Source organism: Chryseosolibacter histidinae (assembly GCF_018598225.1).
Taxonomy (GTDB): domain Bacteria; phylum Bacteroidota; class Bacteroidia; order Cytophagales; family Cyclobacteriaceae; genus Chryseosolibacter; species Chryseosolibacter histidini.
In genome coordinates this window covers 346,029-403,699 of the sequence record NZ_JAHESF010000002.1, presented here as the reverse complement: position 1 = coordinate 403,699, position 57,671 = coordinate 346,029, and the positions used below count along the sequence as shown (strand labels likewise).

Annotated in this window: 46 protein-coding genes (2 of these 46 cut by a window edge); 16 read left to right on the top strand and 30 right to left on the bottom strand. The window is 50.9% G+C overall.

Annotated elements, in window-relative coordinates:
- From KK083_RS03295 to KK083_RS03280, 4 genes are all read right to left on the bottom strand, one after another.
- Nucleotides 1-202, bottom strand: partial view of a class I SAM-dependent methyltransferase gene (locus KK083_RS03295; protein ID WP_254160676.1) — the start only. 707 nt of this gene lie to the left of the window's left edge; 202 of the gene's 909 nt are visible here — the first part of the coding sequence; its start codon is at nucleotides 200-202; the stop codon falls past the left edge of the window.
- Between the two features lie 89 nt (nucleotides 203-291).
- Nucleotides 292-927: a YHS domain-containing protein gene (locus KK083_RS03290; RefSeq protein WP_254160674.1), complete on the bottom strand. Its 636-nt coding sequence runs from the start codon at nucleotides 925-927 to the stop codon at nucleotides 292-294.
- 264 nt (nucleotides 928-1,191) lie between these two features.
- A complete protein-coding gene (locus tag KK083_RS03285) occupies nucleotides 1,192-5,022 on the bottom strand; it encodes a PQQ-dependent sugar dehydrogenase (RefSeq protein ID WP_254160672.1) in 3,831 nt (1,276 codons plus the stop codon).
- 123 nt (nucleotides 5,023-5,145) lie between these two features.
- Entirely contained in the window at nucleotides 5,146-7,524 is a 2,379-nt protein-coding gene (locus KK083_RS03280) for a cellulase family glycosylhydrolase (protein ID WP_254160670.1), read from the bottom strand.
- Between the two features lie 647 nt (nucleotides 7,525-8,171).
- Here KK083_RS03280 and KK083_RS03275 point away from each other — a divergent pair.
- The 4 genes from KK083_RS03275 (at nucleotide 8,172) to KK083_RS32615 (ending at nucleotide 13,538) form a co-directional block, all read left to right on the top strand.
- On the top strand, nucleotides 8,172-9,560 hold the full coding sequence (locus KK083_RS03275) for a PQQ-dependent sugar dehydrogenase (protein WP_254160668.1): 1,389 nt from the start codon (nucleotides 8,172-8,174) through the stop codon (nucleotides 9,558-9,560).
- A gap of 4 nt (nucleotides 9,561-9,564) precedes the next feature.
- Nucleotides 9,565-9,915 (top strand): c-type cytochrome, encoded by a 351-nt coding sequence (locus KK083_RS03270; protein WP_254160666.1) that lies wholly within the window; start codon nucleotides 9,565-9,567, stop codon nucleotides 9,913-9,915.
- Nucleotides 9,916-10,209: 294 nt separating this feature from the next.
- Nucleotides 10,210-12,573, top strand: a complete 2,364-nt coding sequence (locus KK083_RS03265; protein WP_254160664.1) for a bifunctional YncE family protein/alkaline phosphatase family protein — start codon at nucleotides 10,210-10,212, stop codon at nucleotides 12,571-12,573.
- 275 nt (nucleotides 12,574-12,848) lie between these two features.
- A complete protein-coding gene (locus KK083_RS32615) occupies nucleotides 12,849-13,538 on the top strand; it encodes a phosphatase PAP2 family protein (protein WP_254160662.1) in 690 nt (229 codons plus the stop codon).
- Nucleotides 13,539-13,611: 73 nt separating this feature from the next.
- Here the strand turns inward: KK083_RS32615 and KK083_RS03255 are convergent, their stop codons facing one another.
- Nucleotides 13,612-15,192, bottom strand: a complete 1,581-nt coding sequence (locus tag KK083_RS03255; protein ID WP_254160660.1) for an ArnT family glycosyltransferase — start codon at nucleotides 15,190-15,192, stop codon at nucleotides 13,612-13,614.
- 137 nt (nucleotides 15,193-15,329) lie between these two features.
- Here KK083_RS03255 and KK083_RS03250 point away from each other — a divergent pair, with 137 nt between their 5' ends.
- Nucleotides 15,330-16,298: a glycosyltransferase family 2 protein gene (locus tag KK083_RS03250; protein ID WP_254160658.1), complete on the top strand. Its 969-nt coding sequence runs from the start codon at nucleotides 15,330-15,332 to the stop codon at nucleotides 16,296-16,298.
- Between the two features lie 154 nt (nucleotides 16,299-16,452).
- Here KK083_RS03250 and KK083_RS03245 read toward each other — a convergent pair whose 3' ends face one another.
- Entirely contained in the window at nucleotides 16,453-16,698 is a 246-nt protein-coding gene (locus KK083_RS03245; RefSeq protein ID WP_254160649.1) for a hypothetical protein, read from the bottom strand.
- A gap of 475 nt (nucleotides 16,699-17,173) precedes the next feature.
- Between KK083_RS03245 and KK083_RS03240 the strand changes: the two genes are divergently transcribed.
- Nucleotides 17,174-17,455, top strand: a complete 282-nt coding sequence (locus tag KK083_RS03240; RefSeq protein WP_254160647.1) for a hypothetical protein — start codon at nucleotides 17,174-17,176, stop codon at nucleotides 17,453-17,455.
- Between the two features lie 161 nt (nucleotides 17,456-17,616).
- Nucleotides 17,617-18,306 carry a BON domain-containing protein gene (locus KK083_RS03235; RefSeq protein ID WP_254160645.1) on the top strand — a complete coding sequence of 230 codons (690 nt, stop codon included), beginning with the start codon at nucleotides 17,617-17,619 and terminating at the stop codon, nucleotides 18,304-18,306.
- Nucleotides 18,307-18,628: 322 nt separating this feature from the next.
- Here the strand turns inward: KK083_RS03235 and KK083_RS03230 are convergent, their stop codons facing one another.
- Nucleotides 18,629-19,036, bottom strand: coding sequence for a DinB family protein (locus KK083_RS03230; protein ID WP_254160643.1), 408 nt, complete (start codon nucleotides 19,034-19,036; stop codon nucleotides 18,629-18,631).
- Between the two features lie 48 nt (nucleotides 19,037-19,084).
- Complete coding sequence (locus KK083_RS03225; protein WP_254160641.1) at nucleotides 19,085-19,975, bottom strand: helix-turn-helix domain-containing protein; 891 nt, start codon at nucleotides 19,973-19,975, stop codon at nucleotides 19,085-19,087.
- A 346-nt stretch (nucleotides 19,976-20,321) separates the two neighbouring features.
- On the opposite strand from KK083_RS03225, the gene KK083_RS03220 reads away from it, so the two are divergent.
- Nucleotides 20,322-21,206, top strand: coding sequence for a VOC family protein (locus KK083_RS03220; protein ID WP_254160639.1), 885 nt, complete (start codon nucleotides 20,322-20,324; stop codon nucleotides 21,204-21,206).
- A gap of 90 nt (nucleotides 21,207-21,296) precedes the next feature.
- Here the strand turns inward: KK083_RS03220 and KK083_RS03215 are convergent, their stop codons facing one another.
- The 4 genes from KK083_RS03215 to KK083_RS03200 form a co-directional block, all read right to left on the bottom strand.
- Nucleotides 21,297-22,478 (bottom strand): hypothetical protein, encoded by a 1,182-nt coding sequence (locus KK083_RS03215; RefSeq protein WP_254160638.1) that lies wholly within the window; start codon nucleotides 22,476-22,478, stop codon nucleotides 21,297-21,299.
- Complete coding sequence (locus KK083_RS03210) at nucleotides 22,466-22,825, bottom strand: PadR family transcriptional regulator (RefSeq protein ID WP_254160637.1); 360 nt, start codon at nucleotides 22,823-22,825, stop codon at nucleotides 22,466-22,468. The genes KK083_RS03215 and KK083_RS03210 overlap by 13 nt, the downstream gene beginning before the upstream one ends.
- Nucleotides 22,826-23,426: 601 nt before the next feature.
- A complete protein-coding gene (locus tag KK083_RS03205) occupies nucleotides 23,427-24,713 on the bottom strand; it encodes a cation:proton antiporter (RefSeq protein ID WP_254160636.1) in 1,287 nt (428 codons plus the stop codon).
- A 155-nt stretch (nucleotides 24,714-24,868) separates the two neighbouring features.
- A complete protein-coding gene (locus tag KK083_RS03200) occupies nucleotides 24,869-25,318 on the bottom strand; it encodes a universal stress protein (protein WP_254160634.1) in 450 nt (149 codons plus the stop codon).
- Nucleotides 25,319-25,423: 105 nt separating this feature from the next.
- Here KK083_RS03200 and KK083_RS03195 point away from each other — a divergent pair, with 105 nt between their 5' ends.
- Both KK083_RS03195 and KK083_RS03190 read left to right on the top strand, forming a co-directional pair.
- On the top strand, nucleotides 25,424-26,671 hold the full coding sequence (locus KK083_RS03195; RefSeq protein ID WP_254160632.1) for a PAS domain-containing sensor histidine kinase: 1,248 nt from the start codon (nucleotides 25,424-25,426) through the stop codon (nucleotides 26,669-26,671).
- Nucleotides 26,672-26,675: 4 nt separating this feature from the next.
- Entirely contained in the window at nucleotides 26,676-27,737 is a 1,062-nt protein-coding gene (locus KK083_RS03190) for a response regulator (protein WP_254160630.1), read from the top strand.
- Here the strand turns inward: KK083_RS03190 and KK083_RS03185 are convergent.
- From KK083_RS03185 to KK083_RS03135, 11 genes are all read right to left on the bottom strand, one after another.
- A complete protein-coding gene (locus KK083_RS03185; RefSeq protein ID WP_254160628.1) occupies nucleotides 27,734-28,420 on the bottom strand; it encodes a sulfite exporter TauE/SafE family protein in 687 nt (228 codons plus the stop codon). The two genes, KK083_RS03190 and KK083_RS03185, sit on opposite strands and share 4 nt — an antisense overlap.
- 1 nt (nucleotide 28,421) lies before the next feature.
- Complete coding sequence (locus KK083_RS03180; protein ID WP_254160626.1) at nucleotides 28,422-28,850, bottom strand: FixH family protein; 429 nt, start codon at nucleotides 28,848-28,850, stop codon at nucleotides 28,422-28,424.
- 10 nt (nucleotides 28,851-28,860) lie between these two features.
- A complete protein-coding gene (gene ccoG / locus KK083_RS03175) occupies nucleotides 28,861-30,351 on the bottom strand; it encodes a cytochrome c oxidase accessory protein CcoG (RefSeq protein ID WP_254160624.1) in 1,491 nt (496 codons plus the stop codon).
- A 15-nt stretch (nucleotides 30,352-30,366) separates the two neighbouring features.
- Nucleotides 30,367-31,290: a cbb3-type cytochrome c oxidase N-terminal domain-containing protein gene (locus tag KK083_RS03170; protein WP_254160622.1), complete on the bottom strand. Its 924-nt coding sequence runs from the start codon at nucleotides 31,288-31,290 to the stop codon at nucleotides 30,367-30,369.
- Entirely contained in the window at nucleotides 31,287-31,481 is a 195-nt protein-coding gene (locus KK083_RS03165; protein WP_254160620.1) for a cbb3-type cytochrome c oxidase subunit 3, read from the bottom strand. Before KK083_RS03165 ends, KK083_RS03170 begins: the two co-directional genes overlap by 4 nt.
- 31 nt (nucleotides 31,482-31,512) lie before the next feature.
- Nucleotides 31,513-33,648: a cytochrome-c oxidase, cbb3-type subunit I gene (ccoN, locus tag KK083_RS03160; protein ID WP_254160618.1), complete on the bottom strand. Its 2,136-nt coding sequence runs from the start codon at nucleotides 33,646-33,648 to the stop codon at nucleotides 31,513-31,515.
- 123 nt (nucleotides 33,649-33,771) lie between these two features.
- On the bottom strand, nucleotides 33,772-34,431 hold the full coding sequence (locus tag KK083_RS03155; protein ID WP_254160616.1) for a YoaK family protein: 660 nt from the start codon (nucleotides 34,429-34,431) through the stop codon (nucleotides 33,772-33,774).
- A 243-nt stretch (nucleotides 34,432-34,674) separates the two neighbouring features.
- Nucleotides 34,675-35,043 carry a hypothetical protein gene (locus KK083_RS03150; RefSeq protein ID WP_254160614.1) on the bottom strand — a complete coding sequence of 123 codons (369 nt, stop codon included), beginning with the start codon at nucleotides 35,041-35,043 and terminating at the stop codon, nucleotides 34,675-34,677.
- A gap of 112 nt (nucleotides 35,044-35,155) precedes the next feature.
- Nucleotides 35,156-36,529, bottom strand: coding sequence for an oxygen-independent coproporphyrinogen III oxidase (gene hemN, locus KK083_RS03145; RefSeq protein WP_254160612.1), 1,374 nt, complete (start codon nucleotides 36,527-36,529; stop codon nucleotides 35,156-35,158).
- An 86-nt stretch (nucleotides 36,530-36,615) separates the two neighbouring features.
- Nucleotides 36,616-36,798, bottom strand: coding sequence for a cbb3-type cytochrome oxidase assembly protein CcoS (ccoS, locus tag KK083_RS03140; RefSeq protein WP_254160610.1), 183 nt, complete (start codon nucleotides 36,796-36,798; stop codon nucleotides 36,616-36,618).
- Between the two features lie 30 nt (nucleotides 36,799-36,828).
- Nucleotides 36,829-39,261: a heavy metal translocating P-type ATPase gene (locus tag KK083_RS03135; protein WP_254160608.1), complete on the bottom strand. Its 2,433-nt coding sequence runs from the start codon at nucleotides 39,259-39,261 to the stop codon at nucleotides 36,829-36,831.
- Nucleotides 39,262-39,417: 156 nt separating this feature from the next.
- Here KK083_RS03135 and KK083_RS03130 point away from each other — a divergent pair, with 156 nt between their 5' ends.
- A complete protein-coding gene (locus KK083_RS03130) occupies nucleotides 39,418-40,956 on the top strand; it encodes a GAF and PAS domain-containing protein (protein ID WP_254160606.1) in 1,539 nt (512 codons plus the stop codon).
- Between the two features lie 190 nt (nucleotides 40,957-41,146).
- Nucleotides 41,147-41,998, top strand: a complete 852-nt coding sequence (locus tag KK083_RS03125; RefSeq protein WP_254160604.1) for a universal stress protein — start codon at nucleotides 41,147-41,149, stop codon at nucleotides 41,996-41,998.
- Nucleotides 41,999-42,005: 7 nt separating this feature from the next.
- Here the strand turns inward: KK083_RS03125 and ppk1 are convergent, their stop codons facing one another.
- The 5 genes from ppk1 to KK083_RS03100 all read right to left on the bottom strand — a co-directional run bounded on the left by ppk1 (nucleotide 42,006) and on the right by KK083_RS03100 (nucleotide 50,911).
- Nucleotides 42,006-44,069, bottom strand: a complete 2,064-nt coding sequence (gene ppk1, locus KK083_RS03120) for a polyphosphate kinase 1 (protein WP_254160602.1) — start codon at nucleotides 44,067-44,069, stop codon at nucleotides 42,006-42,008.
- A 31-nt stretch (nucleotides 44,070-44,100) separates the two neighbouring features.
- Nucleotides 44,101-45,543, bottom strand: a complete 1,443-nt coding sequence (gene sthA / locus KK083_RS03115; protein WP_254160600.1) for a Si-specific NAD(P)(+) transhydrogenase — start codon at nucleotides 45,541-45,543, stop codon at nucleotides 44,101-44,103.
- 158 nt (nucleotides 45,544-45,701) lie between these two features.
- Nucleotides 45,702-46,505 carry a DUF4249 family protein gene (locus KK083_RS03110; RefSeq protein ID WP_254160598.1) on the bottom strand — a complete coding sequence of 268 codons (804 nt, stop codon included), beginning with the start codon at nucleotides 46,503-46,505 and terminating at the stop codon, nucleotides 45,702-45,704.
- 2 nt (nucleotides 46,506-46,507) lie between these two features.
- Nucleotides 46,508-49,123 carry a TonB-dependent receptor gene (locus KK083_RS03105; protein WP_254160596.1) on the bottom strand — a complete coding sequence of 872 codons (2,616 nt, stop codon included), beginning with the start codon at nucleotides 49,121-49,123 and terminating at the stop codon, nucleotides 46,508-46,510.
- Nucleotides 49,124-49,297: 174 nt separating this feature from the next.
- The gene (locus KK083_RS03100; RefSeq protein ID WP_254160594.1) at nucleotides 49,298-50,911 is read right to left on the bottom strand and encodes a S8 family peptidase; all 1,614 of its coding nucleotides are present in this window, start codon (nucleotides 50,909-50,911) and stop codon (nucleotides 49,298-49,300) included.
- A 284-nt stretch (nucleotides 50,912-51,195) separates the two neighbouring features.
- On the opposite strand from KK083_RS03100, the gene KK083_RS03095 reads away from it, so the two are divergent.
- The gene (locus tag KK083_RS03095) at nucleotides 51,196-52,614 is read left to right on the top strand and encodes a glycoside hydrolase family 125 protein (protein WP_254160591.1); all 1,419 of its coding nucleotides are present in this window, start codon (nucleotides 51,196-51,198) and stop codon (nucleotides 52,612-52,614) included.
- Nucleotides 52,615-52,730: 116 nt separating this feature from the next.
- A complete protein-coding gene (locus tag KK083_RS03090; RefSeq protein ID WP_254160590.1) occupies nucleotides 52,731-54,095 on the top strand; it encodes an MFS transporter in 1,365 nt (454 codons plus the stop codon).
- Here KK083_RS03090 and KK083_RS03085 read toward each other — a convergent pair.
- Nucleotides 54,076-54,846 (bottom strand): AMP nucleosidase, encoded by a 771-nt coding sequence (locus tag KK083_RS03085; RefSeq protein WP_254160588.1) that lies wholly within the window; start codon nucleotides 54,844-54,846, stop codon nucleotides 54,076-54,078. The two genes, KK083_RS03090 and KK083_RS03085, sit on opposite strands and share 20 nt — an antisense overlap.
- Nucleotides 54,847-54,868: 22 nt before the next feature.
- Between KK083_RS03085 and KK083_RS03080 the strand changes: the two genes are divergently transcribed.
- Nucleotides 54,869-55,321 (top strand): type I restriction enzyme HsdR N-terminal domain-containing protein, encoded by a 453-nt coding sequence (locus KK083_RS03080; protein WP_254160586.1) that lies wholly within the window; start codon nucleotides 54,869-54,871, stop codon nucleotides 55,319-55,321.
- Nucleotides 55,322-55,429: 108 nt separating this feature from the next.
- On the opposite strand, the gene ald is transcribed toward KK083_RS03080, so the two are convergent.
- Nucleotides 55,430-56,542 carry an alanine dehydrogenase gene (gene ald / locus KK083_RS03075; protein WP_254160584.1) on the bottom strand — a complete coding sequence of 371 codons (1,113 nt, stop codon included), beginning with the start codon at nucleotides 56,540-56,542 and terminating at the stop codon, nucleotides 55,430-55,432.
- Nucleotides 56,543-56,858: 316 nt separating this feature from the next.
- Between ald and KK083_RS03070 the strand changes: the two genes are divergently transcribed.
- A protein-coding gene (locus tag KK083_RS03070) for an alpha-ketoacid dehydrogenase subunit alpha/beta (RefSeq protein WP_254160582.1) crosses the window boundary here: on the top strand, nucleotides 56,859-57,671 show its 5' portion. It continues 1,602 nt past the right edge of the window; the window shows 813 of its 2,415 coding nt (coding positions 1-813); it begins with the start codon at nucleotides 56,859-56,861; its stop codon lies off the right edge, out of view.

Genomic DNA, 57,671 nt, shown 5'->3' with positions numbered 1-57,671 from the left:
ATCCATAACGGCCATCTCCTACGGTCAGCCAGCGTGTTCCGGGAAAAGCTTTTAACAGCGGTGTAAGCGGCGTATACATTCTTATATGCCGCCAGGTATCGATCGTGTTTTGATTGAACCACGTCTTTTGGATCTTTTTCTGCTCATTTGACCGGGGCAGAAAACATTCTCGCTGGATCCTGTAACTCGTTTCGTTAAACATACGGCGTTGAGATTTATGCGGTGGCCCGAAAAATAACACCGTCGCATGCCGTCTCGAATGACAACGGTCATCGCCTGGCAGGATAGTGGTCAGCTAAAGGCTTCCGGGTCCGCCGTAAAACGATCGCGGCAATGCGCACTGCAAAAATGGTAGGTGGTCTGACCGAGTGTAGCGGCGTAGGTGCTTCTTGCCGGGTCTATCTGCATGTGGCAAACCGGATCGATATGTAAAGGAAATTTTACGGGCTCGTCGAGCAGGAACAACTCCAATGGCTCCGGCACATTCTTCAATTTATGCATGCCGACAGATCTGAAAGGTGCAGCGCTGGTGAGCCCGGATAGAAAACGTTGTGAGCAGAGTATTTCGCCGCGTTGTGCGATGTTCATGATGCGTGCGGCAATGTTGATGGTAGACCCGAACAGGTTATTGCCCTCGATGAAGACTGACCCAAAATGAAGCCCGGCATGGATCGACAGGAAGTGATGCTCATCGCCGGTGAGCTGGTTTAAACGTTGCGCGGTCGATAACATATCGGAGGGGCTATCGGCGAGGATGACAACCTGGTCGCCGATCCTTTGAAATACTGTTGCGCTTCCCGCCAGGGCACTGTCTACCAGCTCCATATACTTGTGCACGATCCTCGCGGCAGACGCACCTCCATGCGCATCTGTCATGGCAGTGTATCCTGTCAAGTCAGCCATCATGATCGCAACATCCTTTTCCATGCCTTGATGAAGTTCATACAAAGGTAATTCATTTTGCGATGACGCACTTCACCTCAAAGGATGGCTGGGAAAATTATGCCTGGACACTTGCATACGACGAACGGGGCGAAGTAGACTACTCAAAACAACCAAACAAAAGAGCCAGGTTCCTCACCCGGCTCTTTTTTACACGATTCTATGAATCAACGCTGCACTCTCCTTACTCCTTAATTCTTACTCCTTACTCCTTCTCATGACTCCTCCTCCTGGCTTCTGACTTCCTTTTTAATTCTTGAGCAGCTTGTGTGTCGTGGTCTTCTCCGACGTAACCAGGTTCAGAACATGAACACCCCGTGCAAAAGACCGCGTATCAAGAATGAACTGATAAGTGCCGGCGGCGTGTACTTTATCAACGAGTTTGATTGCGTTGTTGTTACCCGTGCTGTGCACCGATAAGATAACCCTTCCTTCCCGGGGCACACGGTAGGTAATGGTCACCTGTCCGTCAGCGGGATTAGGGTGGCTGCTGATGTCGGAGTCTTCGCGCAAGGTGGCATTATCACCCGTTGAGCTGGTCAGTGCCGATGTGCTGGTGATCCTTACTTCGGTATAGCTGTTCCAGGCGTTCAGGTTGTTGCCGTGGCCTACAATGCGTACATACCTGGCCGTTGCCGGAGAGAAGCTGAAATTCTCTAACGCAAGACTTGTTCCGCTGCCCTGCAAGCCAGTGGCGCTGGTAGTCCACGCAGCAGCATCCATTGAAACAAGCACATCGAAGATCGACCGTCTTTCGTTACCCTTGTAAAATGCAATTTGCACGCCACTGACCGTAGACGTTGTGTTAAGGCAGAACTGGATCCATTGCCCATCGCCGCTGGCTGACCAGCGTGTGGCCATATTGTTGTCAAGCACGTTAGCCGCCACGTTGCCATCGTCACCACTGGCCGTTACCGGTTCGCAGGCCGGCGCAGTCACGGTGAGGATGTCCACTTCCGTATAACTGTTCCAAAGGTTTACGCTGTTGCCATGACCTACAATGCGCACATGTTTTGCCGTGCGCGGTGTGAATGTAAAGTTTTGCGGATCGAGCGATGTGCCGCTGCTGCTCAACCCCGCTGCCGCCGTAGTCCATGTGTTTGCATCCATCGACGTGAGCACATCAAAGTTGGAGACCCGTGTATTGCCACTGTAAAAAGCGATGGCCACACCGCGTACAGATTGTTCAGTTTGCAGGCAGAACTGGATCCACTGGCCGTCACCATTGGCAGACCAGCGTGTGCTGAGGTTATCGTCAAGTACATTGGCAGGCACGTTTCCATCGTCGGCGCTGGCTATTGCGGCGGGGCATGAGGGCGCGGCCTGCACCGTGATGTTTACGGTTGACGAGGTACCCGTGGCACCAAGATTATCCGTGGCAACCGTGCGCAGCGCATATCCGCCTGCGGGCACGTTGGTCCAGGCAAAGCTGTAAGGTGCTGACGTGTCTTCGCCGAGCTTGGTGGTTCCGTTGAAGAACTCCACCTTGGTAATAGAACCATCACTATCAGCAGCGCTGGCTTCGATAGTAACGCTCGCAGGTGCGGTGAAGGTGGCGCCGCCGGCAGGGGAGGTGATCGATGTAACAGGCGATGCATTGCCACCCGCATCCGTGACCACGGCGAGCTGTGGTGGGTTGGAGCCCGTCTCCTTCGAATTCCACATTGTTCTGGGGTTATGCTCCGGCACACTCTTCATCACCAGGGTCACAACCCTGCGGCCACCTGCAACTTCGTTCCGCACATAATCGGTCACATCCCATGTGTAGTACCTGGCCGTAGCATCTGTAACGGTAGCCAATGCAAGCGCTGTGGCTGAGGTGGCGGGTTTGTTGTTCCAGGTGATGGCTGACTCGGTCCAGGTGGTGTTGGCCGAAGAAAAGACTTCTACAGGAAGGTTTGTGAGCGTGGCGTCTTCTATACGGCCAAATACCTTCAATTGCACGGCAGCAATGGCGCCCGTGATGGTGGTGAGATCAAATTTAAGATAGGTCTCCCGCGTGTTGTCTACCTGCGCGGCAAGTGCACGTTTCACAATGAGGTTGGCGGCATCGGTGGTGCCATGGGTTGTGCCGGCATGGATCCCGTTTCGTACATACGCATCGTGTGTGGGCGTGAGGATCACCGGCGCAGGAGCAACTTTATAGATGGCCGTGTAGCTGGCGGCGTTGTCAGTGATCGTAATGGTTTGAGAAGCGGGGCCACCGTGTGCCCACCGGTCGAATACATACGTTGTGCTTCCCACAGTCTGTGGCGAGACGGGCGCAATGGGCCGGGTGGTGCCGGAGACACCTTCTGTATTGAGCGGTGTTGACACCGGGATGTTATCTACCAGCACCTGCAGTCCTGCGGGTTCCGTGTTGAACGCGAGGTCTGATACCACCGGGAAGAGCTCTACCATGGCGGTGTCTTTAGCGCCATCGGAGTCAGTCACCACGAGGTATAACCTGTACCATACATGGGTCTCGGCGTGGCCGCGCGTATCGATGATGAACGAGCCGCTGGTGACACCGTCAACAAGCTCAGGACCACCATGGCCATGGTTTTCATGCCTGAAGTCGAGGAACCACTCGAACGCGCCGGGTGGCAATGTTCCATCTTCGGGATCTGTGCCGGTGCCCGCATAGCTGATCACATCACCGGCCCTGAACATCGTGTTGTTGGCGGGTGTGGTGATGGTGGCCGTGGGCAGCGCTGTTACCGTGAGCGTTGCGTTGTTGCTGGTGACGCTCCCGCCCGGGTTGGTGATCATTACATTGTAACTTCCCTCATGTGAAGATTGCACATTGGTGATGGTGTACGTGGCAGCGGTAGCGCCTGCAATGTTGGTGGTGCCTTTGCGCCACTGGTACGTGAGCTGCGAGCCCGTAGCGGTTACACTGAAGGTAGCGGTGCCTCCCTGGGGCACGGTAAGCGGTTGTGGCTGCTGCGTGATGACGGGTGCCTGGTTATTGAGCGTGTAGACAATGCGGTAGAGGCTGCCGTTATTGATGTTGAGGAAGTAGAGGTTTCCATCGATGCCTTGTTTGATGTACACCATTCCGTCGGGCAGGCCACTGGCAAACAGAGTACGTGTGGGCGATGCTACCGCGGGATTGATATAGTCGATCCACCCGCCGCAATAGTCGAGAAAGAAGTACTTACCATTGTAGGTAGTGGGATAGTTGCTGATGGCGCCGTTAAAGAAAGTGCCGCCGTTGATGGCGCAGCCCTGGCCATTGGGCGGTGGTGAACTCCTGTTGGTGCTGTAAACGTAAACAGGGTTGGTGAGTCCCGTACAACCACTGGTGCACATGCCTTCCTTGGAGGGCCACCCGAAGTTCTTTCCGCCTGTAGTGGCATCGTTGATCTCTTCCCAGGTAGCATTGCCTACATCGTTAATGAAAAGTTTGCCCGATTGTGGGTCACGAGCCAGGGTGTAGGGATTTCGCAAGCCGTAGCCCCATACTTTGCTGCGTACCGTTCCACCGGTAAACGGGTTGCCAGCAGGTACCGTGCCGTCGGAATTGATGCGGAGCACTTTTCCAAAAGGACTGTCGAGATCCGGGGCATTTGCAGTATTGGTATCATCACCGGCGAGCACGTAGAGCTTGCCATCGGCGCCAAAGGTGATACCCCCGCCGTTGTGATACATGTGCATATCGTTGGGGAAATCGAGGATCACCTGCTCATTCGTCAGCACATCTCCGCTCATGGTAAAGCGGCTTACCCTGTTCTTGGTTGTGCCGGAAGTAGAGTAGTAGAGGTACACAAAACCGTTGGTAGTGAAGGCCGGATCCACGGTTACGCCGATGAGCCCACGTTCACCTGCCGTATTCACCGATAGTGTGACGGCCGGGGTGGAAAGCAGGCTTCCGTTTTTATAAACGCGCAACTGACCGCCCTTCTGGCAGATCAGGATCCTGCCATCCGGCGTAAACTCCATGGCAGTAGGCGTGTTCAGGCCCGTGGCTACGGTTACACGCTGAAAGTTCGCCGGCAAGGTCTGCGCTATTGCGTCGATGCTTTGCCAGTGTGTGATAATGATAATGATCAGGCACAGGATGTGCCATGACCGGACGAGGTTTGGTTTTTTGTTCATACATCTTGGGTTAGGGATTGATAGTTACATTAGGCGGGCGGGTATTTGATCTGTGCGGTTAATACGATGTGAAAGGAAGAAGGGCATGAGCTGCATCCCCTTCTTCCGTTGTAGGTGAGTGGGTTACTGCTTTGCCAGTTTTTCAATGTGCACTTTGCCCTGGTGGATCAGCCTGATCACATGCAAGCCCCGGGAAAGCGACCTGGTGTCCACGATGGTTTGATGATGGCCAGCCTCCTGGTGCGCGTCGATCAGTGCAGTAGTGCGGCCGTTGCTCATGTCGTATAAGGATAGATGCACCCTTCCGGCTTCTGTTATTTTGTAAGAGATGGTAACCTGGTCACGCGCGGGGTTGGGATAACTGCTCACCACATTTTCAGACGAAACGCTCTGACCCGTTTCCATCGCTCTTAAGGCAGAAGCTGCTGTGGTTATCCTTACCTCCGTGTAGCTGTTCCAGGCGTTCAGGGTGTTGCCGTGGCCTACGATGCGCACATACTTTGCTGTTACCGGAGAGAAGGAGAAAGTTTCGAGCGCGAGGCTTGTGCCGCTGCTCTGAAGCCCCGTGGCTACGGTAGACCAGCTGGCGGCATCGGTGGATACGAGCACATCGAAGATCGACCTCCGCTCTGTGCCTTTGTAAAAAGCTATCTGTACACCACTGACGGTGCTGGTGGTGTTGAGGCAGAACTGGATCCACTGACCTTCGCCGCTGGCAGACCAGCGTGTGGCCGTATTGTTGTCAAGCACGTTCGCTGCCACGTTGCCATCGTCACCGCTGGCCGTTACCGGTTCGCAGGCTGGCGCAGTGACCGTGAGGATGTCTACTTCCGTGTAGCTGTTCCAAAGGTTTACGCTGTTGCCATGGCCAACGATGCGCACATATTTCGCAGCACGCTGGCTGAATGAAAATGTTTCCTGGTTCAGCGTTGTGCCGCTGCTGGTACGGTTTGTGAGCGCGGCAGACCAGGTGGTGCCATCCAGCGACGTAAGGATGTCGAACGAGGAAGTTCTCGTGTTCCCGTTGTAGAAGGCGATGGATACACCGTTCACGGTTTGCTGGGTGGCAAGACAGAACTGGATCCACTGGCCATCGCCGTTGGCCGACCAGCGCGTGCTTAAGTTGTTATCCAGCACATTGGCGGGCACATTGCCATCGTCAGCGCTGGCGCTCACGGGCTGGCATCCCGGTGCACTTTGCACAGTGACGTTCACGGCCGCGGACGTTGTGGTGGCGGATCCGTTGTCCGTAGCTTTGGCGGTAAGCGCATAACTACCGGTGGCGACGCCAGACCATGTGAAGCTGTAAGGGCTGGTGAGGTCTTCACCCAGCTTGGTGGTACCCTGGAAGAACTCTACTTTGGTAACGCTGCCATCGGCGTCGGCGGCATTGGCGTTGATGGTTATTGAAGCAGGGGCGGTGAACACGGCACCATTCGCCGGAGCCGTAATGTTCACCGTAGGCGCCACGTTACCTCCCCCGGGAAAATCGTCGGCGGGCGAAAGGATACGATCGCGGATCCATGCCCCCGCGGGCTTCAACCGGCTTACCGTCCACGGGCCTGCCGAGCAGGTACCTTCCAGCCATACAGCGCCGGAACGGAAATCGTCGGAGTAGTTCCAGTTACACCAGCTGATCTTTTTTGTTCGCATCAGGTCGATGTATTGCTGCGTGCGGGTGAAGTTGTTGGTGCCATCGCCGCTGGCGGTCTGGCTTCCGAACTCTGTCACAAAAACAGGCAGCACATCCGAGGCATCGTCGAGCATATCGATGTATGCCTGACCGTGTGAGGCTGCATAAAAATGGAAGGTGTACATGACGTTTGAGTAGGGCAAGGGGTTATTGACAACGTCCTGTAAGGTACCATCGCCAGACACGCCGAAGGTAGACCAGCCATGGGTGCCCACGAGCACAACGGCATCGCTATCGATGGCGCGAATCACGGGGATCACCTGTGTGGCGTAGTTCCTGATGGTATTCCAGCCCACGCCATTGGGCTCATTGCAAATATCATAGATCACGTTGTTATAATCCTTGAATGCATTGGCCACAGCGGTGAAGAAAGTTTTTGCCCTGGTGGTATTGTAGTTCGGGTCACCCGGGTCCAGCTGGTGAAAGTCTATCAGGGCATACATACCACGTTCGGTGGCTTCGTTTACCAGTGTGATCACCTGGTTAGTGAAGGCGGTGGGATTGGTTTCATAGCCACCTTCCTGCACATACATAGAGATGCGCAGGATGTCTGCACCCCAGTCATTGGCCAGCGCATTGAGCGATGCTTCCGTAAGGCAGCTGCCCCAACCATACCATTGGATGCCATGCGTGCTCATGCCGCGAAGTTGTATGGGAAAACCATACTGGTTGCACAACTTGGTGCCACAAACGCTGAGTTTTCCATTCTTTTGCACAGGTGTCTGCGCAAATGTTGCAGTGAAGCCAAGCACACACAGTGCAACAATGCTCCAGGCATAACGTTGGATTTTGGGTTTTTGTGTTTTCATGTGGATCGAGGTTTTTAGGTTAAGTACACGTACAAAGTATTTATTAAGTAGTATGCGCAATGCCAATGTTCTCCTCTGTCGACAGAGACCTCTTCTTACCTGAAAAATGCGGCGGGGATTCAGAAAAAATGACGAACGAAGTGTACACTAACCCCTACGTGGTTTTTTTAAATCGACGATAAACGTATGCTGTGAGCGATGAGTGCACGGGGTAGTGTGTGATGTGCGTTGTGCAAGACGCGCCCTACGGAATGTGTGCAGTATGACACACACACTGATGATCTGCATTCAGCCATCACGTTGTGCTAATTCCTTACATCAAACTGAACTGGCGCAAGTCTTCCCGCGATGGCCAGGTGTGCCGGAGAGACTTGTGCCTGTTACAATGTCAGTCTTCAGACTGGTGGCGAACTATCAGGTCTTGTCCTGGAATTTTAACGGCAAGTCTGAAGACTTGTCAAGTATCGGGCACAAGTCTCCCACATGCCCTCACGCCGCCTGAAGACTTGCGCCAGCTGCGGCCCGAACTTGCATCAGTTGCCGCTTCCCTGGCACAAGTTTTTTGACCATGGTTGTTTTAAGCCATGTCAACTTTCAGGGGATTTGTTCTTTTGTGCTTGTGTCTCAGTCTCAGCAGCTGCTATCGCATGAAAACTTCAAAAGGTGGCGGCGAGATCGGTACCGTCCCCGGAAGATCCATCTCTGTTGCTGACATTCTGCTCCCGCAAGGATATAAGATCGAGCTGGTAGCCAAAGACCTAACTTTTCCAAGCGAGGTAACATTTGACGCATCCGGTAATCTGTATGTGATCGAGACCGGCTATTGCTACGGGGAGGTCTGGACGGAGCCAAAGCTGATGAAGATCGATGCCGCAGGAAACAAAAGTGTGATCGCCAAAGGAGCAAAGAACGGCCCCTGGAATGGAGTGGTTTTTCATAACAACAATTTTTATGTATCCGAAGGTGGTGCCTTGGAAGGAGGCAAGATCCTTAAAATTTCTCCTGCTGGCGAAATAAGCACACTGGCGGAGAACCTGCCCAGCATCGGCGACCATCACACCAACAACCTGGTAGTGAAAGATGGCTACATCTACTTCGGACAGGGCACCGCCACCAATTCAGGCGTTGTTGGTCCTGACAATGCTTCGTTCGGGTGGTTGGAGAGACGAAAAGATTTTCACGACATACCTTGCGGCGACCTGGTGCTGACAGGGCAGAATTACGAATCACCCAATGTGTTAACAGAAGATCCCAACGACAAAGTGCTCACCGGCGCTTTCTCATCTTTCGGCACGCAGACAGTTCCCGGTCAGGTCATCACCGGCCGTGTGCCCTGCACCGGAGCCATTCTCAGAGTGCCCCTTGATGGCGGCAAGATGGAGATGGTCTCGTGGGGACTTAGAAACCCTTTTGGCCTCGCCATTGCGCCCGACGGCAAAATATACACTACTGAAAACGCCTACGACGACAGGGGAAGCAGGCCTGTGTGGGGAGCAGGTGATGTGCTGTGGGAAGTGAAGCAGGGTGTATGGTATGGGTGGCCTGATTTTTCAGAAGGCAGGCCCGTCAGGAACGATGAAGAATTCAAAGCACCGGCGCATCACGAAGTAGCGCCGCTGATCCAGAAGCTGCCAAACGAACCACCCAAGCCGGTAGCCGTATTGGGCGTGCACTCATCCTCAAACGGGTTTGATTTCTCAACCAATGCTCAGTTCGGTTATAAAGGCGAGGCGTTCATCGCACAATTTGGCGACATGGCACCAGGTGTGGGAAAAGTGTTGAGTCCTGTTGGTTTCAAGGTGGTGCGCGTCGATACTGAAACAGGTGTGATCAGGGACTTTGCCGTGAACAAAGGTAAACGGAACGGACCCGCTTCGTGGCTCAGGTCCGGTGGCCTGGAAAGACCTGTCTCTGTGAAATTCGATCCGCAAGGACAGGCGCTTTATGTGGTTGACTTCGGCATCTTAAAGATGACCAGGCAGGGTCCCGTGCCTCAGCAGAATACCGGTGTGATCTGGAAGATCTCAAAAATGTAACCGTATGAGAAACCACCTCGGCATCGTTCTTATGGCAGGCCTTATCACGGCGCAAATATTTTGGAATGCGTGTGCATCGCGTAAATCGGAACCAGTGAAGCAAAAAGAGTTTTCGGCTGTCGATGCCCATGTAAAAAATGGCGAGAAAGCGTTCATGACTCACTGCCAGAAATGTCATCCCGGAGGCGAAGCCGGTCTCGGTCCCGCATTGAACTCAAATCCGGCACCACAATTCGTGAAGCGATTTCAAATGCGGCACGGCCTGGGTGTAATGCCCTCATTTACAAAGGAAGAAATTTCCAAAGGTGATCTGAAAGACATTTCGGCCTACCTGAAAGCCTGGAAGAAATATTAGCTCTGTAGAACTTTCTTATTTAGTGATCGTCCCTGTATTATCTCACATCTCAAATCTCATACCTCAGCCGTTCATTGTGAGCGTGCACCAATCGTACCTCGTAAATCGTACTTCGTACCTCCCTATGGCCGTCATACTTTTTTTTACGATGTTTGGGTTACAGCTGGCTTCTCTACGGAGGAGGCAAAATACTCATCAATAGATTATACAATGCTCAAGGCACCTAACTTTCATACAAGCACCAATCTTATGCGAAAGATCATGCGGCACCACTTACTTGTTCTTTTTTACCTCATGGCAACATGCACGGTTTACGGTCAAACGTCACCTGTTACTTTGCCGAATGGCTGGAGGCTCACACCGGCGGGTGAAAGTATGCCGCTGGGTGATCTGCCCCTGAACCTTGAGCTCAGTGCCTCGAAAAAGTTAATGGCGGTGACCAACAACGGGCAGGGAACACAGACCATCGAATTGATCGACGTGGTGAACCGGGTAAAGACTGACTCCGTTGAGATCAAACGATCGTGGTATGGCCTTGCCTTCTCGGCAGATGAGCGGCAATTATATGTGTCGGGCGGTCACAATAATAACATCCTTATTTATACGATCGCCAATAAGAAGCTCAGTCTTTCGGACAGCATTCAGCTTGGCAATCCGTGGCCGGAGCGGATAGGGCCCGCCGGGATCGCCATCGATGAAAAACGCAACAGGCTTTACGTTGTGACCCGCGAGAACAAAAGTTTGTATGTGGTCGATCTCCGGACCAAAAAGATCCTGGGCACATTTGGTATGGAGGCCGAAGGTTATACCTGCAAGCTGAGCAAAGACAGGCGTGAATTATTCGTTTCCTGCTGGGGAAGTGATAAAGTGCTGGTGTTCGATCTCGAGCGCAATGCCTGGAAAGCTTCGGTCAATGTAGGCGATAATCCCAATGAATTGATGCTGCTGCCCGACGGCAAGTTGCTGCTGGTATGCAACGCCAATGACAATACTGTTTCCGTGATCGATGTGAAGCAAAAAAGGGTGATTGAGACACTCGATGCGGCGTTGTTTCCCAACTCGCCCAGCGGGTCAACGTCCAACAGCCTGGCCTATCATGAAAAGACCAAAATGCTTTTTGTTGCCAATGCTGACAACAACTGTCTGGCGGTGTTCGATTTTTCGAAACCAGGGCAAAGCATTCCTCTCGGCTTCATTCCCACAGGGTGGTATCCTACCTGTGTTAGGATCGTGAACAATGCTCTTTGGGTTTCGAATGGAAAAGGGTTCGAGTCAAAAGCAAATCCGTTTGGTCCTTCACCGCTTCGCAAAAAGGAAGAGGTGATCCACCACGGCGGTATCACCCGCAAGGGAAGTGAGGTTCAGTACATCGGGTCGCTGATGAAAGGAACGATGAGCTTTATCGAGATCCCCAACAAAAAGAAACTTGCCGAGTATTCGAAGATGGTGTATGGCAATTCTCCTTACACCAACTATGTGCAGCAACAACCGGTGGCCGCGCCGATTCCCCTGGGCAAACAGTCTCCGGTGAAGTATGTATTTTATGTGATCAAAGAGAACCGTACTTATGACCAGGTATTGTCTGACCTGAAGCAGGGCAACGGAGACACTACGCTGCTTCTGTTTGGCAGGAAGTACACCCCCAATCAGCATGCGCTGGCGGAATCATTTGTGCTGCTCGATAACTTCTACGTAAATGCCGAGGTGAGCGCTGACGGCCACAACTGGACGGTAGGGGCCTATGCGAACGACTACCTCGAAAAAACCTGGCCGACAAGTTATGGCGGACGTGGTGGCACTTATGGAGGTGAAGGGGAACGTGAGATCGCCAACAACAAAGACGGATTCATCTGGGATAACTGCCATCGTTACGGAATTTCATTTCGTACCTATGGCGAATTTATGCATGGCCCGAAACCTACCATCCCCATCCTGGAAGGACACAACTGCCCGACGTTTGCGAGCTACGATCTGAAAGTGCGTGACACGGCACGTTTCAACGTCTGGAAAAAAGACTTTCTGGCCCTGCTGAAAGAGAATAAAGTGCCTCAGTTCAATACCGTCAGGTTTGGCAACAACCACACAGAAGGTATGCGACTGGGAAGGCCGTCGCCTTACGCACACGTGGCTGACAATGACCTGGCTGTAGGTCTTTTTATCCAGACCCTGGCCGAAAGCCCCATCTGGGATCAGACGGTGGTGTTCATAGTAGAGGATGACGCGCAGAACGGAGCCGATCATGTCGACGCCCACAGAAGCACCGCTTATATCGCCGGCGGGTATATCAAAAGAAACTTTGTAGATCATACGCTCTATACTACCGCATCGATATTGCGCACGCTGGAGCTGCTCCTGGGCATGGAACCCATGACCCAATATGATGCTGCTGCCACACCGATGTGGAACTGTTTTAACAATCAGCCTCAGTCATTCCCGTTCAAAGCGATCGTACCCGCCGTTGACCTGAATGAAAAGAATGTGGCTGTCAACATCTGGCAGAAAAAATCGGAGGCGTTTACATTCGAGAAAGAAGACAGTAACAACGATGTTGAGTTCAACCGTGTGCTCTGGCATGGCCTGAAAGGTGATCAACCATTTCCCGGCCCCACACGCGCCGCCTTCATCGTGCCCATCGCTGACACAGACGACGACGATTAATAGTAATCGGTATACGGTAATCGGTAATCGGTTGAAGCGCTTGTAGTCACTGATTACCGATTACCGATCACCATACCTGCCGGCATCCTTTTGTTGGGTGCCGGCCCTGCTGCGGGTTCCTGGCATTATGGAATTATAAAAGGCGCATTAAAGCCATTTTACTTCACGGTTATGCTTACAGATTTTCTCCAGAATTAATTAATAATTGCTTGAACTTTATTTTCCACGCTCCGGATCGGTGAGATTTAATTTTAGGGACGTTAACCACAACGCCCGTGACACACGATCGCATCGACGCAGGCTTCAGGAAGTTCCTCATCACGTTGTATCTTATTGTCTTTGCCACCCTGCTCATATTGACAGTGAGCATTGAAAAAGGTGCAGATGTTTTGCTGATCAACGGCCTCAATACACCTTTTCTCGATCTGTTCTTCAGTTTGTTCACTTATGTGGGCGATGGGGTGATCCTCGTGCCCTTTATCGTTTGCGCATGTTTTGTGCGCTTTCGCGATGCCATGATGTGGACATCTGTGGCGACTTTGAACGGACTTATCATCAACCTGTTCAAGCATACGTTCTTTCCCTCGAGCGGAAGACCCATCAAACTGCTCGCTCCGGAATTGCTTCATTTTATTGCCGGTGTTGAAGTTCATTCCAAGTACTCTTATCCCTCGGGCCATACAGCAACGATCTTTTCGGTGATCACATTTTTAGCCCTTACAACAGGCAACAGGAGGTTGACGCTTGCGCTGATGGCAGTAGCACTGCTCGTAGGATATTCACGGATCTACCTGCTGCAGCATTTTTTGGTGGATGTTACCGGCGGCGCCATGCTTGGCTGTTTCTCGGCTGTTGTTGTATTCTACTTGTTCTCCCTTACCAGGAACGTGCCGGCCTGGATGAACGCCAGGCTCGAGATGAAGATCAGGATGCCGCAGAACACCCGGGTAATTGGTAACCGGTAATCAGTAATCAGTAATTAGTAGTCAGTAACTCATAGCACAGCTCTCAAACCGGTTACCGAATACCGATTACTGATTACCGATCACTGATTACCGACAGGATGACAGTCTCCTGTTTTTCGAAAAGATCTTTTTGCTGGAACACTATCCTCATTTGAGTCACTTGCTGTAGTTCCTCCACATATTTCTTATAGGTGATCAGCAAACCTGAAGGGTTGCGTTGGAAGTAGTCAGCCACGTTTTCGGCAGTGCTCAGTTTTTCAAAGGGCCCTCTGAAAGCAAAAACATAAGCGGGGTTAAAAGCGCCGTAATACGCTATCGTGCGATTGCCGGAGGAAAAATGGTGCAGGCTTTGGGTTACAGGGTTTTGTTTGTCGACCTGCGGATAACACCAGTAAAAGAAGAAGAGGCCGGTGATCATCCACGATGCCGCCATGCTGTAAAGCGAATGGTGTTGCTTTGCTGTGAGGTAAAAGTACAAAGCAGCGAGCGCTCCCGCCGGAAGTACGATAAATGCCACACTGAGGTATTTGAGCGACCTCATGGCAGCCTCCTGGTCAAGTGCCACGTATACCGCTATGGGAATGATCAGCATCAAAACCACGTACAAGGCAAGACTTGCAACGATGGCGCGTTTCTGATTTCCCGATGTTATGAAAACGTTGTGCAGATAGCAGCCAATCACGATGGCGAAGAATGGAAGCGCCGGAGCCGGATAGCTGGGCAGGATCGTTCGTGAAAAACAAAAAAAGCCCGCGATCACCAAACCTGTCAGCAAGCAATAGAGCAGGAAAGGCTGATGCATTCTTTTTTTCCATGCGAACACTACAGACTGGATGATGAATACGGAGAAGGGCAGCAAACCGCCGATCACAATGGCAAACGGGGCCAGGGGGAAGCCGCGGTGACCTTCCATGGTGGATGTGAACCGGCTCACGTTGTGCTTGAGGAAAAAGCCTTCAAGCCAGGCGCCTTCCGTGGCAATACCTACTGCGGCGTACCACGGTACGGCTATCAACACAAAAAGAACAATGCCTTCAGCCAGTCGCAATTGGCGGAAGGTTTTTAAACGCAGCTCCTTTTGCCAGAGGAGATATAACAAGATCACGAGTCCTGGCAGTACAATGGCGATCAGTCCTTTGGTTAAAAATGCCAATCCGACCACAGCATAAAAGAGCAGCATGCCCGTTTTGTTGCCGAACTGAAAGCCGTCGTAGAACAGGAAGAACGACAGCGTCATCAGCAGGATCAGGTAGGGATCAGGAACTGCGAGGTGAAACTGGATGCTCAGCTGAAGGGAGGCGATCATGGCAAGAGCGGAAAAAAAAGCGATAGACTCACCGATAAACTTTCGCGTATATGCAAACACAACGATCACCGTCAGCACACCGGCGATCACGGAAAACAACCTTGCCGAGAACGGATTGATCCCCAGCACCCGGTAGGCCATTATCATAAAATAATAGTGAAGCGGAGGTTTGTCTGTGCGCAGCTCGCCGTTGAAGGTGGGAACGGTCAGGTCGCCCCGCTGATACATCTCCATGGCGCACGAAGCATTCTTGGCCTCATCGAGAATGTAGATGGAGGTGCCCCAGAAATTCGCCGAATAGACCAGCACTGCAAGGATGAGAACGATGAGAAATTTACGGATGTGCATGGCCGCAATTTCCGGCGATTCAGGAGCAACGAATATGCCGGAGGGTTAAATAATTGTAAACAATAATTAATGATGTAATAACCTGCGCTGAACGCCCACGACATATCAGCTTCTTTCCTTTGTTTCAAAGTTAAGCGATGGATAAGATATCTCTTGTTGTCACGCTGTTCAATGAAGAAGACAATGTTCAGCCATTGCTGAAAACCATCTACAGTGCCCTTCACGCATTTTCGTATGAGCTGATCCTGGTGGATGATGGCTCTACCGACCGCACCGTCAGCAACATCAAGGTTCATGCAGACGGGCACACCACGCTTGTTGTGCTCAACAGGAACTATGGTCAGACCGCGGCAATGTCGGCGGGTATTGAAGCAGCTACCGGAGAATTCATCGTGACCATGGATGGCGACCTGCAAAATGATCCGCGCGACATTCCCATGATGCTGAACAAGCTCAGAAGTGAAGGATGGGATATCGTTGCCGGCAACCGCAGTAAACGCCAGGACGATACATTCCTGCGCAAGATCCCCAGCGGCATCGCCAACCGGCTTATCAGGAATCTCACCGGCGTCATCATCCGCGACTATGGATGCACGTTGAAGGTTTTCAGGAGAGAAGCAGCCAAGAATCTGGGCCTGTACGGAGAGCTTCATCGGTTCATTCCCATCCTGGCCGTGATGCAGGGCGCGCGCATCACAGACGTTGATGTAACCCATCACCCGCGCAAATTCGGAAAATCAAAATACGGATTAGGACGAACCTTCAAAGTGGTGAGCGATCTGCTGTTGCTGGTGTTCTTTCAGAAATACTTCAAAAGACCGATCCATTTTTTCGGCCCCTTGGGAATTGTAAGCTTCCTGGCAGGCATGGCTATCAACGTATACCTGCTCGTGGTCAAGATCATGGGTGAAGATATCTGGGGCCGGCCCCTGCTCATCCTGGGCGTCAGCCTCGTGCTCGGCGGTATTCAATTCCTCACGCTGGGTGTGATCGCCGAGCTCATCATGCGCACCTACTACGAATCACAGCACAAGAAGATCTACAACGTTAAAGAAGTGTTCTCACCCGCACCGTTTAAGGATACCCCGCGCATGGCCGCGCATTGAGAAGGAGTAAGAATTAAGTAGTAAGGAGTAAGCATGAGGAGTCAGAAGCCAGGAGTCAGAAGAGGAGCGGTGAAAATAACGAGCAAGTTTCAGTCAGGGGATGTAACACATCTTTTAGACGAGGTCCGTATGTAACCCTTATACCGTACTCTCCTTACTCCTGGCTCCCGGCTTCTTTTTTCTTTTTTCCACGTTTCGTCTTCAGTTGTTTTTTCGCAACTTTTTCATCTCTCGCGATCTGTTTCTTCAGCTCATTTTTGATCTCATCCGCAAATTTTTTGGATGCGTCCGTGACCAGCTTCTTGATCTTTTTGGTGGGGGCAACCTGAAGCTCGAAAAGGGTTTGATGCATGACACTGGCTACCGTATTCCTGATCTCTTTTCTGCTGGCTTTTTTCATGGGTTGGGGTTCTGACTTTTAGTTGCGTAAAGCTAAGGTTATCGCCTGAATGTTGAATGGGCTTAAAGAAAATTTAACATTGAGAGATTGGTCCACGGTCCACAGTCGACAGTCCACAGCAATGCCTTCTGAAACCGGTATCCTGAGCCGAATACGAACGAAGGATCCCATGATAGTTACTGCGTACTTATTTCGGGAGCATGCCTTACGGTTAACACTCCGTCACAAGGGGATCCTTCGCTTGCTCATACCCCTGCTCAACACACTGCTCAGGATATCGGTTAGGGGCGGAGGTCACGGTGACATTGGACCGTTCGCTCACACAATTTTACCACACAATTATCGTTCAGAATAAATGGTCATAATAATCTGTGAACAGTATACCGGTGAACTTTAAACTTCAAACCTTAAACTTTAAACTTTAAATCTTAAACTTGTACCTTAAACTTGTACCTTTAAACCTCACTTTTCTCACATGGCTGACATACACGTTCGCTGCCCCAAGTGCAAATGGGAACCCGACGGAAAACCTCACTGGGCCTGTACCTGTGGTACGGTCTGGGACACCTTCTCAACAGCAGGACGCTGCCCGGGCTGCGGTAAGATCTGGAAAGATACGCAGTGTGTGATAAACGCCGGTGGCTGTACCGCATGGAGCCCGCACCTCGACTGGTATGATGGACTGGACGAGATCATCGAGCGGCTCAAGGAAGAGATCAAAGAAGGCTGGCTGCAGGAAGTGCCCGCGCGCACCTGACAAGATCTCTCCATTTCCTCCTGACAGTATTTCTGTTTGTGCTTTTATGCATGTCCGGTAAGGCTGCTCTACAGGCACGGAATATTTACAAAAAACCGGAAGGCTGTTTGTTGTACTGACAAGCGGCGCTGGATTTTTTGTAAACCATAATTCCGTTATGTATGAGAAGATATAACCAACAGATCGAAGACGCCTATGCAAGCTCCAAACGGCAGGGCGACCTGATGCGCGCGCGTGAGATCGAAAGAAGCTCAGGGCAGGACAGAAGGAACCGTTATAGAGACGATCGTTATGAATTTCCGGCGCGTCACCGTCCGTTCGACCGTGATGATCGCGGCGAAACAGAACGTACAGACCGGTACGGCTATGAGCGCTCAGCGATGCGCAATAGTGATATGGTCCGGCGCGGGCAGTCAGGCGAACGCCGCGACAACTATCCCGATACCTACCGCAGCGCTGAAGCAGGGTACGTGAGCGTGTTCGTTGGCGACGACCTGGGAAGACGCAACGAGATGCCGGGTATAATGCGTCGCGCCGAACAAGGACTGCACCGTGGCAAAGGCCCCAGGAACTATAAACGTTCGGATGACCGAATCCGCGAAGACGTGATGGACAGGCTGACCGACGATGCCTTTGTCGATGCTTCTGACATTGAAGTTACCGTTCAGGGTAGTGAAGTGACCCTGGCCGGCACCGTGATCGACCGCGCTGAAAAAAGGCGTGTCGAGGATGTGATCGAATCAATATCAGGTGTTACAAACGTCGAGAACCGGTTGAAAATAAGATCGCGCTGGGAAAGATCAGACCAGCAACGCAGCGAAACAGAGATCCGGGCAACTTCCACCACATGATCTCTGTTATGGAGACAGTGCTGGCATATCTTCCGGAGATTTATTATCTTTAGAGATGGACTATCTGAACCTGTCATTGGGAGTCATAGTGCTTGTTGCATTTGTATTCATTTTAAAAAAGAACAGCAAGAGGCGTAGGTTTGTTAATCTACTTTTTTTGCCTGAGATCTTTTTTGGCATTGTTGCCGGACTCTATTTAGTGATCACATCTATCGTGGCTCTTTTATAATCGGAGTCTCCCGATCGTTAAATAGCGGCATCCGTTACCCGTAAATTCTCCGGATAACGATGATGCCGCTGATCAACACACAACACTTACTTTCTAGTACACATACTCCGGAGGTGTTATACCGCTGCAGCGCAGGTAAGTAACGGCCTGCCCGCGGTGATGCGTAATATGGTCAAGGGTAGCATGAAAACCCTTCACGGCTTCATCCGTGAGCTTTTGCCTGTCAACTGTATTGCGTAATGAGTCGAAAGCCTGGTTCAGGTAAGCCACTGCCTGCTTTTTGTTGGCCTTCACTTCCGTGGGATCCCATGGCACCTGATTGCCTTTGATCTGGTTCTCTTCCCACCATTGAATTCCATAGGCGATATGATGCATCAGCTCCCGGAAATTCCAAACCGTATCGGTGGGCCGGAACTGATATGACTGGTCGGGCATTGCCTCCGCTACCTGCAACGTGTAATTCCTTGAATTCTCGAGCGTTGCTAACAATTGTTCTTTCATGATCAAATGATTGATAGAACAAAACTAGCGTCGCCAAAAAAGACAGGCTTAAGAAATCTTGCTGTATTGGATCGTGGTTGTGCCATCAACGGAAACGCGGCCGCTGTGACGGAACTGTGCGGGTGGCATCTTATACCGGTTGCTGAAAGCGGAGGTGAAATGTTCGATGCTGTTGAACCCGGAAGAGAATGCGATGTCCATTACCGGCATCGTTGTATTGCGCAGCAGCAGCTCAGCTTGCTTCAACCGTACCGAGAGCAGAAACTGGTGTGGTGCAGTTAATGTGAACGTCTTGAAGATCCTGCTGAAGTGAAAGGGGCTTACATGGCAATGGTCTGCGATCTCCGTCAGTGAAATATCGTTGGTGAAATGCTCCGTGATGTAAGCTTTTGCGCGTTCGATGGTTACCAGGTGGTTCCGTTTCAGCCTGGCGTTGATCTTTTCATCTGCCTTATAAGGGATGACGTTCTTCAGGATCTTGTGCGCTACTTCCATTACAAGCTGATCGATCTCCAGCTTGGTGCCTTCGCCGGTCAGCACACGCCGCAGGATCTGATAATGAAGAAACTCCGTCTCAGGGCTGGTCTTTACCAGGGTGGAATGCAGGTCATTGCTGCGGAAGAATTTATCACGACCATAATATCCGAGCAGTGCATGATAGAAATCCGTTTTAAAATCGAAGATGGTGCATTCGTCCGGAACTGTATGCACGTGGGTAACAGTTCGCTCATAACCAGGTTTGGTCACCAGCACACACCCGGTATACGAATCGAGCGAATTCCGGAAAACATTAAAAAGAAAATTACCCGTTCGCACAAAGCTGATGCAGAACGAATCGCTGTATTCCGGCTTGGACGTACGACAATCCACACACCGGCACTTGAAGTCAACGATGCGATAAAAATCCGAAGTGAACAATGTGTGAATATCCGCTACCATGACCAGGATTTATAGGATTTACGTGATTACAGGATTTAACGGACTAAAGAATTTGAAGGATTAAAATCCAGTTAAAATCCTATAAATCCTTGTAAATCCTGGTCCACAATCAAATAAATCCTGTAAATCCTTTAATCCAGGTCTAAGTTCACGTTACTGTATGACAACATTATTTTTAGCAGATGGTCGGTATTGGAAAAAAAGTGCTTAGCGGTCTTTGCGCCTTCTTTGCGCACTTTGCGTGAACCTGCATTTTGGTCGCATCCCGCCCGCTACGATGTCGCGTTTGCACCGCTACAAACTGGCCTTCAGCGTGTAAGTTTGTTAAAACAAAACGCAAAACCTTATGGAAAAGATAACACCTCATTTATGGTACGACCAGCAAGCCAAGGAAGCGGCAGCATTTTATACGTCTGTTTTTCCCAACTCGAAGATCACCAACATTGCAACCATCTATGACACACCGTCTGGCGATTGTGATATTGTTTCATTCGAGCTGTCCGGGCAGCCCTTCATGGCGATCAGTGCCGGCCCGTATTTCAAATTCACACCGGCCATATCCTTCCTGGTGGCCTGCGAAACGAAAGCGGAAGTCGATGCACACTGGAAAAAATTGTCAGCTGGTGGAAAGGTGCTGATGCCGCTGGATGCTTACCACTTCAGCGAACGGTATGGATGGACCCAGGATCAGTACGGGCTTTCGTGGCAGATCATGTATACCGACGGACGGGAAATAAAGCAGAAGATCACGCCTGTGTTAATGTTTGTGGGCAACGTTGCCGGCAAGGCTGAAGAAGCGATCCGTTTTTATGCGTCGGTATTTGACGATGCGCAGATCGGCGATATCATGCGCTACGGCCGCGGTCAGGAGCCTGATAAGGAAGGGACCGTTCAGTATGCGAGCTTCAGCTTGAATGGTCAGGAGTTCGCAGCGATGGACAGCGCCAGGGAACATAACTTTGCTTTCAATGAAGCCGTTTCGCTTCTCGTCAACTGCACATCGCAGGAGGAGATCGATTATTACTGGAAAAAACTTTCCGCTGTGCCCGAAGCAGAGCAATGCGGATGGCTGAAAGACAAGTTCGGCGTTTCGTGGCAGATCTCCGCTGCAGCCATGGACCAGATGATGGCCGACAAGGATCGCAAAAAGGTAGCCCGCGTTACGAAGGCGTTTCTTAAAATGAAAAAATTCGATCTGGCGGAGCTCGAAAGAGTTTATCAGGAAGCTTAGAGAGTCCACGGTCCACTGACCACGGTCCACAGCCGTTGGTGTTGATTCACCGCGTGGGTTACACCTCATGCTGTGGACCGTGGACTGGACCTACGCCAAATATTCGAATATATACGAGCTGAGCGCCACCAGCATGTAAGTGCGCATGGGGCCATGTTTTCTGCACAGGATCACGCCTGCAACCAGGAGCGCCAGCACGGGCAGGTTGAAAAAAACACCGCGTAATGAAGTGGGGATCACATTCAACCAGATCAACGCCCATCCCAGGAATAAGGCTGGGGCCAGACTCACGATCGTCAACGGTAACATTTTTTTAGGTCCTTCTTCCACGGTACAGGCCAGCCAAGCCGATACCACGCTGAAAACGGTGATGATCACCACGCGGATTGTGACGGGCAAAGCTTCTCCAAGAAAGGGCAGGAGCAGGAAGAAGCATAAAATGATAGTTGCTGCCAGGGTGAGTGTATTCCGTTTGGACAGATCCTTTTCCATGATACGCCAGCTCAGGGCGATGAGTTGAAGGCCGCCGCCAAGGATTACGATCAGCAGGAGTAAGTTGCCTACATATACATGCGGCCCTGCAATGATCAATACAACTTTATAGATCACCAGCGGAAACAGGAGCAGTAAAAAGAACCGTTCAATGCCGGGCGTATATTTTTCATGCAGGAAGGTAAGCAGGTTCCCTTCGCCTGAGGCATGGCGGTATACGTAAACCGTATTCACCAGCAGCGAAACGATGAGCAGGCCAACCGCCAGTGTCACCGCTTCATCCGCACCCGGCAAATGGAAGAGCTTGAAACCGAAACCGATGAGCAGGCCGACCATTCCGAGGATAACGGCCAGGACCCGGGTTGCGCCTTTTTTTTCCTTATTCAGAAAGATGCCCGAGAGGGAAGTTGTCAGGAGCGACGCCGCAATGAAACCGAATGACAACATCAGGGTTTCTCCGGAGAGCGGAAAGTGTAGTACCTTGAAAAGGGTGCTGATCAGCAGGAGTGAAAGCGCCAGGAATGAGAATCCCTGCGACAGGGTGAATCGTTTGTTGATTGTTTCCATAACTTCTGTTTGTATGTGTTGAAAGTGTTGATCGGGTATTGCGCCAACCGCCTGGGGCCACGCCTCTTCGAACGTATATCCCTCCGACATCCGGTCCTCAATGTCGCAGCTGATGTGGTCCGTCATTTCATCCTGGAGTGGCTTGAACGAAAGCCCCTGCCGGATCAGGAACTCCCTGATCTGGGTTCTTTGATCGTTCGTCAGCTTTGCCATTTCAGCGTCATTTTGGTTTTAGGAGCATCGGTCAGTATCGCGCTCAGGATCTCTGTAAACCGCTGCAGCTCCGACACCTTTACTTTGGCGAGCTTTTTTCCTTCGGGCGTTAAGGCATAGTATTTCCGGGCGCGGTTGTCAACGATCTCTGTGGTAGTGACCAGCAATCCCTCCGCCTCCAGCTTATATAAGGTAGGGTACAAAGCGCCATACGTGAGCTTGATCTCATCCTGAGATAGCTGAGCTACCCGTTGCGTGATCTCATAACCATACATCTGTTTTTGCTGCGCTAAGAGCCTGAGAATGATAGTTCGTATCGTGCCCTTGATAAATTCGTTGCTTTGCATCTGATATATATAATTTTCTTAAATATAGTAGTTTCTTTATTATAATAAAAAGTGATATAAACGTCTTTTTTTGGAAACCCGTATCCGGCTTCTGGAATGGCACTAACGGTTGCGAGAGCACGTCATTCTGAGAATTTATCCAGCAGAAGGCTGTAGCGATGATAAGAATGACGCGCGCGTTCCTTTTTACGCTGGCATTTCAAATTAGGAATTTCAGGAGGCTCCTATGGAGCCGATCGGGCAACTGATCTATTCTATAGACAGGGCACTCCTATCGGAGTGAAATGCATTTAGCTCCGGATGGAGCTCCCTGTTTATTAGAATGGAATGGTTAATTCATATTGGGCTCCATAGGAGCCTCCTGCTGGCACGTCATTGGGAACGGGGCATGTGGGTTGGAGGAGCGCAGTGAAGAATCCCCTAATGGTGGAGTGTATCTCGAAAGTTATGCTTTCGAATAAGTGTGCAGCGAACCATCATAGGATCCTTCGCTCGCGCATGCCATCTCACCGCCCATCGCACGGGAACCGGTTTCATGGAGGTACGGCTGTGGACTGTGGACCGTCGACTGTGGACTATGGACTATGGACTATGGACTATTCTACCTGCTCACCCGCTGCCTCGCCGACATCACGGGCACGTTCCTGTTTTTCTCACCTTTCTGGAATGAGGTAAGCTTGCCGATGGTGAGCCCCTGGATGATGATGGAGAATACCACCACGTAATAGGTAATGGCCAGGAACAGGTTCTGGTTCAGCCGGTCGTCGATGGTTAACGCAAGGGCTACTGACACACCACCCCGCAGGCCACCCCATACCAGTATCACGATGGTCTTCCGGTCGAATGTGCCGATGTTTGGAATGAACCTGATGGGCAGCCAGATGGAAAAGAACCTGGCGAGCAGTACAATGCCGATGGCCAGCGAACCGATCTGCCAGAATTGTTTTAAGTTTTGGATCAGCAGCAGCTCGAACCCGATGATGAGGAACAGCATGGCGTTGAGGATCTCATCCACCAGCTCCCAGAATTTGTCGAGGTAATCTTTATCCGTGGCAGACATAGCGATGGCTTTGCCGTAGTTGCCGATCACCAGCCCCGCCGCCACCATGGTGAGTGGTCCGGAAATGTGCAGGTACCGCGTTACCAGGTATCCACCCATCACAATGGCCAGGGTAATGATCACCGTAACATTGTAGCTGTTGATCCTCCTGATACCCTGCGAGCCGATGTAGCCCAGCAAAAGTCCTACGAGCAGTCCTCCGCCGGCTTCCTGCACCAGCAGGCCCGCCACGTGAATGAAAGTGATGTCAACGGCGCTGCCCTGCGCAAGCTCCAGCAGGATCACGAACAGCACAACAGCAACACCATCATTGAAGAGCGATTCACCCGCCACTTTTATTTCAATAGACTTACGGATGCCCGCCTTTCTCAGGATGGCGATCACGGCAATGGGGTCTGTAGGAGAGATGAGCGCACCGAACACGAAACACTGGATGAGCGGAATATTCATACCCAGGGCCAGGAACGCCAGGTACATCAGCGCGCCAACCACGATGGTAGAGATCACTACCCCCACCGTTGAAAAGATGATCACCGGGATGCGTTGTTTACGCAGGTCGTGAAGACTGATGTGGATGGCCCCGGCAAACAACAGGAAGTTCAGCATGGCACCCATCAGCACCTCCGAGAAATCGACGCTGGCGATCACCTTCGAGAACTGGAGCGAAAGCGCGGGATAGGACTTTCCCAACCCCACCAGGCTCAGGGAGGCGATCATGGCGATGATCATGATGCCGATGGTGGAAGGCAGCTTCAGGTACCGCAGGTTCAGGTAAGAAAAAATGGCGGCAAGCACGATGAGAACCGAAAAGGTATAGTACAGGTCCATAGCTAAAAAAGTCAGACCCCGAAGATAAGCAAAAAATGGTAAACGGTAAATTGGTAATCAGTGATCGGTAACCGATGATCGGTCCCTCGGAAAGAGACTGAATTTTACCTGATTACTGATTACCGAATACCTGAATACCGATTACAGAATACTGATTACTGAATACCGACTACCGACTCAACGTCGATCTGTTCGGGTACAATGGTGAAGGGCAACCTGGACCCTACGATCAGGTTTTGCAGTGCCATACCGTTAACCTCGTTCATGGCGTGGGCCTGGCGCTGGCTGATCACCACAGAATCGACTTTGTTTCTTCGCACGTAGGCGCTGATCCTGTCAGACGGAAAGCCTATTTCAGGTTGGAAATCATAGGAGAGCTCGCCGAGCACGGCCACCTGGTTTTTCAGGCTCATAAACTTCTCACGCGCTTCGCCTTCCAGCCGGTTTTTTAATTGTGAGATCTCACCTTTATAACCATAGTCGATCAGCCGGTAAGGGAATAATATGATCAGTTGTGTTTTGTATGCCAAAGCCATTCTTCCAGCCACCTCCAGTACCTGTACAGACGTTTCACTCAGGTCAATCACACATAATATGGGTCTCATACGGAAAATTATAATACGAACTTAGGCCGTAAAGCGTGCTAAAATCAGGATTAGGATCAACAAAAAGACTGATTTTTGTCAGTCGTTTTCTAAATTGTTGCTGTTATGTTTGAGTCAATGCCGTTTATTTCCAACGAAACTTTCCAGCAGATCTTTCAGAGCTCGGTGGAAGCCATCATGCTGGTAGATCAGCAGGGCAGGATACTTTTGGCCAACCCGGTAACGGAACGAATGTTTGGCTACGAGAAGGGTGCCATGATCGGCCTGCTGGTAGAAGACCTGTTGCCCGAGCAAATGCGGGCTAAACACGTCGGGTACCGGAAAAACTTTACGGATCATCCAGAACCGAGGCCTATGGGCATGGGGCGTGACCTGATCGCCAAAAGAAAAGATGGCTCACAGTTTCCCGTGGCGGTCAGCCTGAGTTATACCAATGTTGACGGACAGATCCTGGTCATGGCTTTTATCAGCGACATTACGGAGCGGAAGAAAGCGGAAGAAGCGTTGAAAAGAAGCGAGGAGCAGTTGCTGGTCTATGCCTCGGAGCTCGAAAAGAAAGTACAGTCGCGTACAGAAGACCTGGCCTCAACCATCACGGCACTGGAAAAAGAGGTGCAGGTGAGGAAGAAGGCGGAGGAGGAAGCGCGGAAGGCGCTGGACCGCGAACGTGAGCTGAATGAGCTCAAGTCGAAGTTTGTATCCATTGCATCGCATGAGTTCAGAACGCCTCTGAGCACCGTGATGAGCTCGGCATCGCTGATCAGCCAGTATACTGAAAAAGGTGAGCCTGATAAGGTCAACAAGCACGTGCTGCGCATCAAATCTTCCGTCAATCACCTTACTTCGATCCTGAACGATCTGCTGTCGCTTGGCAAGCTTGAGGAGGGAAAGGTGGATGTCAACAAAGAGTCGATCCAGCTTTCGGAGTTTTTGAAAGAGGTAAAAGAAGAGATCACGTCTACGCTGAAGGCCGGGCAGCGCCTGGAGGTTCGCATCGGCAACGCGGTGGAATACCTGAGCTCAGACGCCAGGATCTTGCGGAATATCCTGTTCAATCTTATATCGAACGCCAGTAAATATTCGGATGAGAACAAGGCTATTCACATTGAATGTTTTATGGATGGCGGCAACGTGGCCTTTGCGGTGAGAGACGAAGGCATCGGTATTCCGGCGGAGGACCAGAAGCATATGTTCGACAGGTTTTTCAGGGCGAGCAATGCCGGAAATGTTCAGGGCACAGGCCTGGGGCTCAATATTGTGAAGCGGTATGTGGACTTGCTCAACGGAACCATTTCATTCTCCAGTGTTCACGGCAAAGGCAGTATTTTTACAGTGATCATCCCTACGCGATAGCATTATGAAGAAGATACTTTTAATTGAGGACAACCCGGAAGTGAGAGAGAACACAAGCGAGATCCTTTCACTGGCCAATTATAATGTTGTGGTGGCCGAGAACGGTAAAATAGGTGTTGAGCTTGCCCAGAAGGAAAAACCCGATCTCATTATCTGCGACATTATGATGCCGGAGCTGGATGGCTATGGTGTGCTGCACATCCTGAGCAAGAACGAACAAACGGCTAACATCCCGTTCATTTTTCTCACGGCCAAGACTGAAAAGACGGACATCCGCAAAGGTATGAACCTGGGTGCTGACGATTATCTCACCAAACCTTTCGATGATACCGACCTGCTCAATGCCATCGAGGCGAGGCTCAGAAAAAGCGCCATGCTTCAGAAGCAGTATGATGTTACCGCCGAAGGGCTCGATACTTTTATCAGGGATGCCCGGCAGGTGCTGAACATCAGCGAGCTCGGGAAAGACAAAAAAGTAAAGGTTTACAAAAAGAAGGCGGAGGTGTTTTCAGAGGGCGATCTTCCGCTGAACATTTTTTTCATCAAGTCGGGCAACGTGAAGACCTTTAAATCACACCCTGACGGAAAAGAGCTGATCATTAACCTGTATACGGCCAACGATTTTTTTGGCTTCGAGCCGGTGCTCGAAAATGAGAACTACCGCGAGTCTGCCGTAGCCATGCAGGATTCGGAGCTGATCGCCATTCCACGCCACGATTTTATGCTGATGATCCAGAGCCACCCCGATGTGTCGAAGAGTTTCATCAACCTGTTATGCAAAAAAGTAGCCGAGCGTGAGCACCAACTTTTAAACCTTGCCTATAATTCGGTAAGACAACGTACGGCGGAAGCGCTGTTGCGATCGGAAGCGCTGAAGGATGCAAAATCCATCATCGCCATTTCGCGTGAAGACCTGGCCAAGATGGTAGGAACCGCTTCCGAGTCCGTGATCAGGGTCTTGTCTGACTTCAAGGACGAAGGGCTCATTGAGGTGGAGGGTGGAAAGATCAGGATCGTACAGCGGCCCAAGCTTGAAAAAGTGGTGCGCTGGAACGTGGCCCGTTAACGGCAGATCACGATGTCTATTTCTACCGGGGCCGAATAGGTAACGTGGCTTTCGGGGTGGTGCGTGATGAACACCCGCGCGATCAGCAGCATACCGGAAAGCAGCATCATGCCGGTGGTGATCTTCCGGGTACTCCAATGCAGTTTGTTGGTGAGTAAGCCAGCCAGTGAAACCAATCCCAACATTACGGGAAGGGTACCCGCCCCAAAACAAAGCATGTATATGAATCCTTCCAGCGGTCCCGCCAGGGTAATACAGAAGGTGAGCGCAAGAAAAGTAAGGCCGCAGGGAAGCATACCGTTAAGCGCGCCGAGCAGCAGCAGTGTGCCGGTGTTCTTATTTTTCATAAAGCCAGCAAACAATTTTTTCAACCAGCCTGTAAACCGGATCGCCACCGGGGTGATCAATGGAATGCGGATGCCTGTGATGCCGGCAGAGGCCATCACGAGCAGCGACAGTCCCAAAAGAACTGACAGCAGGTTTTGAAACCTCTCAAGCGGAAACAGAAAACCCAATGATGCCACCACGGCGCCCAGCATCCCATACGTTGTGATCCTGCCCAGGTTGTACAGAACCCTTCCCCCTATAGCGCGCCTGTTGGTGAGGGTCATGGCCAGGGGACTGCACATGCCCGCGCAATGCAAACTTCCAGCAAGTCCGATCATGAACGCTGTGAGCCACATATCAGAGATACACTATTTGTTCAATGTAATATTCTTTTCCGTGCATGGTCCATTGCATGCGCGCACGGTACATACCTTTTTCAAGGTTGCCGGTGGAGAACAGCTGGTAGCCATCGGCCGACGGTTTCAGCTCAAATACCTGGTCCATGGCCGCGTCGGAAGGTCTGAATAATTTCAGGCTGCCGTGATCGATCTCGTTGAGCAGGGCGAAGTCAACAGCAATGAAATGTCCGGTTTTCTGGATGACCGGTTTCACTTCGAGCTGACTGGCATTGATCACACGTCCTATCTGTGCCTGGTACGCAAGCTCTTCCTTGTAATAATCTTTTGATACGAGGCTCACATCCTGGCGCATGCACACCGTTACCAGTGTTGCAATAAAGCTTGCGAACAGAACAAATGCCACAATAATCCATTTTCCCCAGTTCATAACAGTTCAATTAATTTCTTTTTGCATCCGAAGCTTTTGTTACCGGCCTGATGAATTTGGCTTTTACGGTTTCAAGCTTTTTTCCCTGGCTGTAAATTCCGAGTGTCACCACGGTGCGGGCGTTGGTGATGTCTTTTTCAGGGATCTTGATGAAGTAGACACCTTTTGCCATTCCTTCTGCCGGCACCGTGATCTCTTTTCCGTCGACTTTATAAAGCGAGGCTGTGGCGGGAGATTCTACCTTGATTTCCAGCTTAAGGCCGTCGAAGGTTTTGTTGATGAACTCCACGTTGTACAGGTTGCTGATCACGCCACCCTCGCGCTGGTATAAGGTGCCCGGAACTTTCAATATCGTTGTCTCCACGTCTGACCGGGTGATCAGCGCAAAGCTCAACATGCTCATCAGCGTCACCAGCAGAAATGAATAGCCGATCACCCTTAGGTTGACAATGTTCTGGATCCTGTCGGTAATGGAGTTGATGGACGCGAACCGGATCAGCCCCTTGGGTTTGCCGATCTTGATCATCACATCATCGCAGGCGTCGATGCAGGCCGTGCAATTCACACATTCCATCTGGGTACCATTGCGGATGTCGATGCCGGTAGGGCAGACGTGAACGCAGAGCTTGCAGTCGATGCAGTCGCCCGGGTTCGCCGCTGATACTTGATTCTTTTTTAAATGTCCCCGCGGCTCTCCGCGCAGCCAGTCGTAGGCCACCACGATCGATTCTTTTCCCAGCAGCACACCTTGCAATCTTCCATAAGGACAAACGGCAATGCAGGCCTGCTCGCGGAATTTGGCGTAAACAAAATAGAAGATGCCTGTAAAGCTGATCATCGCGATGAACCCTGCCGGGTTTAATGCCGGCGACTGCGTGATGATGGCAAAGGTATCTTTTGCACCAATGATGTAAGCAAGAACCGTGTGCGCGATCAGTATGGAGATGAGAAGAAAGATCGCATGCTTGAGCGTTTTCTTCCCAAGCTTGTTCCAATGCCAGGGCTCCCTGGCCAGTCTTCGTTGTGCGGCGGCGTCGCCTTCAATGAGGTATTCGATCTTCCGAAAGACCATCTCCATGAAGAGTGTCTGCGGGCATAACCATCCGCACCAGATCCTGCCAAAGACAACGGTAAACAGAATGATGAAAGCAAAGAAGGCGATCAGCGTGATGGCCAGCAATACAAAATCCTGTGGCCAGAAAGCCTGTCCAAAGATCACAAACCTGCGTTCGAAGATGTTCAGCAGCAGCAATGGCTGTCCGCCGATCTTCAGGAACGGCCCTGCAAAGAGCAATGACAGCAACACCACCGTTACAGCTATACGCCATTGGTGAAGGCGACCCGAAGGTTTTTTAGGATAGATCCAGAGACGTTTTCCGGCGGCGTCTACGGTGGCAATGGTATCACGAAATTCTTCTCCTGTGCCTGCTTCAATGTTGGCCAGGCTTTTTGCAAGCCTTTCTTTTCTCAGATCGATCCTTATTTCACCTTCCATCTCCATCTCACTTTCTTTATTTTAAAGGGAAGCCTGTGTGGCGGTAGTGTCTGCGCCAACAGGTGTTTGTTTAAAAAGCTCACCTTGTGGCGCCTTGGCATCGGCGGGTTTGGTTCCCTGCAGGCTCATCACGAAGAATGTAAGGTCACGTACATCCTGGGGGCTCATGGATTTTCCCCACGCGGGCATACCCTTTTCGACCACGCCGTTTTTGATCGTATTGAAAATGTTCTTCACATCTCCGCCGTGCAGCCAGTATTCGTCTGTGAGGTTAGGACCGATGGTGTTTCCGCCACCGTCGTTCCTGTGGCACGATCCGCACGGATTGTTCATGAATACTGTTTTGCCTTTTTCGATGATGGCTGCGTCAGCGGTATACTGCAGCGCGTTCTCATCGATCGTTGCTTCGGGTTGAGATGCCCTGAGCTTGCGCGCCTGTTCCTCGGCAACAGCAACTTCCTGTTGATACTCTTCCAGCGAGAGGGGCAGGCTGGCGGAAAAGTGGAACACGATGATGTACACCACAGACCAGCCGATCGTTCCATAAAAAAGCCATTTCCACCACGGCGGCAAATGGTTGTCGAGCTCGCGGATGCCATCGTAGCTGTGATCCATCTCGATATTTTTCTCCTGCTCAACAGGTACAGAGGCGTTCATACGTTGCGCAAACCGCTGCCACCAGCTTTGCAGGGGCACGTAGGCGATGCCCGATTTTTCAGCGTTCACTTTCCTGGCCTGTTCCGTGAGCGTGTTCAGCACCTTCACCATGTAGATGCCCACGAAGGCAACCAGGATGACAACCACCAGCAGCAAAGCAGTCACCACGTACAGTGACGCCAGGGGATGGTTCACCGGATCGTCCCAGAATGTTTTGGCGGTATTCTCCTGCGCAAAGGTTGATGCTGCGAACAGGCAACCGGATAATATCAGCAATGGCTTCTTCATAGTTGTGTGATGTTAAGATCCTTTTCTTCTGAAGTATGATCGATGGGAAGACCCTTCATCTTATCGATGAATTTTTTGTCGGTAGTAAAGACCCACCAGAGCAGGCAGATGAAGAAGAGAAAGAAGATAACAAAGGAGATAACGGGCCAGATGGCGATGTTATCGATACTTTGGAGCACATTCTTATACATAGCACATTATACTTTAGTAGTGAGGTTCGTCCTATTTTTCAGCGTTGGCAGTAGGTTCTGCCTTGATGTCTTTGCCCAGCCTTTGCAGGTACGCGATCAGGGCCACGATCTCTGCATCGGGCAGCACTTCAATGCCGTCTGCTTTCAGCGAGCCTGCGATCTGCGCCGATTGTTTGTCGAGGTCATCGTTGGCAACAGATTCGTATCCTTCTTCGTAAGGCACGCCTACCTTGCGCAGCGCGCTGACCTTGCCGGCGGTGGCATCCCTGTCGATATTTTGTTCGAAGAGCCAGGGGTAGGCAGGCATGATAGAACCGGTGGAGACTGCATCAGGTGCCAGCATATGGTTGTAATGCCAGCTGTTGGAATACTTGTCGCCCACGCGATGCAGGTCAGGGCCTGTTCGTTTCGAGCCCCAGAGGAAGGGGTGATCATAAACGAATTCTCCAGCTTTTGAATACTCACCGTAGCGTTCGGTCTCGGAGCGGAATGGCCTCACCATCTGCGTATGACAGTTCACACAGCCCTCGCGTATGTAGATGTCCCTGCCATGAAGCTCCAGCGGCGTGTAGGGTTTTACGCTGGTGATGGTTGGAACATTCGATTTGATGAGGAAGGTGGGTACCATTTCAATGAACCCGCCGATTAAGATGGCGATGAGCGTCAGCACCGTAAAGATCACAGGTTTGTGCTCCAGCACACGGTGGTGCCATCCTGCGTTTCTCGAAGCCACATATTCGTTTACCAGCGGTGCCGCTTCAGTTCCTTCGTTGGCGATGAAGCTTCCGGCTTTTGCTGTTTTCACCAGGTTGTAGGTCATGATGAACGCGCCCAGCAGGTAGAACGCACCACCCGTTGCCCGCAGCGCATGCAGCGGCAGGATCTGTACCGTTGTTTCCAGGAAGTTCTTATAGACGAGGAAACCTTCGGGATTGAATTCTTTCCACATGAGGCTTTGCACCACGCCTGATACATACATGGGCAGCGCATAGAAGATAATGCCCAGGGTGCCGAGCCAGAAGTGTGTGTTGGCGAGCCTGCGTGAATATAGGGTTGTACCCCACATGCGCGGCACCAGCCAGTATAGCACGGCAAAGATCATGAAGCCGTTCCATCCTAATCCACCCACGTGCACGTGCGCTACGATCCAGTCTGTGAAGTGCGCAATGGCATTCACGTTCTTAAGCGACAGCAGCGGCCCTTCGAGTGTAGCCATACCGTAAGCAGTGACGGCCACCACCATAAATTTCAGAATAGGATCTTCACGAACACGATCCCACGCGCCGCGCAGGGTCATCAAACCGTTGAGCATGCCTCCCCACGACGGCGCTATCAGCATGATGGAAAACACTACACCCAGTGATTGCGCCCAGTCGGGCAGTGACGTATAGAGCAGGTGGTGAGGGCCGGCCCAGATATAGATGAAGATGAGCGACCAGAAGTGAATGATGGAAAGCCTGTACGAATACACGGGACGGTTGGCAGCTTTCGGAAGAAAGTAGTACATCATGCCCAGGAAAGGTGTGGTGAGGAAGAAGGCCACCGCGTTGTGCCCGTACCACCACTGCACCAGCGCATCCTGCACACCCGCATACCACGAGTAACTTTTGAAAAGCGTCACCGGCATCTCGAACGAGTTTACCACGTGCAGTACGGCCACCGTTACGAAGGTGGCGATGTAAAACCAGATGGCCACATACATGTGCCGCTCGCGACGTTTGATGATGGTGCCGATCATGTTCCAGCCAAACACCACCCAGATCACGGTGATGGCGATGTCGATGGGCCACTCCAGCTCCGCATACTCCTTGGAAGTGGTCATGCCCAGCGGTAACGTGATCGCAGCTGCCACAATGATGAGCTGCCATCCCCAGAAATGGATCCAGCTGAGTTTGTCGCTGAACATGCGCGTTTTCAGCAGACGCTGCATGGAATAATAAACACCCGCAAACATGGCGTTGCCTACAAACGCAAAGATGATGGCGTTGGTGTGCAGGGGCCTGATGCGCCCGAATGTTGTGTACTGCGTATCGAAGTTGAAGATGGGATACACCAGCTGAATGGCGGCGGTAAGTCCCACCAGCATGCCCACCAGTCCGAAGACCACGGTGGCGATCATGAATGCTTTTACAATCTTGTTGTCGTAACTGAATTTTTCGAGTTCCATACGATGGCCTGGGGTTAAATGCAGGTTCTTTCCGGTCTTAAAAGTAGACGCGGGTAGCCGGCTGCCTTATGATCGTGGTCATATGGAAAACTGATTTCTGTCAGGAAATTCCCGGGTAGTGATTCAGAGGGACCGCAATTTTCTGCGATAATAGTGGAATCCGTAGCGGAGGTTGTCGTACAGCAAGGCGATCAGCAGTGCAGCAGCGGCAAACAACAAGGACTTGAAGGCCACCTGTTTGTATAAAAATCCACCCAGCACACAACCCAGAAAGAAAAAAAGGATGATGGCGAGCCTCAGGTAAACACTTTTCGACAGTTTGTGCCGTTCCGCGTTATCCTTGTAAAAAAATAACTGCGAGATCTCGATTCCCAGGTCGGTGAACAAACCGGTGAGGTGTGTGGTGCGCACGGTGGCATTCGAGACTTTGGTGACCAGGGCGTTTTGCAGTCCCATGGAGAACAGCAGCATACAGGCCAGCCATTGATCGTCAATGAATGCGCCGCCCAACGCTGCGGCAATGAGGATGCACATCTCCAGCAGCATCGGGAAAGCGTGAGAGATGCGAGGTTTTATTCGCAGCATCATTTCTACGAAAAAACCGCAGACAAAAGCGCCGAACAGAAAAAAAAGAATATAGACGATATACGTCAGCGCCATGGAATAATCCTGTTGAACAAACTCTTCAGCAAAAAAGGCGAAGTGGCCTGTAACGTTTGTTGTAAGCGTATTGATTGAAAGCACGCCGGTGATATTCACCATGCCGGCAACGAACGAAAGCATGGAAGCAAGCCGTAGATTATGGATGAACGCTCTTGGTTTGCCCTGACGAAACATTCGTTCAATTTACCATTTTCTTGCAGATATGATTCAGGTCATACAACGGTACGTTGCATGGTAATAGTCAGGGAAGCTGCCTTCGCTATCGGGCAGTAGGCAATGATGCGGTGTTTCGAAGCTCGCGATGGTTCTTGTTGGAGACGGGCAGTTATAAATTCAGACCCAACGTTGCCTACTGATTATTGCCTACTGCCTACTCTTCTCAATCCAGTTCCATTTCTCATTCAGCTTGGGCAGGATCTCCTGGTGAACGTAGCCGGAAGCATCGAAGGTTGGCAAATGCAGGTAGGGAGAAACATCGAAAAAAAGAAATTGGTCTTTGCTGAATCCATGGGTGAGAACATTCACGCAGCCCGACCGGCAATCGTTAATGAAGATCATTCTTTTTTGCAGGGGCGTGGGCGCGCTATGCTGTTCAGACAATTTTTCGAGGTCACCGATATCGGCAATGCCCATCGTTTCGAGCTGGGCCGCGATCCGGTAAGAAAGTTTTCTGCTGCCGGCTTTGGCCGCGCCAGAACACATAAAGATCACCATTTTTTCCACGCCTGTCATTTTTACACTAAAATTTCACAATGGTAGAACAAGCGCCACTGACGGGAAATGACAAAAATCAGGAAACCCGAATTTTGTTTTGTAGCTACATCGCGGCTTATAGATCGGAGGCTCATATTGCCTTGCTGAAGAGCTTTTGGTTTTGGGTCTGTGTGTTCTTCATCCGCTGGTCGAAGACGCTGCACACATTTCGGACAAACGCACGTCCCAACGCCGTTACCTGGAAACCATCGATGTTTGCAGAAAGAATGCCTTCCTGTTTCATCGCATCGAGAGTCGGGAGAATTTCTTCGTCACCAAGGCTGAGAAGATCCTGCCGGCGCACTTTGCCTTCGCACGCCACCGCCAGGATGCATTTTTTAAGCTGCAGATCCTGTTCGGTTTGCAGGTGGCCTTTGAATACTGCCAAAGTGTTGTTTGCTATCGCCGCAGCATAGTCTTCTACTTTCTTTGCGTTTTGCGCATAAGCATACTTTGCATCGCTGATGGCGGAAGTGCCCAGGCCGATGAGCAGGTCGGTTTCATTGGTGGTATAACCCATAAAATTCCGGTGAAGCCGGCCGTTGTGCTGTGCTTTGAAAAGCGGATCGTGTGCCAACGCGAAATGATCCATTCCCACATCTTCATATCCTTTGGATCTTAACAGGGCCCTTCCTGTTTCATACAGGTGCCGTTTCATTACATCGGTAGGAAGGTCTGCGTCTTCGTAGCCGCGTTGTCCCGGCCTGAGCCACGGCACATGGGCATAACTGTAAAATGAAACCCGGTCGGGTTTCAGCGTCAGCACCTTCTCAACGGTATCGGTGATGGTCGCCGGCGTTTGGAAGGGGAGACCATAGATCAGGTCGTAGCTGACAGAGGTATAGGCGTTGATCCTGCTGAGGTGCGTGGCCTCCTGCAGGTTCGCGAATGGTTGAATACGATTGATGGTTCGTTGCACTTTCTCATCCAGGTCCTGAACACCGAAGCTTACTCTCCTGAATCCAAGATCAGCGAGCGTTTTCAGGTGGTCAGCCGTGGTGTTGTTGGGGTGCCCTTCGAAGCTGAATTCGTAATCGTCATGAATGTTGGCGTCTTCCAGTATGTCGCCGATGAGCCACTTCAGGTTCTCTGCGCTGAAGAACGTGGGCGTGCCGCCACCCAGGTGCAGCTCACGAAGCAGCGGCCGCCTGCCGAAGATCTTTTTATAGATGCCCCATTCCTTCAGGGTCGTTCTGATGTAATGGATCTCCACGTTGTGATTTTTGGTGATGCGTGTATTGCAGGCACAATACGTACAAAGGCTTTCGCAGAAGGGCAGGTGAATGTAGAGGCTGATCCCTTTGGTGTCGTTCGATTCGCGGAACGACCTGCTGACGGCGTCGATCCATTTTTCGGTGTTGAAATTTGTGGTATCCCAACAAGGTACCGTAGGATAGCTCGTATACCGGGGCACCGGTATATCGTATTTTTTAATGAGCGCAGCCAGGCTGATAGATTCGATCATGCAGGCAAAATATCCTGCAGCCGGAACAAGCCCGCTGAGACTGATCAACCAGCGAGGTGACTTTTGTCAGGTTTTCTGATCATCGCTTACTTTCCCAGCTTTTTCTGCGCGTTGCTTTCACCTTTCGCGGGCTTGCCATCGAACAGCATTCTCACGGAGGGCGTATAGCTGTCGTCGAACTGGCCGCTTTTCAGACTCCAGTAAAAGATCAGCAGAAACACCACGGCAATGGTCAGGCTTATCCCGATGAGCAAAATGATGATGGTCATGATTAATATAGGGTTCGTTCAAATTCGTATTTATGAAGGCGATCGAAGGCGGCTCTTTCGTATGTTCTGGTTATTGTTTTGTAATTTCTTCTTCGCTATAAAATTCACGGCCATCGCCGAAAATCCCACCACACTGATGCTGCTGATGGGCATGAGGATGGCCGCCACCAGCGGTGTCAGGTGACCGGTCACAGCAAAGCTCAGCGCCACGGCGTTGTAAAAAAATGAGATGCCGAAGCCGGTTTTCAGGATCGATGATGATGTTCTGGCAAGCGCCAGGTACCGGTCGAGTTGCCCCAGCCGTTCACCCGCAAGAATGCCATCGCAGGCAGGGGTGAACACGCCGGTATCGTCAGTAACGGCGATGCCCACCGTGCTTTGCTTCAGGGCGCCGGCATCGTTCAGACCATCGCCTACCATCAGCACATTTTTGCCTTCTGCCTGCAGGTCTTTAACGTAAGCCAGCTTATCGTGCAGGCCCTGGTTGAACAGCAGCGCCGTTGAAGGATCGAATAGCGCACGCATTTTGTTCCTGTCGGCATCGTTGTCCCCTGAGAGCAGGGCCACACACTTACGTCCAAGGCGCTGCAGCATACCCTTGATATTTTTCCGAACGGCGATCCTGATGCTGAAGTATCCTTTTACGAGATCGTCTATGGCTACATATACATAAGCATTTTCTGTATCGGTGTTGGGGCGTGCACCTACAAAACCCGCTGAGCCTGCGCGGATCAGGTGTCCGTTGATCGTTCCTTCAATACCCTTGCCGGGAACTTCTTTAAAGTGTAATATTTTTCCGGCGGAATGAACCTTGATGGATTGTGAAACGATGCTGCTCAGCGGATGCGACGAGGCACTGGTGAGCAGCTTCACGGCACGCAGTGCATCCGTATCAAGCGCTCCATGGAAAGCCACTTCCGGATGGCTGCCATGGGTGATGGTTCCTGTTTTGTCAAACACCACGGTATCGATGCTGGCCATACGTTCAACGACATCGGCATTTTTCAGGTACAGCTGATTTCTTCCAAACACCCTGAGCATGCTTCCATATGTGAACGGCGCTGCCAGGGCTAGCGCACAAGGGCATGCTACCATCAGCACCGACGTGAGCACCAGCCACATTTCAGAAGGCCTGTACAGTTGCCAGTATAGAGCCGTAGCCGCGGCAATGTAGATCACCACCCAGGTAAAGGTGCGGGCCGCCTTGTCTATGGTTTTCTGGTACTTGCTTTCAGTCACCTTTTTAAAGGCGTCATGATTCCACAAGGTGGTGAGGTGACTCTGCGAGATCTTTTTTTCAACCACGAGTGTCACGGGCGCGCCCACCAGCCTTCCACCGGCATACACAATGGTGGCGCGGGTGGCTTTCACAGGTTTCGATTCGCCGGTAACAAAGCTGTAGTCGATGTACGCTTCATCGTCCAGCAACGTGCTGTCGGCCGGAACGATCTCCATGTTTCTTACCATGATCTGGTCACCCCTTCTCAATTCATAGATGATCACGGGCTTCCATCCATCTTTCGTCAGCCTGCTCACAGCCAGTGGAAAATACGAAGTAAAATCCCTGTCGAAGGCAAGGCTTTCGTAGGTTTTGCTTTGAAACCACCTGCCGATGAGCAGGAAGAATACCAGGCCTGTAAAGGAGTCAAGGTAACCGGGACCGGTGCCGCTGATGATGTCGTAGCTGCTGCGTAAGAACAAGGCAAGCAGTCCTGCGGCGATGGGTACATCGATGTTGATCTGGCGTTGTTTGAAACTTTTCAGCGATGACCTGAAGTAATCCGCCCCGCTGTAGAAGAACACCGGCACAGCCAGCGCCAGGTTCAGGAAAGAGAAGATCCGCATCAGGTGCCGGTCGGCGTGGTCGAGGCCCAGGTATTCAGGGAAGCTGAAGAGCATCACGTTGCCGAAGCAGAACGCCGCCACGGCAAGCCGGAGCACCAGCGATTTGTCTTTGTTCTGTTTTTTGCCATGATCCTGGCTGTCGAGGTTTACCTGTGGCGGATACCCTATGCGACTTAACGCGATGGCTATGCTCCCGAGCGATGTGCTGGCAGGGTCGAAGTCAATGCCCACGGTCTTCTGCGCGAAGTTTACCTCAGATCGCAAAACACCTTTGTTCAGCTTCTGCAGGTTCTCCAGCAGCCAGATGCACGAAATGCAATGAATGGCGGGAACGTAGAAACGAACCCTGGCAAAACCGGGCGAATCGAACTCCACCACTTTTTTTCTGATGTCCTTGTCGTCAAGCCAGGCAAAGCTTTCTTCGTTTACCTTGTTCTGCTGTGCGCCCGGATTTTGGTCGAGGCTGTAGTATTCGCAGAGGTCATTTTCATTCAGGATCTCGAACACGGTTTGGCACCCATAACAGCAAAAAACCTTGTCGTTGCTCCACAGCGTTCCTTCACAGGGCTGGCCGCAGTGGTAACACTTCAGGCCGGTGATCACTTCAGTGCTCGTCATAAAAACAGGTTCTCCTTGTTATGAACTTATGCGTCAAAAATATTTTCATAGCCCCGCCCCGGGCTTGAGAATAGTCAGGCAGAAACCTGATTTATGTCAGGATCCTGGCAGCGCCCGGGTGTTTTATTTGGGACCATTAACCGGGTGTTTAAAACCATGAAGGAGACCATATCAAAAAATAAAGCCCAACGATTTTTAGCCCTCAATAGCCGGAAACTGAAAACAGAGTTCCTGGTGATCGGATGTTTCCTGGGCGTAGCGCTGCTGGTCATCAGCATCGCGCTCGACCTGTTCAAAAACGATGTCGGGTTTAGCCTCTTCGCCATCAAGAATTTGTACCACGACAACCCGGTTCATTGGGTAATCGCTACAGCACCATTCTTCCTCGGCAGTCTTTTTTACCTCACAGGCAGGATGATCAGTGAACGAGAGCTCAAGCTCGAAGAACGTGCCGGTTACGAGCACAGGCAGTTCTCCATTCTTCAATCCTATATCGCCGCCCTTGACAATGGCGACCTCGGCAGCGACCTGCCCGATACCTTCGATAACCGGCTGGTATCCGAACAGTTGAGCAGGTTTCGTAAAAAACTCATCAGCAACAAACATGAAGAAGAAAAACGGATCTGGGAAAGTGAAGGGCTTGCCAGGCTTGGTGACATGCTGAGAACACAAAAAGATATGGCATCGCTGGCCGACGATGTGATCCGGTTTGTGGTGAAGTACTGCCAATGCAACCAGGGCGCTGTTTTTCTGCTCAACGAAAATCAGGATGGGCCAAACCTGGAGCTGACAGCCTGCTACGCGTACGATAGAAAAAAACATATCTCCAAAACCATCCCGATAGGTAATGGAATTGTTGGACAGTGTTTCCTGGAAAAGGAAACTATCCTGCTGTCAGAAGTGCCGGGAGATTACGTTAAAATAACGTCGGGCCTGGGCATGGCTACACCTGCCTTCCTAGCCATTGTGCCGATGAAAGCAAAAGAGGTTGTTGTAGGTGTATTGGAGGTAGCCTGCTTTGAACGCCTTGACGCATCAAGAGTCCGCTTCTTAGAAAAGGTGTCGGAAGCGTTTGCCTCTGTTGTAGAATCCGTCACCACCAGTGGCAACATTAAACGTTTGCTCAGCGAATCGCAGCGGCAGACCCAGGCATTGCGCGCGCAGGAAGAGGAGCTGCGCCAGAACGTGGAAGAGCTGCAGTCCATACAGGAACAGCTTACCCGCCAGTTGGACGAGAATCAGCTGATGCAGAAGAACCTCGATACAAGAGAGAAGGTGCTGGCCATGACAACCATTCTTTCGGAATCGGACCTGTTCGGCACCATTACATATGTGAACTCCAAGTTTTGTGAAGTTTCCCAATACAGCGCCGAAGAGCTTATCGGCAAAGGACATAATTTCGTCAGGCACCCCGATATGTCAGCAGAAGTTTTCAGGGTGATGTGGCAAACCATCAAAAAAGGGAAGGTCTTTCAGGGCATCGTAAAGAACCGGAAGAAGGACGGTACTCCCTATTGGGTAGATGCCGTAATCGTTCCTGTTTTTGAAGATGGCAAAATTGTAAAATACGTTGGTGCCCGTTACCACATCCGCGACACCGTGCACGCCGAAAAGCTGTATCTGCGGCAATTGGAAAAGATCATGCAAGGAGAATTTGCCGTGCCAGCATCATCCATGTCTATGAATACAAATTAAGCTTTAGCGCTGAAAGAGCATAATAGCCAAACGCAGGATGCAGCCCGCGCGAAAGCATCACCGGCCCGTCAGCTCGCGGTGAATTACATGTGACTCACGTTATGACATAAATCATGCTTTTACATGACGCACTTCAATGTCCTGCTGCTTATCATCGTTTACTTTTGATCTATTAACAAACCTTGTTGCCATGAAAAAGATACTGGTCCCCTGCGATTTCTCCACTCCGGCCATCAATGCTTACCGGTTTGCCCTGGATGTTGCCCAACAGTCGAAGGGCACGGTTCACCTCCTGAATGTGATCGAGCTTCCTGTGATGCACGACACTGTACTCATGCCCGTGCTCAATTTTGAAGAACAGCTTCTGAAAGAGCTTCGCGAAAAAGCGGAAGGCCAGTTTAAAAAGTTCCGTGATAAGTATAAGACGGAAGGTGTGAAAGTGATTTTTGCCGTTCAGTTTGGCGTGGTCTCGCGCACGATCCACGATTACATTGAAAAAGAGTCGATCGACCTCGTTATCATGGGCTCTCATGGTGCCAGCGGCGCACGGGAATTCTTCATCGGCTCGAATGCCGAAAAAATGGTCAGAAATTCGATGGTACCGGTTTTAGTGATGAAAAGCTATTTCAAAGGGCCCATCAAAAATATCGTATTCCCCAATACGTTTGAAACCGAAGCACAGGAAGACCTGGTGATGAAAGTGAAGGCATTGCAATATTTCTTCAAGGCGCACCTGCACCTGGTGTGGATCAATACACCCCTGAACTTTACATCTGACACGGTAACCCATCAGCGGCTCGAAGCTTTTGCAAAACGGTTTATGTTGAAAGATTACAGTACCAGCGTATTCAATCACCGTGATGAGGAGAAGGGTATCCTGGAATTTGCCAGCTTCGTGAAAGGCGATCTGATTGCCATGGGCACCCACGGAAGAAAGGGAATTGCCCACCTTGTCAACGGTAGTCTGGCGGAAGACATCGCCAATCACAACAGCGGACTGGTGTGGACGTATGCGCTAAAGGGTGAGCCAGTGGAAGCGTGAATTGAGTCTAGGCTAGCTTAAGTTGTGCCGGATTACTGAGCATCTCCCCAATCACCTTCTGTGACCTCACTGGCGATGCGCTGGGCTCCACCTCCGTATTCCGGCACTGCTCATCCAATATGACCACCTGGTGATCGTCGTTCAGTTGTACGTTGATGATCTCGAGCAACTCGGCTTTTAGCGCGGGTTCTTTGATGGGAACACAAACTTCGATGCGCCGGTAGATATTTCTGTTCATCCAGTCGGCTGACCCGATGAATACTTCTTCTGCGCCGTTGTTGTGGAATACAAAGATCCTTCCGTGCTCCAGATAGCGGTCTACAATTCTTTTTACACAAATGTTCTCGCTCAGGCCCTTCACCCCCGGCACAAGGCAGCAGATGCTCCGCACGATCAGCTGGATTTGCACACCCTTCTGTGAGGCCTCGTAAAGTTTGGAGATAAGCACTTTGTCTTCCAGGTTGTTCAGCTTTACGGCGATAGAAGAAGGTAATCCCAACTCGGCATGTCTTATCTCGCGATCTATGAGATCCAGAAAACGTTGCTGCAGGTTGAACTGGCCCACCAGCAGGTGCTTGAAGCTGATGCTTTTTTTAGACGATTGCTTCTTGCGTTTTTTCAGGAAATGGAAAAGTGCTTCAGCCTCTTTCAGCATGGCCTGATTGCCGGTCATGAGCAGGTGGTCAGTGTAATACCGTGCAGTGCTTTCGTTAAAATTTCCTGTGGCAACAATGCCCAGCCGTTCCGTTGCAGAACCTCGCTTTTTAGTGACCAGCGCCAGTTTTGCATGCACCTTTAAACCAGGAATGCTCTCGATGATGCGGATGCCCGCGGCCTTCATACGTTTGGACCAGCGGATGTTGTTGGCTTCATCGAACCGTGCCTTGAGCTCGACAAAGACCGTCACCTTTTTGCCATTGTGTGCTGCGCTGATGAGCGCTTCCGCGATCTTTGAGTCATGCGCAATGCGGTAAAGCGTTATGAATATTTTTTCAACCCCCGGATCAATGGATGCTTCGTTGAAGAACCGGAGCACCGTATCATAACTTTGGTAAGGCGTGTGTAGCAGGATATCACCCGAAGAGATCCGGTCAAAGAGAGATTGATCGGCGGGTATTGGAAGGATGGAGCGGGGCCAAGGCTCGTAGTTGAACCGCGGATCTTTTAATGGCAGCGTTGAAAGATCTTTCAGGTTGTGATAAGTTCCTCCCTTGATACAGCTCGCGCCTTTGAGGTTAAGTCTCTTGCGGAGCATGGAGAGTGTAGGCTGATCGATGCCAGGTTCATAGAGGAATCGTGTGGGGAGACCACGGTCGCGCTGGGCTAGTTTTTTTTCGATCTTCCTGGCTAGGTTCCCGGAGAACTCGTCCTGGAGGTCGATCTCCGCATCGCGGGTGGTTTTAAAGTTGTGGCTGCCGGCGATCTTCTGCCCCGGGAATAACAAAGGCAGGCTGAGCTTGACCACATCATCGAGAAATACGATGTACTGAACACCATCAGCGTGGTGAACGTAGAACCGCGGCAGCACATCGGAGGGAATGTTGATCACAAACCATTGGCGCGCCTTCTTCTTTTCTATGGCTACAAGGTTATAAAGCTTGTTGTTTTCGGGAAAGAAAGTTGTTTTGGGCGACACCGGTGTGATGCGGATGTACGCGGCCACCTGGTGGATAAAATAATATTGCAAGGGTTGCAGCAGCGCCCCGGGAATGGCTTCGTTATAAACCAGGCGAATGTTCTGCGCGCGCAGGCCACCGATGATCTCATTTTCTATGATGGACCCGAAAAATTTCTGTTGCGCGAGGATCTTGCTGTTGATCTCATCCAGCAGCGATTGTGAGGGCTGAAGCCGTTTATCGATATCCAGTTTACCGAGGGCCATCAGGGCAGGCATGCGCACGCGGTAAAACTCATCGAGGTTAGAAGAGTAGATGCCCAGGAAACGGATCTTCTCCATCAGGGGAACGCCCTCGCGCCGGGCTTCGTTCAGAACCCGTTCGTTGAACGAGAGCCAGCTCAGGTCACGGTCGAAATAAACAGGATGGGTCTTTTGCGATGTTTCTGCCTTCATGCCCTAAAGTACGTTGTTAGCGCAACAACGATCAATGCCGGTGGAAGGATAAATTTTCGCCGGCCTTCTTTACCTGTTTTCCTTTGATGCTTCCGAGTCCGTCATAGCTTGCATACTTGTACAGGTCATGCAGCGATGGAAAATTGAATACCGTGGCGATCACGTCGTCAATCGTTTTCTGCTCCCTTACCAGCGACATTCCGAAATGAATGAGCTCCGTGGCCAGGATGCCAATAATATGAACGCCCAGGATCACCCTTGAATCTTTGTCGAAGACGAGCTTCAGGAAGCCATTGTCAGGGTCTCCCATGATCCTGCCACGAATGGTTTCACGGTAGTAACAGCATCCTGTTCCATAGTTGATCTTCTGGCTTTTCGCCGTTTCTTCCGAAATTCCTACCATCGATACTTCAGGTACCGTGTAGATCCCGTAAGGAAAGACCGTAGCGAGGTTTTTGAGATCGCCTGTTTGAAAAATGTGTGCCACAGCGATCCTTCCCTGGTCCATGCTGGTGCTGGCCAGCGCAGGGAAGCCCACAACGTCGCCTACGGCATAAATGTGACTCACGCTGGTTTGAAACCGGTGATCCACTTTGATGGCCTCGCGTTCGCCCAGGGTGATGCCGGCCCGTTCACACTTCAGCTCCCGGGTATTGCCGCTTCTTCCTGCCGCGAACAGGAACATGTCACATTCCACCACATCACCGCTTTTTAATGTCAGCGTGATCGGATCGTTGGTGTCTGCAGGAATATCGAACGTTTTAATAGTGTTGTTGAAGAATATTTTGATCCCGTTCTTTTCCATACGCGATACCAGCGCCGAGGAGATCTCCTTGTCGAGGAATGTGAGGATCTGGTCGTTGTTGTTAACGATGTAGGTGGGGATGCCCAGGGCCGCGAAGATGGTGGCATATTCACAGCCGATCACACCGGCACCCAATACACACAGCGACCTGGGAAACCGGGTGATGTTCAGGATCGAATCTGAATCGTGAACCCTGATGTAATCAAAGGGAATATTGGCCGGGTGAACGGGGTATGACCCGGTGGCGATAATGATGTTTTTGCCGTAGATCGTTACCTCAGCCGCACCGTTGGCGATGCGGATCTCGTGATCGTTGACAAATTCCGCCTGGCCTTTGTAGATGGTTACGTTATGCCGGTCAAGGTTGTGTTCCACAGCATTTCCGGCGTCGTGCACTACAAGGTTCTTGCGGTACATAAAATCCTGGATGCCGGCAATCCTGCCCAGCTCACGGTCGATGCTAAAAATACCTTTGCTGTAGATGCCGGAGAGATGCAGCGAGGTCTCTTTCAGGGTCTTGGAAGGCAGGGTACCTGTTTGAATGCCGGCGCCGCCGAAATGCTCGTTCTTTTCAATGATGGCCACCTTGTAATTGAAATAGGCGGCTTTTACCGCTGCTTTTTCACCTGCCGGCCCTGAACCGATCACCACAAGGTCATATGCTTCCATGATTATTGAACATTTTCAGCTGGCCCTTCACACGCGTCGAGGTAACGAAAATAAAAATCGTGAAGGTTCCCGGCAAGCTGCGGAACTGTTTTATTGCGACGATGTCGGCCGCTACATTGCGCAAAATGCCAATGAAGCCATCATCGCGTCATCCGGCATCACTCTACTCTTGCCATCCTGGAATGAGCGGCACAAGCGCCAAAAAAGCCCAAAGCGCCTTCACTAAGGTTGGTAGGGACATTTCCGCGGGTGCTGCCAAAAAAACCACCGTAATATTTTACTTCAAGCAACACCGCCCTCATAAAAAGATAATGTTGGCGAGATAGTGCATATTTCGTTTGCCTGAGCACGGAGCCCGGTGCGAATTGAAGGTTATCAGAAAATGTAGGAACTACGTTGTCAGGGTCAACGCCCGGGAAGGAAAAATAGGTCATTGAAGAGTCGGGAAGTTGCTGAAGCGAATACGTGATGCGGGCCGGAGCATCGGCGCCGTAAAGTACCAAAGGTCCGCTCACATAATAGTTAGGGGAGCCTTTTCCCAGGTATTTTTGCAAATAGTTGTCATTCGGATCAAACGCTATCTCCTGTGGCATTTGATCGGAGGCGTGATAGGTTGCATTTCCAACACGTACCATCAGTGTGTAAGTTGCTCCCGGCTCACCTTGTATCGTATCTGTCCAGTAACTTCCTGACCCTTGAGGGTACTCCAACAACGGCCATGTAGTCGTTCCATCCGTGATAGAAACGGAAGCATCTGATACAACTGCGGGAGGATTTTCAGGCAGCGCCGTAGTTACCCTGGAAAGCTTCACCCGGTGTGGCTTCTTCTCATTGGTGATCAATCCCTCAACCACCAGCCTTCCGGAGGTTGGGCCGACCAACGCTTCCACGGTCACTTCTTCGATACATCCCTGCAAAGAGAGTACAACACACAGGTATATCAGAAAACGCAGGTGCTTCATGGTTAGAATTTAAAATTATAAGTGATCGACGGAAAGAAAGGAAACAGGGTAATGCGTTGCGCCACAACTTTGTTATCATCCGCCTGTTGTGGATTGGGATCCCATCCGTGGCGTGGCAGCATCACAATGGCCGTATCATTTTTTCTGAAGTAGGCGTTGTAAAGAGAGAAGGTCCAGCTTCCCGAGTATTTCCTGTCGGGCCTTGTTTTACTATAGGTGGCAGCCAGGTCGAGCCTGTGATAGTCACGCATTCTGAAGTGATTTTTTTCGGCATAAACAGGCACTGTCATATCACCATAGTTAAAGCTTTCTACCGCCAGCGTTATTGGTCTTCCGGTTGCATACGTCCAGTTGGCGGAAAGGGACCAGCTGCGCGAGATCTTCTGGTGAGTCACCAACGTCACATTATGCGGCTGATCGAAATGAGTAGGATAGGGTTTGTTGCTGATGGCCGGAATATCTTTTCTGGCGATTGCGTAGGTGTAGCTCAACCAGCCTGTGAGCATACCTGAATTCTTTTTGAGAAAGAACTCGGCTCCATATGACCACCCTTTGCCTGTGCGCAACTCACTTTCCAGCTGCGAATTGAATAACAGCCGAGCATGGTCCGTAAAATCTATCTGATGATGCATCCATTTGTAGTACACTTCCGCGGAAGTTTCATACTTGTTTTCCTGCAGGTTACGGAAATATCCGAATGAAATTTGATCCGCCGACTGTGGTTTCACATTGGGGCCGGAGGGGAGCCAGATATCAAATGCGTTGAGGCCTACCGATGAATTGGAGAGCAGCTGGAGATACTGGCGCGTGCGATTGTAGGCTATTTTGAGCGAGCTTGCTCTATTGAGCATGAACCTGGCCGAGACCCGCGGCTCCAAACCACCGGATGTATGAAAGATCTCGCCGGACTTCACATTCAGGGTGTCTGTTACAACATGGTTGTCGTCATAAGTGTACGAGGTGCCCTTTCCGATGTTTTGAAATAACGAATAACGCAGTCCGTATTCAAGTGCAATCCGGTCGCTCAACTGATGTTCATGACTGACGTAGACCGCGTGTTCCAGGGCATTGCTGACCGGCACTTTGACAGGGCCATCTGCCAGAAGTTTACCTGCCGCTGTGCCGGAGTTGATCTGATGATGGGTTGACTGTAAACCATACCGGATAACATCATGCTGCCCAGCGTACCAGGTAAGATCTCCCTTAAAGGTGATATCACGGATGCTGCTCTTCCACCGGGCATAGTCTGAAATTTTCTGAAGAATGCTCATGGCGCCTATGTCGCTATCGTACTTGCTGTAAAGCAAGGTAAAGTTGGAAAAGAGCTTCTCATGGAAGACATGATTCCAGCGGGCTGTAGCAGTGGCATTGCTCCATTGGATGTTGGTTGCGCCGAAGGCATTGGCATCGGCTCCGAGGTAGCCAGATAGAAAGATCTTGTTTTTGTCGTTGAAGGTATGGTTCACTTTGGCGGACAGGTCATAGAAGTATAAACGCATATCGTTCTCGCGCAAATATTTCACTGTTCGTGTGATCAGATCGCTGTACGTGTAACGTCCCGAAACAATAAAGGAGCTTCTGTCTTTCGCAAGAGGACCTTCAACGGTAAGCCGGCTTGAAACGGTGCCCACACCACCCGAAACGCCGAGAGACCTGGTGTTTCCGTCCTTCAGTCGCACATCGAGCACAGAGGAGAGACGTCCGCCATAAAATGAAGGAAAGCCACTTTTGTAAAACTGAATGTCTTTGATGGCATCAGCATTGAAAACGGAGAAGATGCCGAACAAATGTGAAGGGTTATAGACCGGGGCTTCATCCAGCAATACCAGGTTCTGATCCAGGTTGCCGCCTCTTACAAAAAGGCTGCTCGAAGCTTCACTCGCTGTTTTTACGCCAGGCAGCAATTGTACAGCGCGCAATACGTCTACTTCACCAGCCAGTGAAGGCATCTCGCGCACGGTTGCCATGTTGATATTATGCGATCCCATTTCGGTTGATGTGACGTTCATATCAGATTCTGTGGCTGTAACGGTGACCTCTGAAAGTTGCTGCGAAACAGGGGTCAATGTGAAATCCAGCTTCTGGTTTTGTTCCAGGGAGATTTGCTGCTCAAGACCTGAGTACCCAACGAAGGAAATTTTAAGCGTATAGGTGCCGGCCGGAACGCTTAGCGAATAGAAACCATATGCATTGGAAAATGTGCCCGCGTGCAGCTCATCCAGAAGTACAGAAGCCCCGATCAGTGTTTCGCCGGACACTGCATCGCGAATGTGCCCGCTGATGGTGATTGATCCATGAATTCCGGAAGGGACTTTTTCTTGCGCACGGAGTAATATTCTGTTTTTTTGAACAAGGTACTCAATGCCTGCGCTTGAAAAGACGTCATCAAGATGTGCTTTGATCGTTTGCGTTGACTTGCGTACGGCAATGACCTTTGTGTACGGGATGTTGTTACCATAAGAAAATACAACGTTTCCCTTTTTACTGATCTCTGCCAGCAGGCTTTCTATCGTGTACGTCGCCTGGTCAAGCGTAATGGTCTGTTCGAGAATAGATTGTGCATGGATTGGGTGAAGTACAAGGTATAATCCTAAAAACAACAAAGACCTCTTCGGCATAGCGGGTTTTTTTAAGTTTGCGCCCCCTTTCGATACCAGTCTGCTGGCATCTTTGGAAAGAATCTCAAGCGCGTCATTCGGGACCTGTACCGGTGTCAAATGAATGATTCAGGCCGGTTCCCAAAGCTATGACAAACAAGGTTCCTGTTACACGTATCGTCAGGCAAAATATTTTTACTTCTTCACCTTCTTTTTCTTTCCCGTCTTCGCGGCTGCGGACACAGCTTTTGCCGCATTCACTTTTCCATAACCGTAGAATATGCTGTGGCCTTTTGAGTCGTACTGGCCTTTGGGCTTGTCGATCTTGTCGCACGTATCTTTGAGAATTTTCTTCACCTGCTGGATGGTGAGGTTCGGATTGGCCGAAAGCATCAGGGCAATGACACCCGCCACTCCTGGCGTTGCGCTGGAGGTGCCACCGAAATCATCGGTATAGTTTTTACGCGAGTATCCGTTCTCGCCACGGCGGTCTGTGGTATAGATACCGTTGGTCAGCGGTGCCGGATGGTTGAAGTCTTCGTGCTCAAAGTCATTGCTGGGGAAGCAGCAGAAAACGGATTTGCCGTAATCGCTGTAGACAGACCGCCTGTTGGTGTCGTTGCAGGCCGCCACAGCAATTACCTGGTCGTTGCTCGAGTAGCCATCCGCTTCGATGTTCTCATTGCCGTTGCCCGCGGCAAACAGTACGATGGTACCCTTGCCGTTGCGCCCTTCCGTGACAGCCTTGTCGATGATCTCGCGCGTAAGCTCGGGGAGCGGATACTCGTCACCGTCATCCGACTGATTCCACCACTCACCATCGGCGGGACCCCAGCTGCAGGAGATGATGTGTGCGCCGTTCTTGATAGCCCAGGCAAAAGCTTCGGCCTCTTCGATCGATCCCAGGTTGGAGCTGAGCCTGATGGGCATTAACGTTGCTTCTGGTGCAACGCCCGCGGCCTTCACACCTGCGGCACAGGCAACACCGGCGCAGGCAGTGCCATGGTTCTCGTCTTTGTATTTTGGCTTGGGGTTTTTGGTTCTGAGTGTTGCATCATACGGATACACTACCTTGCCACTGAACTCGGGGTGTGTAATGTCTACACCGTCATCGATGATGGCAATGGTCACATCTTTGCCTTTGGATATCCGCCAGGCATCTTCAACGGAAATATTGGCTCTAACATCGGTGCCGTTGATCTGGGTCTCTTTCAGGTGCCACTGCTGCGGGCTCACCACCACCTTGAATTTTCTTTTTGTGATCAGCTCCGGGTAAGCGTATTCTACCGAGGCGTGTTTTGAAAGATCGTTCACCGTATCGAACACCACTTCCGCACCCGATCCTTCCGGTACCTTCACCACGTAAACATTATCCAGTAAAGTGGTAACGTTCATCTTATTCTGCTGCGCGCTCACGGTAAGGTTTTTCGATTTGAGCAGCTTGTCGATCTCTTCTGTCACCACATCTTTTTTGAATTTTATAACGATGTTCTCTGTGTAGATAACCGGTTTCCCTGTTCTGGGATCTTCCAGCGCACGGCCGGCAAATCTGATCTTGTTTTCGGTCTTGAGCTGCTTGCGTACATCGTTGCGTACCGGAATGGTTTTTTTGGCCGCTTCCTTAACCTTCATGATGTAAACACCTTTGTGCGGATACTCGTCAAAGGGTTCGAGGTTAGCCACAAGGTCTTTGCTCGATTTCTTTTTTAAGGATGCAGCGAGGGGTTTATTTTCCTTGGTGCGGATCACAACGAACTTGTCGCTGTAGTCGAGCTGGTGTTTTTTTCCTTTTACTTTATACGCAAACATGGTCGTGGGGTTTGGGTTTTCTCATGATCACCTGGCCGATGAATATTCATCACGCTGACCGGAACTGCCTGAAAAAATAAAAAGCCCACCTTAAATGGCCATTTAAACCACTAAAGATGGGCTCTCTATGCATCTAATATATAAAAAATCCTGTTACTGCCGCAAGCTGCGCTTTCTTTTGATGACCGTGCTTCCGTGCAGTTTGTACAGTGTATTGAAGTCATCACAATAAGTTTTCAAAATCCACCGATGTATCTATATTGCCGCGAAGATTTTATATCAATATGGATCGTAAAGAGTTTCTGACACAGCTTGGTTTGGGCGGATTGAGCCTGATGGTTTCCGCATATGGTTTCAGGCAGGATGAAGCTGAGTTTCCCAAAGTTCGGGTTCCCGCAGACAAACGGAATTTTAGCAGCCCGGCAATCGAGAAGGCCATCACAGATTTTAAGTCGAAGGTGAAAGATCCGGAGCTGGGATGGCTGTTCGAGAACTGTTTTCCCAACACGTTAGATACTACCGTCTTTTTGAAGGCCACCGGCAAAGTGCCCGATACCTATGTGATCACGGGCGACATCGATGCGATGTGGCTGCGCGACAGCTCTGCACAGGTATGGCCTTACCTCACTTTTATGAAGACGGATGCCACCTTGCAAAACCTGATCTGCGGCGTGATCAACCGGCAGACGAAAAGCATTCTGAAAGATCCGTACGCCAACGCTTTTTATGGCGACGATCAGAAAGTGGGTGAGTGGAAAGACGACCTTACGGCGATGAAGCCCGGCATCCATGAGCGCAAGTGGGAGATAGATTCGTTGTGCTACCCGATCCGGCTTGCATATCATTACTGGAAGCTCACCGGCGATGCAACACCCTTTGATGACCAGTGGAAGAGCGCCATCGAAGCCACGTTAAAAGTTTTTAAAGAGCAGCAGCGGAAGCAGGGCAAAGGACCTTACAGCTTTCAGCGCACAACTGCATGGGCAACCGATGGTGTACCCCTGGCGGGATACGGTTACCCCGTGAAGCCGGTGGGATTGATCTGCTCCATGTTCCGCCCCAGCGATGACGCAACGATATTTCCTTTTCTGATACCAGCCAACTTTTTCGCGGTGGTAAGTTTGAAACAGGCAGCCGAAATGGTAACTGCCATTGCCAAAGACAAGGCACTGGCAATGGAGCTTACCGGGCTTGCCAGCGAAGTAGAGACAGCGTTGAAGAAACACGCCGTTGTTGAGCATGCAACGTTCGGCAAGATCTATGCCTATGAAGTGAACGGCATGGGAAGTTACAACCTCATGGACGATGCCAACGTGCCGAGCCTGCTATCGCTCCCTTATCTGGGCGCTGTTAGCCCTGACGATACGATCTACCGCAATACACGTAAATTCCTGTTCTCGGAAGACAACCCGTTTTTCTTCAAAGGAAAAGTTGCCGAGGGCATCGGAGGTCCGCACGCGGGCATTGATATGATCTGGCCGCTCAGCATCATCATGCGTGGCCTCACCAGCAACAACGACCAGGAGATCAGGGCTTGTATCCAGCTCCTCAAGCGAACACATGGTGGAACCGGATTTATGCATGAGTCATTCCACAAAGACGATGACAAACAATTTACCCGCAAATGGTTTGCCTGGGCCAACACCATCTTCGGCGAATTTCTGTGGAATGTCTTTGTGACCAAACCTCACCTGTTAGCGTAGGCGGTTGTACAAATCAATGTATGTTGAGTTTGGTCAGGACGCTCCGTGACGCCCTCTCATACGTGTCACTCTAAAACTTAATCCCTATATTCGTCCCGCCAACTTAACCCGAGACGATGAACGAAAGCCTTTCCGCACAGTTAAACAACCCGAAGACTGTGAGAGCCTGGTGCATGTACGACTGGGCCATTTCAGTTTACAACCTGGTGATCACCACCACATTCTTTCCCATCTATTTTTTAGGCGTGACCAAATCAGCCTATGGAGAGAACACGGTACCGTTTCTCGGAAGGGAATTTAAAAACACCTCGTTGTATGACTATACGTTGTCATTCGCTTACCTGGCCATAGCGCTGCTGCTGCCCATCCTCACGTCCATTGCCGATTCGCGTGGCAACAAAAAGAAGTTCATGCAGTTCTTCTGTTACCTCGGCGGCCTGGCCTGCATTGGCATGTTCTGGTTTGGTGGCGGGAAGCCGAGCGTTGAGTGGGGTCTTACGTGTTTTATATTCGCCACCATCGGTTATGTGGGCAGCCTCGTGTTCTACAACTCTTACCTGCCTGAGATCGCGAAGCCTGAAGACCAGGACAGGATCAGCGCCCGCGGATTTTCCATGGGTTATGTAGGCAGCGTGCTGCTGCAGCTCATCGGGTTTGGCCTCGTGATCTACTTCAGTGGCAACGGTGATGAGACCTCAGGCCCGTTGTTCACGTTTCTGCTAACGGGCTTCTGGTGGATCGGCTTCGCACAGATCACCTTTGCGCAGCTGCCTGAACCGAAGGCGCCACCCGTAACCGGCAAGAACGTATGGGTAGCAGGGTTCCAGGAGCTCAAAAAAGTATGGACGCAGGTGAAGAAGCTGGTTGTTCTCAAGTGGTTTCTCATCGCATTTTTCTTTTATAGTATGGGTGTGCAAACGGTGATGCTGGCGGCAACTTTGTTCGGTCAGCAAACGCTTGGCCTGCCTGCCGACAAGCTGATCATCACGGTAGTGCTCATCCAGCTGGTAGCCATTCCCGGTGCCATCATCATGTCAAGGCTCTCGGCTAAGTACGGAAACGTTACGGTGCTCATGGGCGTGGTGCTGATCTGGATCGTGATCTGCTTTTCCGCTTACTATACTGCGGTGCTGAAGGAGAATGGAAATTTTGTGGAATATCATTTTTATGGCCTGGCAGTGCTCGTGGGCCTCGTGATGGGAGGTGTGCAATCGTTGAGCAGGAGCACTTACAGCAAGCTGATGCCGCCCACCAACGACACCGCGTCATTCTTCAGCTTCTACGACGTCACAGAAAAGATCGCCATCGTCATTGGCACTTTTGCTTTTGGCTACATCGATGAGATCTTCGGCATGAAGCATTCGGCACTACTGCTGGCGGTGTTCTTTGTGTTGGGTGTGGGCGCGCTCGTGATCACACGTAACAAGGAGAAACAGGTGCGTAAGGCGCTGCAGGCACAGCTCAATACCGCAGATGTTTAACGGTCATGCCGTTGTTGATCAGCTGCTTCAGTGAGTCGATGCCGATCTTGAGATGACGCTCGACAAATCGTTGCGTCACGGTCAAATCGCTTTTTTCCGTCTTCACACCTTCCGGCACCATGGGCTGATCTGACACCAGCAGCAGGGCTCCCGTAGGGATCTTGTTGTGGAAAGCCGTTGAGAAGATCGTAGCCGTCTCCATATCGATGGCCTGCGCGCGGATCTTGCGCAGGTATTCCTTGAACTCCTCATCCCATTCCCACACACGGCGGTTGGTGGTGTAAACCGTGCCCGACCAGTAATCCTGCCCGTAATCGCGGATGGTGGTGGAGATCGCCTTCTGCAGCGCAAAGGCAGGCAAAGCAGGTACTTCGGGCGGAAAGTAGTCGTTGGAGGTACCTTCACCACGGATGGCAGCGATGGGAAGGATCAGGTCTCCGATGCCGTTCTTCTTCTTCAGTCCGCCGCATTTGCCAAGGAACAAGGCCGCTTTGGGGGCGATGGCGCTGAGACAATCCATGATGGTAGCCGCGTTGGGACTGCCCATGCCGAAGTTGATAATGGTAATGCCGCCTGCAGTGGCGCTTCGCATGGGACGGTCAAGGCCGTTTACGGGCACACCATGCCACTCGGCAAACATCTTCACATAATTGTCAAAATTGGTCAGTATTATGTATTGGCCAAATTGCTGAAGAGGCTGCCCTGTATACCGGGGAAGCCAATTTTCAACGATTTCCTGTTTTGTCTTCATACTTTAAGTATTTTGTCGCCCCATGTACCAGCTTAACCTTCCGGTATTCGATTATAAGCTTAAAAAAGCAGATGGAAAAGTATGGATTTTTGATGTGATCCGGAAAAAGTATGTAGTGATCACGCCGGAAGAGTGGGTAAGGCAACATTTTATCCATTATCTCATCACCCACTTCAAATATCCCAGGTCGCTTGTGAAGGTGGAAGGCGGCCTTATTTACAACAAGCTTCAGAAGCGAAGCGATATTCTTGTCTTCGATCGTGAAGGCAATCCCTGGATGATCGTGGAGTGCAAAGCGCCCACGCTGCTGCTGTCAGAAAATACCTTGCGCCAGGCTGCTGTTTACAATGCTACACTGAAAGCAAAATATTTGACCGTTACCAATGGCTTGATGTATGTCTGTTCCGCCACGGACTGGGCACAGGGAACAACGGTGGTGCTGGAGGAGCTTCCGATTTATGAGGAAGGAATCTAGTGGGAGAGAATTAGAATGTAGAATTTAGTATTTAGAATGAAAGAGGAGTTAGAACTCAAAAGGGCTGCTACCCATTCTAAATTCTAACTCCTGAATTCTATATTCTTCTCAAAGAAATTTCTTCACATCAGTATAGTGCAGATTAAATGCATCTGCTACTGCCTTGTAAACCACTTCACCCTGGATCACATTGAGACCATTTCTGAGGTCGGTGTTCTCCACGCAGGCTTTCTTCCATCCCTGGTTAGCCAGGCGCACTGCGTAGGGCAGGGTGGCGTTGGTAAGCGCGAGTGTTGAAGTATAAGGAACTGCTCCGGGCATGTTAGCCACGCAGTAGTGAACCACATCGTCGATGATGAAGGTAGGATTTTCGTGTGTTGTCGGGGTGCAGGTTTCAATACAACCACCCTGGTCAACCGCTACGTCAACGAGCACGGTGCCGGGACGCATGGTCTTCAGCATATCGCGTGTGATCAGCTTGGGAGCTTTTGCACCAGGGATCAGTACGCCGCCGATGATCAGGTCATGATCTTTCACCAGCTCGCGGATGCTGTATTCATTCGATACCATGGTGTGAACGTTCTTCGGCATCACGTCGTCGAGGTAACGCAGGCGGGTGAGGTTAACATCCATGATGGTAACATCGGCGCCCATACCAGCAGCGATCTTGGCTGCGTTCGTTCCAACCACGCCACCACCAAGCACCAGCACTTTTGCGGGCTTCACACCGGGCACGCCACCCAGCAGGATGCCACGGCCTTTCAGCGGCTTCTCGAGATATTTTGCACCTTCCTGGATAGACATTCTGCCGGCCACTTCAGACATCGGGATCAGCAACGGTAAACTTCCGTCTACACGCTCTACGGTCTCGTAAGCGAGACACACAGCGCCGCTTTCAACCATTGCTTTGGCAAGCGGCTCATACGATGCGAAGTGAAAATAGGTGAATACTAACTGATCTTTCTTGATGAGCTTGTATTCCTGTTCAATGGGCTCCTTCACCTTGATGATCATTTCTGCCAGGCTGTAAACCTCCGCTGCATCTTTGATCATTTTGGCGCCAGCCTTTGCGTATTCTTCATCCGCAAAGCCGCTGCCTACACCTGCTGTTTGCTGCACATACACGGTGTGGCCGCGTTTTACCAGCTCTTGAGTACCGGCGGGTGTTAATGCCACCCTGTTCTCGTTATTCTTGATCTCTTTAGGAACACCAATAATCATGAATTCAATCGTTTTAGCGGGTGCAAATATATGGAGTAAGTAACGTCCTATACAGGGCATTTATAATCTTTTTTGCAAGCTGTTGCTCGCAGAATAAACTATTCATTTAAAGCATTGTATCTCTTTTAAATTTTGATGAACTTAAAAACACAGTTGATTATTCTGTCAGATTTTTAGCTTTGCCGAATCACATTTCATTCCCGCAGCATCGCACAAGCTTGAATTAAAGTGTGCGCGCAGGCACGCGGTTTTTTGAAACGTAAACGGTAATGGCTATTTTTGAACCTAACAGGTGTTCACTTCAACTTGAGAGACATTGAGTATAACAAAAGAAGTTAAGATCAAATTTTCGCAGGCAAAGGTCAAGGAAATCCTTGCCGACTATCGCCTCGCCGTGGAAAGCCGTGAAGCCAGCATCATTGGCCGAAAGGAAGTTTTCATGGGCAAAGCGAAGTTTGGCATTTTTGGCGATGGAAAAGAAGTAGCGCAGATAGCCATGGCGAAGGTTTTTCGCGAGGGAGATTTCCGTTCAGGATACTACCGCGATCAGACCTTCATGTTCGCTATCGGTGAGCTCACCGTGCAGCAGTACTTCGCCCAGTTATATGCGCATACCGATGTTGAAGCAGACCCCGCCTCCGCAGGCCGCCTCATGAACGGGCACTACGCTACACGCATGCTCGATGAGCACGGCCATCTGAAGAACCTGACATCACTGAAGAACAGCAGCGCAGATATTTCTCCCACGGCAGGGCAGATGCCCAGGCTGCTGGGACTGGCCTATGCTTCGAAATTATTCAGGAACAATCCCGCGCTGAAACAATACACCGGCCTTTCGCTGAATGGAAATGAGATCGCTTTCGGTACCATCGGCAACGCCTCCACGTCAGAGGGAATGTTCTTTGAAGCCATCAATGCAGCAGGAGTGTTACAAGTGCCTATGCTTACTTCCGTGTGGGACGATGGCTACGGCATCTCTGTTCCGGCGGAATACCACACTACCAAAGCGAGCATCTCAAAGGCGCTCGCCGGGCTGCAGCGTACCAAAACCGAAAAAGGTTTCGAGATCATCACCGTCAGGGGTTGGGACTACGCCGGCCTGATCGAAGCCTACCAGCGTGCCGAGAAG

What these genes read in the sequence shown, in the direction of transcription:
- KK083_RS03290 (WP_254160674.1), bottom strand. Translation starts at nt 927, where the DNA reads ATGGAAAAGGATGTTGCGATCATGATGGCTGACTTGACAGGATACACT.
- KK083_RS03285 (WP_254160672.1), bottom strand. Translation starts at nt 5,022, where the DNA reads ATGAACAAAAAACCAAACCTCGTCCGGTCATGGCACATCCTGTGCCTG.
- KK083_RS03280 (WP_254160670.1), bottom strand. Translation starts at nt 7,524, where the DNA reads ATGAAAACACAAAAACCCAAAATCCAACGTTATGCCTGGAGCATTGTT.
- KK083_RS03275 (WP_254160668.1), top strand. Translation starts at nt 8,172, where the DNA reads ATGAAAACTTCAAAAGGTGGCGGCGAGATCGGTACCGTCCCCGGAAGA.
- KK083_RS03270 (WP_254160666.1), top strand. Translation starts at nt 9,565, where the DNA reads ATGAGAAACCACCTCGGCATCGTTCTTATGGCAGGCCTTATCACGGCG.
- KK083_RS03265 (WP_254160664.1), top strand. Translation starts at nt 10,210, where the DNA reads ATGGCAACATGCACGGTTTACGGTCAAACGTCACCTGTTACTTTGCCG.
- KK083_RS03255 (WP_254160660.1), bottom strand. Translation starts at nt 15,192, where the DNA reads ATGCACATCCGTAAATTTCTCATCGTTCTCATCCTTGCAGTGCTGGTC.
- KK083_RS03250 (WP_254160658.1), top strand. Translation starts at nt 15,330, where the DNA reads ATGGATAAGATATCTCTTGTTGTCACGCTGTTCAATGAAGAAGACAAT.
- KK083_RS03245 (WP_254160649.1), bottom strand. Translation starts at nt 16,698, where the DNA reads ATGAAAAAAGCCAGCAGAAAAGAGATCAGGAATACGGTAGCCAGTGTC.
- KK083_RS03240 (WP_254160647.1), top strand. Translation starts at nt 17,174, where the DNA reads ATGGCTGACATACACGTTCGCTGCCCCAAGTGCAAATGGGAACCCGAC.
- KK083_RS03235 (WP_254160645.1), top strand. Translation starts at nt 17,617, where the DNA reads ATGAGAAGATATAACCAACAGATCGAAGACGCCTATGCAAGCTCCAAA.
- KK083_RS03230 (WP_254160643.1), bottom strand. Translation starts at nt 19,036, where the DNA reads ATGAAAGAACAATTGTTAGCAACGCTCGAGAATTCAAGGAATTACACG.
- KK083_RS03225 (WP_254160641.1), bottom strand. Translation starts at nt 19,975, where the DNA reads ATGGTAGCGGATATTCACACATTGTTCACTTCGGATTTTTATCGCATC.
- KK083_RS03220 (WP_254160639.1), top strand. Translation starts at nt 20,322, where the DNA reads ATGGAAAAGATAACACCTCATTTATGGTACGACCAGCAAGCCAAGGAA.
- KK083_RS03215 (WP_254160638.1), bottom strand. Translation starts at nt 22,478, where the DNA reads ATGGCAAAGCTGACGAACGATCAAAGAACCCAGATCAGGGAGTTCCTG.
- KK083_RS03210 (WP_254160637.1), bottom strand. Translation starts at nt 22,825, where the DNA reads ATGCAAAGCAACGAATTTATCAAGGGCACGATACGAACTATCATTCTC.
- KK083_RS03205 (WP_254160636.1), bottom strand. Translation starts at nt 24,713, where the DNA reads ATGGACCTGTACTATACCTTTTCGGTTCTCATCGTGCTTGCCGCCATT.
- KK083_RS03200 (WP_254160634.1), bottom strand. Translation starts at nt 25,318, where the DNA reads ATGAGACCCATATTATGTGTGATTGACCTGAGTGAAACGTCTGTACAG.
- KK083_RS03195 (WP_254160632.1), top strand. Translation starts at nt 25,424, where the DNA reads ATGTTTGAGTCAATGCCGTTTATTTCCAACGAAACTTTCCAGCAGATC.
- KK083_RS03190 (WP_254160630.1), top strand. Translation starts at nt 26,676, where the DNA reads ATGAAGAAGATACTTTTAATTGAGGACAACCCGGAAGTGAGAGAGAAC.
- KK083_RS03185 (WP_254160628.1), bottom strand. Translation starts at nt 28,420, where the DNA reads ATGTGGCTCACAGCGTTCATGATCGGACTTGCTGGAAGTTTGCATTGC.
- KK083_RS03180 (WP_254160626.1), bottom strand. Translation starts at nt 28,850, where the DNA reads ATGAACTGGGGAAAATGGATTATTGTGGCATTTGTTCTGTTCGCAAGC.
- ccoG (WP_254160624.1), bottom strand. Translation starts at nt 30,351, where the DNA reads ATGGAGATGGAAGGTGAAATAAGGATCGATCTGAGAAAAGAAAGGCTT.
- KK083_RS03170 (WP_254160622.1), bottom strand. Translation starts at nt 31,290, where the DNA reads ATGAAGAAGCCATTGCTGATATTATCCGGTTGCCTGTTCGCAGCATCA.
- KK083_RS03165 (WP_254160620.1), bottom strand. Translation starts at nt 31,481, where the DNA reads ATGTATAAGAATGTGCTCCAAAGTATCGATAACATCGCCATCTGGCCC.
- ccoN (WP_254160618.1), bottom strand. Translation starts at nt 33,648, where the DNA reads ATGGAACTCGAAAAATTCAGTTACGACAACAAGATTGTAAAAGCATTC.
- KK083_RS03155 (WP_254160616.1), bottom strand. Translation starts at nt 34,431, where the DNA reads ATGCTTTCGTTCGTTGCCGGCATGGTGAATATCACCGGCGTGCTTTCA.
- KK083_RS03150 (WP_254160614.1), bottom strand. Translation starts at nt 35,043, where the DNA reads ATGACAGGCGTGGAAAAAATGGTGATCTTTATGTGTTCTGGCGCGGCC.
- hemN (WP_254160612.1), bottom strand. Translation starts at nt 36,529, where the DNA reads ATGATCGAATCTATCAGCCTGGCTGCGCTCATTAAAAAATACGATATA.
- ccoS (WP_254160610.1), bottom strand. Translation starts at nt 36,798, where the DNA reads ATGACCATCATCATTTTGCTCATCGGGATAAGCCTGACCATTGCCGTG.
- KK083_RS03135 (WP_254160608.1), bottom strand. Translation starts at nt 39,261, where the DNA reads ATGACGAGCACTGAAGTGATCACCGGCCTGAAGTGTTACCACTGCGGC.
- KK083_RS03130 (WP_254160606.1), top strand. Translation starts at nt 39,418, where the DNA reads ATGAAGGAGACCATATCAAAAAATAAAGCCCAACGATTTTTAGCCCTC.
- KK083_RS03125 (WP_254160604.1), top strand. Translation starts at nt 41,147, where the DNA reads ATGAAAAAGATACTGGTCCCCTGCGATTTCTCCACTCCGGCCATCAAT.
- ppk1 (WP_254160602.1), bottom strand. Translation starts at nt 44,069, where the DNA reads ATGAAGGCAGAAACATCGCAAAAGACCCATCCTGTTTATTTCGACCGT.
- sthA (WP_254160600.1), bottom strand. Translation starts at nt 45,543, where the DNA reads ATGGAAGCATATGACCTTGTGGTGATCGGTTCAGGGCCGGCAGGTGAA.
- KK083_RS03110 (WP_254160598.1), bottom strand. Translation starts at nt 46,505, where the DNA reads ATGAAGCACCTGCGTTTTCTGATATACCTGTGTGTTGTACTCTCTTTG.
- KK083_RS03105 (WP_254160596.1), bottom strand. Translation starts at nt 49,123, where the DNA reads ATGCCGAAGAGGTCTTTGTTGTTTTTAGGATTATACCTTGTACTTCAC.
- KK083_RS03100 (WP_254160594.1), bottom strand. Translation starts at nt 50,911, where the DNA reads ATGTTTGCGTATAAAGTAAAAGGAAAAAAACACCAGCTCGACTACAGC.
- KK083_RS03095 (WP_254160591.1), top strand. Translation starts at nt 51,196, where the DNA reads ATGGATCGTAAAGAGTTTCTGACACAGCTTGGTTTGGGCGGATTGAGC.
- KK083_RS03090 (WP_254160590.1), top strand. Translation starts at nt 52,731, where the DNA reads ATGAACGAAAGCCTTTCCGCACAGTTAAACAACCCGAAGACTGTGAGA.
- KK083_RS03085 (WP_254160588.1), bottom strand. Translation starts at nt 54,846, where the DNA reads ATGAAGACAAAACAGGAAATCGTTGAAAATTGGCTTCCCCGGTATACA.
- KK083_RS03080 (WP_254160586.1), top strand. Translation starts at nt 54,869, where the DNA reads ATGTACCAGCTTAACCTTCCGGTATTCGATTATAAGCTTAAAAAAGCA.
- ald (WP_254160584.1), bottom strand. Translation starts at nt 56,542, where the DNA reads ATGATTATTGGTGTTCCTAAAGAGATCAAGAATAACGAGAACAGGGTG.